Source organism: Bacillus sp. SJS (assembly GCF_000732485.2).
Classification (GTDB): Bacteria; Bacillota; Bacilli; order Bacillales; family Bacillaceae; genus Metabacillus_B; species Metabacillus_B sediminis.
In genome coordinates, this window is record NZ_JAQV02000001.1 from 1 (window position 1) to 57,671 (window position 57,671).

56 protein-coding genes, 2 tRNA genes, 2 rRNA genes and 1 pseudogene (1 of these 61 running past the window's edge) are annotated in these 57,671 nt (G+C 45.1%); 60 read left to right on the forward strand and 1 reads right to left on the reverse strand.

Features of this window, described 5'->3' with window-relative positions; all coding sequences use genetic code 11:
* The first annotated feature begins 10 nt into the window (after positions 1 to 10).
* From AS29_RS00005 to rsmI, 13 genes are all read left to right on the forward strand, one after another.
* Positions 11 to 2,937 (forward strand): 23S ribosomal RNA (locus tag AS29_RS00005).
* Positions 2,938 to 3,010: 73 nt separating this feature from the next.
* Positions 3,011 to 3,126 (forward strand): 5S ribosomal RNA (gene rrf / locus AS29_RS00010).
* A 907-nt stretch (positions 3,127 to 4,033) separates the two neighbouring features.
* Entirely contained in the window at positions 4,034 to 4,237 is a 204-nt protein-coding gene (locus tag AS29_RS00015) for a sigma factor G inhibitor Gin (RefSeq protein WP_035412617.1), read from the forward strand.
* 131 nt (positions 4,238 to 4,368) lie between these two features.
* Positions 4,369 to 5,790 carry an aminotransferase class I/II-fold pyridoxal phosphate-dependent enzyme gene (locus AS29_RS00020; RefSeq protein WP_035412634.1) on the forward strand — a complete coding sequence of 474 codons (1,422 nt, stop codon included), beginning with the start codon at positions 4,369 to 4,371 and terminating at the stop codon, positions 5,788 to 5,790.
* A 5-nt stretch (positions 5,791 to 5,795) separates the two neighbouring features.
* Positions 5,796 to 6,425 carry a dTMP kinase gene (gene tmk / locus AS29_RS00025; RefSeq protein ID WP_035412614.1) on the forward strand — a complete coding sequence of 210 codons (630 nt, stop codon included), beginning with the start codon at positions 5,796 to 5,798 and terminating at the stop codon, positions 6,423 to 6,425.
* A gap of 18 nt (positions 6,426 to 6,443) precedes the next feature.
* Positions 6,444 to 6,773 carry a cyclic-di-AMP receptor gene (locus AS29_RS00030; RefSeq protein WP_035412611.1) on the forward strand — a complete coding sequence of 110 codons (330 nt, stop codon included), beginning with the start codon at positions 6,444 to 6,446 and terminating at the stop codon, positions 6,771 to 6,773.
* Between the two features lie 12 nt (positions 6,774 to 6,785).
* The gene (locus tag AS29_RS00035; protein ID WP_035412607.1) at positions 6,786 to 7,226 is read left to right on the forward strand and encodes a YaaR family protein; all 441 of its coding nucleotides are present in this window, start codon (positions 6,786 to 6,788) and stop codon (positions 7,224 to 7,226) included.
* Positions 7,227 to 7,238: 12 nt separating this feature from the next.
* The gene (holB, locus tag AS29_RS00040; RefSeq protein WP_035412604.1) at positions 7,239 to 8,231 is read left to right on the forward strand and encodes a DNA polymerase III subunit delta'; all 993 of its coding nucleotides are present in this window, start codon (positions 7,239 to 7,241) and stop codon (positions 8,229 to 8,231) included.
* A 2-nt stretch (positions 8,232 to 8,233) separates the two neighbouring features.
* Positions 8,234 to 9,061, forward strand: coding sequence for a PSP1 domain-containing protein (locus AS29_RS00045; protein ID WP_035412601.1), 828 nt, complete (start codon positions 8,234 to 8,236; stop codon positions 9,059 to 9,061).
* A 10-nt stretch (positions 9,062 to 9,071) separates the two neighbouring features.
* Positions 9,072 to 9,437 (forward strand): DNA replication initiation control protein YabA, encoded by a 366-nt coding sequence (gene yabA, locus AS29_RS00050; protein WP_035412598.1) that lies wholly within the window; start codon positions 9,072 to 9,074, stop codon positions 9,435 to 9,437.
* A gap of 58 nt (positions 9,438 to 9,495) precedes the next feature.
* A complete protein-coding gene (locus AS29_RS00055) occupies positions 9,496 to 10,242 on the forward strand; it encodes a tRNA1(Val) (adenine(37)-N6)-methyltransferase (protein ID WP_035412595.1) in 747 nt (248 codons plus the stop codon).
* Entirely contained in the window at positions 10,229 to 10,588 is a 360-nt protein-coding gene (locus AS29_RS00060) for a GIY-YIG nuclease family protein (RefSeq protein WP_082883676.1), read from the forward strand. The genes AS29_RS00055 and AS29_RS00060 overlap by 14 nt, the downstream gene beginning before the upstream one ends.
* Complete coding sequence (gene rsmI / locus AS29_RS00065; protein WP_035412591.1) at positions 10,509 to 11,387, forward strand: 16S rRNA (cytidine(1402)-2'-O)-methyltransferase; 879 nt, start codon at positions 10,509 to 10,511, stop codon at positions 11,385 to 11,387. Before AS29_RS00060 ends, rsmI begins: the two co-directional genes overlap by 80 nt.
* 50 nt (positions 11,388 to 11,437) lie before the next feature.
* On the opposite strand, the gene AS29_RS00070 is transcribed toward rsmI, so the two are convergent.
* Entirely contained in the window at positions 11,438 to 11,719 is a 282-nt protein-coding gene (locus AS29_RS00070) for an AbrB/MazE/SpoVT family DNA-binding domain-containing protein (RefSeq protein ID WP_035412587.1), read from the reverse strand.
* Between the two features lie 500 nt (positions 11,720 to 12,219).
* Here AS29_RS00070 and metG point away from each other — a divergent pair, with 500 nt between their 5' ends.
* The 47 genes and pseudogenes from metG to dusB form a co-directional block, all read left to right on the forward strand.
* Complete coding sequence (gene metG / locus AS29_RS00075) at positions 12,220 to 14,196, forward strand: methionine--tRNA ligase (RefSeq protein ID WP_035412584.1); 1,977 nt, start codon at positions 12,220 to 12,222, stop codon at positions 14,194 to 14,196.
* A 163-nt stretch (positions 14,197 to 14,359) separates the two neighbouring features.
* Positions 14,360 to 15,127, forward strand: a complete 768-nt coding sequence (locus tag AS29_RS00080) for a TatD family hydrolase (RefSeq protein WP_035412581.1) — start codon at positions 14,360 to 14,362, stop codon at positions 15,125 to 15,127.
* Between the two features lie 248 nt (positions 15,128 to 15,375).
* On the forward strand, positions 15,376 to 16,596 hold the full coding sequence (locus tag AS29_RS00085) for a G5 and 3D domain-containing protein (protein WP_035412628.1): 1,221 nt from the start codon (positions 15,376 to 15,378) through the stop codon (positions 16,594 to 16,596).
* Positions 16,597 to 16,821: 225 nt separating this feature from the next.
* A complete protein-coding gene (gene rnmV / locus AS29_RS00090; protein ID WP_035412578.1) occupies positions 16,822 to 17,385 on the forward strand; it encodes a ribonuclease M5 in 564 nt (187 codons plus the stop codon).
* Positions 17,378 to 18,262, forward strand: a complete 885-nt coding sequence (rsmA, locus tag AS29_RS00095; protein ID WP_035412575.1) for a 16S rRNA (adenine(1518)-N(6)/adenine(1519)-N(6))-dimethyltransferase RsmA — start codon at positions 17,378 to 17,380, stop codon at positions 18,260 to 18,262. The genes rnmV and rsmA overlap by 8 nt, the downstream gene beginning before the upstream one ends.
* 990 nt (positions 18,263 to 19,252) lie before the next feature.
* Positions 19,253 to 20,140, forward strand: a complete 888-nt coding sequence (gene yabG / locus AS29_RS00100; protein WP_035412572.1) for a sporulation peptidase YabG — start codon at positions 19,253 to 19,255, stop codon at positions 20,138 to 20,140.
* A gap of 283 nt (positions 20,141 to 20,423) precedes the next feature.
* Positions 20,424 to 20,693: a biofilm formation stimulator Veg gene (gene veg, locus AS29_RS00105; protein ID WP_035412569.1), complete on the forward strand. Its 270-nt coding sequence runs from the start codon at positions 20,424 to 20,426 to the stop codon at positions 20,691 to 20,693.
* Between the two features lie 175 nt (positions 20,694 to 20,868).
* On the forward strand, positions 20,869 to 21,051 hold the full coding sequence (locus AS29_RS00110) for a small, acid-soluble spore protein, alpha/beta type (RefSeq protein WP_035412566.1): 183 nt from the start codon (positions 20,869 to 20,871) through the stop codon (positions 21,049 to 21,051).
* A 166-nt stretch (positions 21,052 to 21,217) separates the two neighbouring features.
* Complete coding sequence (locus AS29_RS00115) at positions 21,218 to 22,384, forward strand: iron-containing alcohol dehydrogenase (protein WP_035412564.1); 1,167 nt, start codon at positions 21,218 to 21,220, stop codon at positions 22,382 to 22,384.
* A gap of 114 nt (positions 22,385 to 22,498) precedes the next feature.
* Positions 22,499 to 23,371 (forward strand): 4-(cytidine 5'-diphospho)-2-C-methyl-D-erythritol kinase, encoded by an 873-nt coding sequence (gene ispE / locus AS29_RS00120; RefSeq protein ID WP_035412561.1) that lies wholly within the window; start codon positions 22,499 to 22,501, stop codon positions 23,369 to 23,371.
* Positions 23,372 to 23,427: 56 nt separating this feature from the next.
* Entirely contained in the window at positions 23,428 to 24,258 is an 831-nt protein-coding gene (gene purR, locus AS29_RS00125) for a pur operon repressor (RefSeq protein ID WP_035412558.1), read from the forward strand.
* 35 nt (positions 24,259 to 24,293) lie between these two features.
* Positions 24,294 to 24,668 (forward strand): RidA family protein, encoded by a 375-nt coding sequence (locus AS29_RS00130; protein ID WP_035412555.1) that lies wholly within the window; start codon positions 24,294 to 24,296, stop codon positions 24,666 to 24,668.
* 137 nt (positions 24,669 to 24,805) lie between these two features.
* Entirely contained in the window at positions 24,806 to 25,105 is a 300-nt protein-coding gene (spoVG, locus tag AS29_RS00135; RefSeq protein WP_035412552.1) for a septation regulator SpoVG, read from the forward strand.
* 255 nt (positions 25,106 to 25,360) lie between these two features.
* The gene (gene glmU / locus AS29_RS00140) at positions 25,361 to 26,746 is read left to right on the forward strand and encodes a bifunctional UDP-N-acetylglucosamine diphosphorylase/glucosamine-1-phosphate N-acetyltransferase GlmU (protein ID WP_035412550.1); all 1,386 of its coding nucleotides are present in this window, start codon (positions 25,361 to 25,363) and stop codon (positions 26,744 to 26,746) included.
* A gap of 18 nt (positions 26,747 to 26,764) precedes the next feature.
* On the forward strand, positions 26,765 to 27,718 hold the full coding sequence (locus AS29_RS00145) for a ribose-phosphate diphosphokinase (RefSeq protein ID WP_035412546.1): 954 nt from the start codon (positions 26,765 to 26,767) through the stop codon (positions 27,716 to 27,718).
* Between the two features lie 81 nt (positions 27,719 to 27,799).
* The gene (locus AS29_RS00150) at positions 27,800 to 28,435 is read left to right on the forward strand and encodes a 50S ribosomal protein L25/general stress protein Ctc (protein ID WP_035412542.1); all 636 of its coding nucleotides are present in this window, start codon (positions 27,800 to 27,802) and stop codon (positions 28,433 to 28,435) included.
* A gap of 152 nt (positions 28,436 to 28,587) precedes the next feature.
* Positions 28,588 to 29,154: an aminoacyl-tRNA hydrolase gene (pth, locus tag AS29_RS00155; protein WP_035412540.1), complete on the forward strand. Its 567-nt coding sequence runs from the start codon at positions 28,588 to 28,590 to the stop codon at positions 29,152 to 29,154.
* A 55-nt stretch (positions 29,155 to 29,209) separates the two neighbouring features.
* Positions 29,210 to 29,440 (forward strand): anti-sigma-F factor Fin family protein, encoded by a 231-nt coding sequence (locus AS29_RS00160; RefSeq protein WP_035412537.1) that lies wholly within the window; start codon positions 29,210 to 29,212, stop codon positions 29,438 to 29,440.
* A gap of 81 nt (positions 29,441 to 29,521) precedes the next feature.
* A complete protein-coding gene (gene mfd, locus AS29_RS00165; RefSeq protein WP_035412534.1) occupies positions 29,522 to 33,046 on the forward strand; it encodes a transcription-repair coupling factor in 3,525 nt (1,174 codons plus the stop codon).
* A 138-nt stretch (positions 33,047 to 33,184) separates the two neighbouring features.
* Positions 33,185 to 33,721, forward strand: coding sequence for a stage V sporulation protein T (spoVT, locus tag AS29_RS00170; protein WP_035412531.1), 537 nt, complete (start codon positions 33,185 to 33,187; stop codon positions 33,719 to 33,721).
* Positions 33,722 to 34,083: 362 nt separating this feature from the next.
* A complete protein-coding gene (locus AS29_RS00175; RefSeq protein WP_231889892.1) occupies positions 34,084 to 35,688 on the forward strand; it encodes a putative polysaccharide biosynthesis protein in 1,605 nt (534 codons plus the stop codon).
* Positions 35,685 to 37,148, forward strand: a complete 1,464-nt coding sequence (gene mazG / locus AS29_RS00180) for a nucleoside triphosphate pyrophosphohydrolase (protein ID WP_035412526.1) — start codon at positions 35,685 to 35,687, stop codon at positions 37,146 to 37,148. The genes AS29_RS00175 and mazG overlap by 4 nt, the downstream gene beginning before the upstream one ends.
* A 22-nt stretch (positions 37,149 to 37,170) precedes the next feature.
* On the forward strand, positions 37,171 to 37,434 hold the full coding sequence (locus AS29_RS00185) for an RNA-binding S4 domain-containing protein (protein ID WP_035412523.1): 264 nt from the start codon (positions 37,171 to 37,173) through the stop codon (positions 37,432 to 37,434).
* An 83-nt stretch (positions 37,435 to 37,517) separates the two neighbouring features.
* Positions 37,518 to 37,823 (forward strand): sporulation protein YabP, encoded by a 306-nt coding sequence (gene yabP, locus AS29_RS00190; protein ID WP_035412519.1) that lies wholly within the window; start codon positions 37,518 to 37,520, stop codon positions 37,821 to 37,823.
* On the forward strand, positions 37,820 to 38,455 hold the full coding sequence (gene yabQ / locus AS29_RS00195; protein WP_035412516.1) for a spore cortex biosynthesis protein YabQ: 636 nt from the start codon (positions 37,820 to 37,822) through the stop codon (positions 38,453 to 38,455). The genes yabP and yabQ overlap by 4 nt, the downstream gene beginning before the upstream one ends.
* Before the next feature lie 12 nt (positions 38,456 to 38,467).
* Entirely contained in the window at positions 38,468 to 38,842 is a 375-nt protein-coding gene (locus AS29_RS00200) for an FtsB family cell division protein (RefSeq protein ID WP_035412513.1), read from the forward strand.
* 84 nt (positions 38,843 to 38,926) lie between these two features.
* Positions 38,927 to 39,385, forward strand: coding sequence for a S1 domain-containing RNA-binding protein (locus AS29_RS00205; protein ID WP_035412509.1), 459 nt, complete (start codon positions 38,927 to 38,929; stop codon positions 39,383 to 39,385).
* Positions 39,386 to 39,615: 230 nt separating this feature from the next.
* Positions 39,616 to 39,692, forward strand: a tRNA-Met gene (locus tag AS29_RS00210).
* Positions 39,693 to 39,713: 21 nt separating this feature from the next.
* A tRNA-Glu gene (locus AS29_RS00215) sits at positions 39,714 to 39,785 on the forward strand.
* A gap of 530 nt (positions 39,786 to 40,315) precedes the next feature.
* Positions 40,316 to 42,802, forward strand: coding sequence for a stage II sporulation protein E (spoIIE, locus tag AS29_RS00220; protein ID WP_035412503.1), 2,487 nt, complete (start codon positions 40,316 to 40,318; stop codon positions 42,800 to 42,802).
* 122 nt (positions 42,803 to 42,924) lie between these two features.
* A pseudogene (locus tag AS29_RS00225) lies at positions 42,925 to 43,663 on the forward strand (VWA domain-containing protein).
* Complete coding sequence (locus AS29_RS00230) at positions 43,629 to 44,663, forward strand: protein kinase domain-containing protein (protein WP_051860842.1); 1,035 nt, start codon at positions 43,629 to 43,631, stop codon at positions 44,661 to 44,663. Before AS29_RS00225 ends, AS29_RS00230 begins: the two are co-directional and overlap by 35 nt.
* Before the next feature lie 101 nt (positions 44,664 to 44,764).
* Positions 44,765 to 46,189: a tRNA lysidine(34) synthetase TilS gene (gene tilS, locus AS29_RS00235; RefSeq protein ID WP_051860841.1), complete on the forward strand. Its 1,425-nt coding sequence runs from the start codon at positions 44,765 to 44,767 to the stop codon at positions 46,187 to 46,189.
* Positions 46,170 to 46,718 carry a hypoxanthine phosphoribosyltransferase gene (gene hpt / locus AS29_RS00240; RefSeq protein WP_156505819.1) on the forward strand — a complete coding sequence of 183 codons (549 nt, stop codon included), beginning with the start codon at positions 46,170 to 46,172 and terminating at the stop codon, positions 46,716 to 46,718. Before tilS ends, hpt begins: the two co-directional genes overlap by 20 nt.
* Positions 46,719 to 46,817: 99 nt before the next feature.
* On the forward strand, positions 46,818 to 48,755 hold the full coding sequence (gene ftsH, locus AS29_RS00245) for an ATP-dependent zinc metalloprotease FtsH (protein ID WP_035412498.1): 1,938 nt from the start codon (positions 46,818 to 46,820) through the stop codon (positions 48,753 to 48,755).
* Positions 48,756 to 48,916: 161 nt separating this feature from the next.
* Positions 48,917 to 49,681: a type III pantothenate kinase gene (locus tag AS29_RS00250; protein ID WP_035412495.1), complete on the forward strand. Its 765-nt coding sequence runs from the start codon at positions 48,917 to 48,919 to the stop codon at positions 49,679 to 49,681.
* A gap of 41 nt (positions 49,682 to 49,722) precedes the next feature.
* Positions 49,723 to 50,598: an Hsp33 family molecular chaperone HslO gene (gene hslO / locus AS29_RS00255; RefSeq protein ID WP_035412492.1), complete on the forward strand. Its 876-nt coding sequence runs from the start codon at positions 49,723 to 49,725 to the stop codon at positions 50,596 to 50,598.
* A gap of 23 nt (positions 50,599 to 50,621) precedes the next feature.
* The gene (locus AS29_RS00260) at positions 50,622 to 51,497 is read left to right on the forward strand and encodes a peptidyl-prolyl cis-trans isomerase (RefSeq protein ID WP_035412489.1); all 876 of its coding nucleotides are present in this window, start codon (positions 50,622 to 50,624) and stop codon (positions 51,495 to 51,497) included.
* Positions 51,498 to 51,564: 67 nt separating this feature from the next.
* A complete protein-coding gene (gene cysK / locus AS29_RS00265) occupies positions 51,565 to 52,482 on the forward strand; it encodes a cysteine synthase A (protein ID WP_035412487.1) in 918 nt (305 codons plus the stop codon).
* 173 nt (positions 52,483 to 52,655) lie between these two features.
* Positions 52,656 to 54,050, forward strand: coding sequence for an anthranilate synthase component I family protein (locus AS29_RS00270; RefSeq protein ID WP_051860840.1), 1,395 nt, complete (start codon positions 52,656 to 52,658; stop codon positions 54,048 to 54,050).
* 33 nt (positions 54,051 to 54,083) lie between these two features.
* Positions 54,084 to 54,674, forward strand: a complete 591-nt coding sequence (gene pabA, locus AS29_RS00275; RefSeq protein WP_035412482.1) for an aminodeoxychorismate/anthranilate synthase component II — start codon at positions 54,084 to 54,086, stop codon at positions 54,672 to 54,674.
* On the forward strand, positions 54,674 to 55,531 hold the full coding sequence (pabC, locus tag AS29_RS00280) for an aminodeoxychorismate lyase (RefSeq protein ID WP_035412480.1): 858 nt from the start codon (positions 54,674 to 54,676) through the stop codon (positions 55,529 to 55,531). Before pabA ends, pabC begins: the two co-directional genes overlap by 1 nt.
* Positions 55,532 to 55,544: 13 nt before the next feature.
* Positions 55,545 to 56,402 carry a dihydropteroate synthase gene (gene folP / locus AS29_RS00285; protein ID WP_035412476.1) on the forward strand — a complete coding sequence of 286 codons (858 nt, stop codon included), beginning with the start codon at positions 55,545 to 55,547 and terminating at the stop codon, positions 56,400 to 56,402.
* Positions 56,395 to 56,757 carry a dihydroneopterin aldolase gene (gene folB / locus AS29_RS00290; protein WP_035412474.1) on the forward strand — a complete coding sequence of 121 codons (363 nt, stop codon included), beginning with the start codon at positions 56,395 to 56,397 and terminating at the stop codon, positions 56,755 to 56,757. The genes folP and folB overlap by 8 nt, the downstream gene beginning before the upstream one ends.
* Entirely contained in the window at positions 56,754 to 57,281 is a 528-nt protein-coding gene (folK, locus tag AS29_RS00295) for a 2-amino-4-hydroxy-6-hydroxymethyldihydropteridine diphosphokinase (protein ID WP_035412472.1), read from the forward strand. The genes folB and folK overlap by 4 nt, the downstream gene beginning before the upstream one ends.
* Entirely contained in the window at positions 57,233 to 57,439 is a 207-nt protein-coding gene (locus AS29_RS00300) for a helix-turn-helix domain-containing protein (RefSeq protein ID WP_035412468.1), read from the forward strand. Before folK ends, AS29_RS00300 begins: the two co-directional genes overlap by 49 nt.
* 27 nt (positions 57,440 to 57,466) lie before the next feature.
* Positions 57,467 to 57,671 carry the start of a tRNA dihydrouridine synthase DusB gene (gene dusB / locus AS29_RS00305; RefSeq protein ID WP_035412465.1) on the forward strand. It continues 797 nt past the right edge of the window, so only the first 205 of its 1,002 coding nucleotides appear in the window; it begins with the start codon at positions 57,467 to 57,469; its stop codon lies beyond the right edge, outside the window.

Genomic DNA, 57,671 nt, shown 5'->3' on the forward strand with positions numbered 1-57,671 from the left:
TCCGTTATCAGGTTAAGTTAGAAAGGGCGCACGGTGGATGCCTTGGCACTAGGAGCCGATGAAGGACGGTACGAACACCGATATGCTTCGGGGAGCTGTAAGTAAGCGTTGATCCGGAGATTTCCGAATGGGGAAACCCGCTGCTCGTAATGGAGCAGCATCCTGATCTGAATACATAGGATCTGGAAGGCAGACCCGGGGAACTGAAACATCTAAGTACCCGGAGGAAGAGAAAGCAATAGCGATTCCCTGAGTAGCGGCGAGCGAAACGGGATTAGCCCAAACCAGAAGGCTTGCCTTCTGGGGTTGTAGGACACTCAACACGGAGTTACAAAGGAACGGGGTAGAAGAAGCGGTCTGGAAAGGCCCGCCAAAGAAGGTAACAGCCCTGTAGTCGAAACTTCGTTCCCTCCTGAGTGGATCCTGAGTACGGCGGGACACGAGAAATCCCGTCGGAAGCAGGGAGGACCATCTCCCAAGGCTAAATACTCCCTAGTGACCGATAGTGAACCAGTACCGTGAGGGAAAGGTGAAAAGCACCCCGGAAGGGGAGTGAAACAGATCCTGAAACCGTGTGCCTACAAGTAGTCAGAGCCCGTTAACGGGTGATGGCGTGCCTTTTGTAGAATGAACCGGCGAGTTACGATTACGTGCAAGGTTAAGTTGAAAAGACGGAGCCGCAGCGAAAGCGAGTCTGAATAGGGCGATTGAGTACGTGGTCGTAGACCCGAAACCAGGTGATCTACCCATGTCCAGGGTGAAGTTCAGGTAACACTGAATGGAGGCCCGAACCCACGCACGTTGAAAAGTGCGGGGATGAGGTGTGGGTAGCGGAGAAATTCCAATCGAACCTGGAGATAGCTGGTTCTCTCCGAAATAGCTTTAGGGCTAGCCTCATAGTAAGAGTCTTGGAGGTAGAGCACTGATTGGACTAGGGGCCCTCATCGGGTTACCGAATTCAGTCAAACTCCGAATGCCAAAGACTTATCTATGGGAGTCAGACTGCGAGTGATAAGATCCGTAGTCGAAAGGGAAACAGCCCAGACCACCAGCTAAGGTCCCCAAGTATCCGTTAAGTGGAAAAGGATGTGGGGTTGCTTAGACAACCAGGATGTTGGCTTAGAAGCAGCCACCATTTAAAGAGTGCGTAATAGCTCACTGGTCGAGTGACCCTGCGCCGAAAATGTACCGGGGCTAAACGGATCACCGAAGCTGTGGACTGTTCTTACGAACAGTGGTAGGAGAGCGTTCTAAGGGCTGAGAAGCCAGACCGGAAGGACTGGTGGAGCGCTTAGAAGTGAGAATGCCGGTATGAGTAGCGAAAGAGGGGTGAGAATCCCCTCCACCGAATGCCTAAGGTTTCCTGAGGAAGGCTCGTCCGCTCAGGGTTAGTCGGGACCTAAGCCGAGGCCGAAAGGCGTAGGCGATGGACAACAGGTTGAGATTCCTGTACCACCTCTTTTCCGTTTGAGCAATGGAGGGACGCAGGAGGATAGGGTAAGCGCGCTGTTGGATATGCGCGTCCAAGCAGGTAGGCTCAAGGGATAGGCAAATCCGTCCCTTGGTTAAGGCTGAGCTGTGATGGCGAGGGAAATGAAGTACCGAAGTTCCTGATTCCACACTGCCTAGAAAAGCTTCTAGCGAGGAAAATGGTGCCCGTACCGCAAACCGACACAGGTAGGCGAGGAGAGAATCCTAAGGTGATCGAGAGAACTCTCGTTAAGGAACTCGGCAAAATGACCCCGTAACTTCGGGAGAAGGGGTGCTCTTTAGGGTGAATAGCCTTGAAGAGCCGCAGTGAATAGGCCCAGGCGACTGTTTAGCAAAAACACAGGTCTCTGCGAAGCCGCAAGGCGAAGTATAGGGGCTGACGCCTGCCCGGTGCTGGAAGGTTAAGAGGAGAGGTTAGCGCAAGCGAAGCTTTGAATTGAAGCCCCAGTAAACGGCGGCCGTAACTATAACGGTCCTAAGGTAGCGAAATTCCTTGTCGGGTAAGTTCCGACCCGCACGAAAGGCGTAACGATCTGGGCACTGTCTCAACGAGAGACTCGGTGAAATTATAGTACCTGTGAAGATGCAGGTTACCCGCGACAGGACGGAAAGACCCCGTGGAGCTTTACTGCAGCCTGATATTGAATTTTGGCACAGCTTGTACAGGATAGGTAGGAGCCTTGGAAACCGGAGCGCCAGCTTCGGTGGAGGCATTGGTGGGATACTACCCTGGCTGTGTTGAACTTCTAACCCGCGGCCCTGATCGGGCCGGGAGACAGTGTCAGGCGGGCAGTTTGACTGGGGCGGTCGCCTCCTAAAATGTAACGGAGGCGCCCAAAGGTTCCCTCAGAATGGTTGGAAATCATTCGCAGAGTGTAAAGGCACAAGGGAGCTTGACTGCGAGACCTACAAGTCGAGCAGGGACGAAAGTCGGGCTTAGTGATCCGGTGGTTCCGCATGGAAGGGCCATCGCTCAACGGATAAAAGCTACCCCGGGGATAACAGGCTTATCTCCCCCAAGAGTCCACATCGACGGGGAGGTTTGGCACCTCGATGTCGGCTCATCGCATCCTGGGGCTGTAGTCGGTCCCAAGGGTTGGGCTGTTCGCCCATTAAAGCGGTACGCGAGCTGGGTTCAGAACGTCGTGAGACAGTTCGGTCCCTATCCGTCGCGGGCGCAGGAAATTTGAGAGGAGCTGTCCTTAGTACGAGAGGACCGGGATGGACGCACCGCTGGTGTACCAGTTGTCTTGCCAAAGGCATCGCTGGGTAGCTATGTGCGGACGGGATAAGTGCTGAAAGCATCTAAGCATGAAGCCCCCCTCAAGATGAGATTTCCCATCGCAAGAGTAAGACCCCTGAAAGATGATCAGGTTGATAGGTTCGAGGTGGAAGCGTGGTGACACGTGCAGCTGACGAATACTAATCGGTCGAGGACTTAACCTTTATTCAAGTAAGGCTGCTTTACTCGTGCAGCAATCGTTATCTAGTTTTGAAAGAGCAATCTTTCAACCACATATCTGGTAATTATGGCAGAGAGGTCACACCCGTTCCCATACCGAACACGGAAGTTAAGCTCTTTAGCGCCGATGGTAGTTGGGGGTTTCCCCCTGTGAGAGTAGGACGTTGCCAGGTACATGAAAAAAAGGCTTGCCCCTTAGGGGGTGGGTCTTTTTTTGTTTGGGATTTGGGGTTGAGGGATACGCTTGGGATAGAGGGAGAAAGACGGGGTGGCGGATACGTGATTCGGGATACGCCAAGAGTAGAGGGAAGGAAAAGGAGGCGGAATACTCGATTCAGTTGAACTTAGTATTTATTAGTAGCTTAATGTTTGGCTGGACTTAGTTTTAACAGAGTGAGACTGGCGGACCGTACTGGATGGTGCTGGACTGGCTGCGGAAAGAGATCCAACGAATTGAGGCGGCTGCGATCTCTGTCGAACCCTCCCGAAAAGTCGATATCCGCTCATTTTAGTCGATAAATCGAAATAATCGCCGATATATCAAATTAATCGCCGATATATCTAAATTTCGGTCGATATCCGCTCCAGAATAGCCGATATCTTGCCACCTCCCCCCTTCCCGCATCAGAAACGAGCGTATTCCTCTCCATTCTCGCCGCCAATTTCTTCTCTCCGCGTCGTAATGCTCCCCAATTCATCAGTTTTGAACAATAACAGGCGAGTTTTAATAAAAAAATCCACTACCTTAATCCTCTACTCTCCAAAAGATGCTTCTGCTAAAGCCAATCTCCCGAGAAATCGGTATCCACCTTCAAAATTCCTCATCTGCCATCAAATATATCCAGCCTCCCACCGCCTGCAGTTAATCTAGTTTAAATGCAATGATAAAGTTTTCGTGTGAATATCCTCCGATCTGCCACCTCCCCAACAAAAACAGCAAGTTTAACTTTTATAGACATACACAGTTGGGCGAAAGCCTTCATACATTAAGGGCAGAGGGCAAAGGTGAACCTGTAAAATTCTGAAAGTTGTATACAAATCGCCGCCGCTGGCCAAAATAGCAGTATGGAGGTGGAGGGAATGATTGGTAAACTGTCTGGAATTTCAAAGGAAGAAACGTGTATTATTTGCGACACGTGCAAACCTGATGGAATTCATCTCTATACGAGCTTTATATGTACGGACTGTGAAAGGGAAATGGTGTCGACTGATGCAGCGGAGCCGAAGTATAATTTTTTCGTAAAAAAACTAAAGAGCGTAAAGGCACCGCCTATGTATTCTTAATGACCTGAAAGGGTCTTTTTTCTTTTTGCTGATTTAGTGGGTTTTGATGGGCAGATGGAATCGTTGCTGAAGTGAGGAACAAATATTGGTATAATGGAAGTATCGCATTAAAAGGATGGGACCTAGTGCTTATGTATACTCCATTGTTTTCTTCGCTATTGAAGCATCAAGAGAAAAACCCGGTATCTTTTCACGTGCCTGGCCATAAAAATGGTTTGCTGCTGCCGGAAGAGGCATCACATTTTTTTAAAAATGTGATGAAGCTTGATGTAACGGAATTGTCAGGACTGGATGATTTACATGACCCGCATGGAGTGATTGATGAGGCCCAGTCACTCGCTGCATCCTTTTATGGAGCAGAGAAGACATTTTTTCTTGTAAATGGTTCGACATCCGGTAATCTTGCGATGATTTTGTCATGCTGCAGGGAAGGGGATACCGTTCTAGTTCAGCGGAACAGCCACAAATCCATTATGAATGCATTGGAGCTTGCTAAAGCAGATCCGGTCTTTTTCAGTCCTAAAATAGATGAAGCGCTGCATGTTCCTTCTTACGTTGAGGAAGACCGCATAGCTGAAGCCATTGAAGCTTATCCTCATGCAAAGGCGCTTATTATAACAAATCCTAATTATTACGGGGTAACGGCGGATCTCACGCGTATCATCCGCCTTGCCCATTCTTACAGCATTCCTGTTCTGGTTGACGAAGCACATGGTGCCCATTACGGAATAGGTGCTCCTTTTCCCGAATCTGCATTAAAAGCCGGCGCGGACGCGGTTGTTCAATCCGCTCACAAAACGCTGCCTGCTATGACGATGGGCTCCTTTTTACACGTGAACAGCAGGCTTGTTTCCTTTAGGAGAGTAGCAAAATTGTTGTCTATGCTGCAAACGAGCAGTCCATCCTATCCAATTATGGCCTCGCTGGATCTTGCCAGGGCTTTTGCCCAGGAAATAAAGGATTCCGGAAGAGCAGGAGAACTTGCGCTTGAAGCTTCAAAAATAAAAGAGTATTTCAATTCTATTGAGGGAATTAAAGCAATAGGTACAGAGGATCCAAATGCTATTCAGGATCCTATAAAGCTGGCCATTGTTTCTGAAACCGGGCTTTCTGGCTTTGATCTTCAGGAACGCTTTGAGCGTCATGGAATATACGGAGAACTTGCAGATGAGCGCAATTTCCTTTTGATTGCTGGACTGGGGAAAAGCAGCTTTCGTCACCCAGGTCTTGAAAAAGAATTTTCGTCCATGACGAATCCTGCGAAAACAAAACTCCCGATTACATTCCCGTCCCTGCCTGCGTCCAAGCTTTCTCTGACCTATGGCGAGATGGAGCAAACAGCCAAGGAAGAAGTGCATCTGCACGAAGCGGATGGCAGGGTGATGGCAGAGGCGGTCATTCCGTATCCGCCGGGGATTCCGCTCCTATTGGCAGGAGAAAGAATAAGCGAACAGCACATAGAATGGATTCTTCAGATGAAGGATCGGGGAGCCCGGTTTCAGGGCCGACAGAACAGGAATTTTAATACTGTAGCTGTTTATAAGAAAGGTTGAGAAGATTGACAGGCTGTTTTATTACATTTGAAGGTCCTGAAGGGGCCGGCAAGACCACTATTTTAAAAGAAATTTATAAGAAGCTGCAGGAAAAAGGAATTGATCCGGTTGCTACCCGCGAGCCCGGGGGAATTAAAATCGCTGAACAAATCCGCAGAGTTATTTTAGATATAGAGAATACCGAAATGGATCCGCGAACAGAAGCTCTTCTGTATGCGGCTGCCAGGAGACAGCATCTGGTTGAAAAGGTACTGCCTGCTTTAAAAGAGGAGAAGGTTGTATTATGCGACCGCTTTATAGACAGCTCTCTTGCTTATCAGGGATATGCAAGAGGACTTGGCATGGAAGAAGTTCTTTCGATTAATCTGTTTGCCATTGAGGATGTTATGCCGGACTTGACGATTTATTTCAGCATTGACGCTGAGAAAGGGCTGAAAAGAGTCTATTCGGGCGAAAATAGAGAAATCAACCGGCTTGATAACGAGGATCTGAAGTTTCATGATCGCGTTCAAAAAGGGTATCACATCTTACTTGAGAAATATCCCGAGAGAATAAAATCAGTTAATGCGGACCAGACGCCTGAAGAGGTGGCAGAGGAAGTATGGCTTTTGATTCAAAATAAATTGTCTCTATAATCCAAGGAGGAATTAGAAATGAAAATGGTAATTGCTATTGTGCAGGATCAAGATACAAATCGTTTAATCAAATCTCTTACCGATCATAATTTCAGAGTTACGAAGCTTGCAACCTCCGGAGGCTTTTTGAAATCAGGCAACACTACGATCATGATTGGAACGGAAGAATTGAGAGTGCAAAAGGCACTTCAAATTATTAAAGACAGCTGCCAGGCCCGCGAACAGCTTGTTGCCCCTGTTTCACCCATGGGAGGAAATGCAGATTCGTATGTTCCCTATCCAGTAGAGGTAGAGGTAGGAGGAGCAACTGTATTTGTTCTTCCTGTGGAAGAATTCCACCAATTTTAAGGAGAAGCGAAAATGAAAATTAATCAGGATATTCGCATTGCTGCCGATAAACAGAACATCCGTCATCAGGAGGCTCCCTCATCCGCCGGAAGCTTTCGAAATGCCGTTTTAAAAGAAAGTGGCCAGATGAAGGTAAGTCAGCTAAATCAAATGATTGCGGAGCTTGAGGCAGCAGGAAGCCGCTTATCCCGTTCAAGAAATTTTCAGGACTTGGCGAAGGTTAAAGGACTCGTGAAAAAAATTGTCCAGGAAGCTGTCGATTACGGTATGCAGCTAAAGGAATCAAAAAGCTGGGATTATCAAGGAAACAGCCGCTCTCATAAATTGATTGAACAAATTGATGACAAGCTTATCGTGTTAACGGAAGATCTTGTGAAGAAAGAAAAGACTGCCATCGACATCCTTGGAACCGTTGGAGAAATTAAGGGGATGCTGGTTAATTTATATATTTAGCGAGTGATATAGATGAACAGAACGTGGACAGAGCTCGAGGCTTATCAGCCGAGGGTATTGAAGCTATTGGAAAAAAGCATTGGCAAAAACAGGCTGGCGCATGCTTATTTATTTGAGGGAAAAAAAGGAACCGGAAAGAAAGAAACGGCCCTTCTTCTTGCCAAGAGCTTCTTTTGTACAGAACGTATGGATGCAGAGCCATGCGGTGAATGCAGCAGCTGCCGGAGAATTAATTCAGGAAACCATCCTGATCTTCATGTAATCGAACCGGACGGTCTTTCCATAAAGAAACATCAGATTCAAAGTCTTCAGGAAGAATTCTCGAAAAAAGGATTGGAATCTTCAAAGAAGTTTTATATGATTTCGCATGCGGATAAAATGACTACGAACGCAGCGAACAGCCTTCTGAAATTTTTAGAGGAACCAGGAAAAGATACCATTGCGGTTTTAACGACTGAGCAGGTTCATATGATTCTGAACACGATTCAATCACGGTGCCAAATTCTTCCCTTTAGCCCGCTTCCTTCATCAATTATTCGTCTTGAGCTTGAAAAACAGGACGTTATAGGATATATGGCTGCTGCTGCTTCCCAAATGACGAACAACCTGGACGACGCTATCGAATTAAGTCGAAATGATTGGTTTGCAGAAGCTAGAGCGATAGTGATAAAATTGTATGAAGCCTTAACGGTAAGAAGAGAACAAGCAATGGTGTTCGTGCAGACTCAGTGGATGCCGTTTTTTTCTGAGAAAGAGCTTCAGGATCAAGGATTGGATTTGTTATTATTTTTATATAAAGACCTTCTCTCCATTCAATTGGGGATGGAAGATGCCGTAATTTATATAGATATGAAGGAAACCTTGAAGAAGGAAGCCCTTCAGACAGGTCAGCAACGTATAACAGAGAAGGTATTGAGCATATTGGAGACCAAGCGGAAGCTTCATTCAAATGCAAATCCGCAGCTTTTGATGGAGCAGCTGGTTTTAACGTTGCAGGAGGGATAACTTTGTATGATGTAGTAGGTGTCCGGTTTAAGAAAGCCGGCAAAATATATTATTTCGACCCGAACGGGTTTGATATAGATGAGAACGATTGTGTCATCGTTGAGACAGTTCGAGGAGTAGAGTTCGGCAAGATCGTGGTTGCCAGTAAAAAAGTGGACGAGCATGATGTAGTGCTCCCTCTTAAAAAGGTGCTCCGTGTTGCAGATCAAAGAGACAGGATGCTTGTCGAAGAAAATCATGAAGCGGCCCTGAAGGCGTATGAAACCTGCCAGCAAAAGGTAGGGGAACACGGGCTTGATATGAAGCTTGTGGATGTAGAGTATACATTTGACCGCAATAAGGTCATTTTCTATTTCACTGCTGATGGACGGGTCGATTTCAGGGAGCTGGTTAAGGATTTAGCTTCTATTTTTAAAACAAGAATTGAGCTTCGCCAAATTGGGGTTCGCGATGAGGCTAAAATGCTCGGAGGCATAGGTCCATGCGGAAGAATGCTATGCTGTTCGACATTTCTCGGAGACTTTGAGCCCGTCAGCATTAAGATGGCAAAGGATCAAAACCTTTCTCTTAATCCGACCAAAATTTCAGGTTTGTGCGGCCGTCTTATGTGCTGCCTGAAATATGAGAATGATGAATATGAATCCGCAAAAGAACTTCTGCCCGATCTTGGGGAAACGATCAGAACCCCGTCTGGAACAGGCAAGGTTGTCGGATTGAATATTTTAGAGCGGATCCTGCAGGTTCAGCTGAAGGAAAGAGACGGAGTGGTCGAGTTCAGCTGGGAGGAATTGCAGCAGGAAGGCGCCGTTTCGATGCAATCCACAGAATGAGGTGGAAAGATTGGAGAAAAAAGAAATCTTCGAATCTGTGACCAGTTTGGAAGAACAAATTGGTTCCCTATACAATCAGCTAGGCGATTTAAAACAGCATATAGCAGAATTGATTGAAGAAAATCAGGCCTTATCTTTGGAAAATCAGAATTTAAGAAGACGGCTTGAGCTTTCTTCTTCAGAGGATGTCAGTCTTCGTTCTGATGAAAAAAAGGGACAGGTTCACCATGATGATGACAATGTGGACATAAGTGAAGGGTATGATAACCTTGCGAGGCTTTATCAGGAAGGCTTTCATATCTGCAATGTTCACTACGGAAGTCTGAGAAAAGACGGAGATTGCCTTTTCTGTTTGTCATTTCTTAATAAAAAGTAGCCTCCCTTTTATTTGGGGGCTTTTTTTATCGGTCAATTTCTGAAGAAAGGATAAAGTGATGAATTTGGAATTAATAGGCGATGAGAGGCTGGATTACTTATTGGCAGAAAACCTCCGGATTATCCAAAGTCCGAGTGTCTTTGCTTTTTCGCTGGATGCCGTACTGCTCGCCAAATTTGCATATATGCCGATCCAGAAGGGAAATGTACTGGATTTATGTACAGGAAACGCGGTCGTTCCGCTGCTTTTAAGCACCCGTTCAAAAGCACAAATTACAGGAGTGGAAATTCAGGAACGGCTTTATAATATGGGGAAAAGAAGCGTGGAGTACAATGCGCTTTCCCATCAGATTGACATGATCCATGGAGATTTAAAGGATATGCCTTCTGTACTGGGGCATCAAAAGTATGATGTGATAACATGCAATCCGCCATATTTCAAGACTCCTCAAAAAAGGGAGCAGAATGAAAATGAACATTTGGCGATTGCCAGACATGAAATTCACTGTACACTTGAGGATGTTGTGCGCGTAAGCAGCCAGCTCGTCAGACCGGGGGGGAAGGTTGCCTTCGTTCACCGGCCGGGCCGTCTGCTTGAGATTACCGAGTGGATGAAGCACTATAAGATTGAGCCAAAGCGCATACAATTTGTTTACCCGAAAAAGGGCAGGGAAGCGAACACTCTTTTAATAGAAGGAACTAAGAACGGACAGCCGGATTTAAAGATCCTGCCGCCTCTGTTTGTATACGATGAAAACAACGAATATACAAAGGAAGTCAGGACCATCCTTTATGGAGAAGAATAGCCATTGCTTTTATGTACTTGAATGCCGCGATGGAAGCTTTTATGGAGGATACACCAATCACCTTGAGCAGCGGCTCAAAAAGCATAATGATGGGAAGGGTGCGAAATATACGAGAGCGCGCAGGCCGGTTGTGCTTCTCTATGCTGCTTGCTTTGAAACGAAAAATGAAGCGATGAGTGCCGAATACCACTTTAAAAAATTGACAAGAAAACGCAAGGAAAAATACCTGGAAGAGCATCTTCCAATCTGGAAAAGGATGAATGAGCATGCAGACACAGCAGAGCTTCAAGGAGAATACGGAAACGGGGATCCTTTATCTGGTTCCGACGCCCATCGGAAATCTTGAAGATATGACATACAGGGCCATTCGCATATTAAAGGAAGCCGATTTGATTGCTGCTGAGGACACGAGGCAATCCAAGAAACTGTGCAACCATTTTGAAATTAATACACCGCTGACAAGCTATCATGAGCATAATAAAGAAAGCAGCGGATATAAAATTATCGACTATTTAAAAGAGGGAAAAACCATAGCCCTAGTAAGCGATGCGGGGATGCCAACCATTTCGGATCCGGGAAGCGAGCTTGTGGAAGCAGCGTTGGAAGAAAATCTTACAGTTGTTCCGCTTCCTGGGGCAAATGCTGCCCTAACTGCACTTATTGCATCCGGACTGACACCGCAGCCATTTTTCTTTTATGGGTTTTTAAATCGCCAGAAAAAAGAAAAGAAGAAAGAGCTTGAGTTATTGAAATTGCGTCAGGAAACGATGATCTTTTATGAATCACCACACAGGCTGAAAGATACGCTCACTTTAATGGAAGAAATTCTTGGAAATCGGAAGGTTGTCCTGTCAAGAGAGCTGACAAAGAAGTTTGAAGAGTTTGTAAGAGGTACCCTTGCTGAAGCGAATGAATGGGCAAAAGCCAACGAGATCCGTGGGGAATTCTGCCTTATTTTAGAAGGTGCATTCAATGACGATGTACAGCCGGAGGAAGATTTGTGGTGGAATGGATTAGGTATAATTACCCATATTGAACATTATATTGAAAAAGGAATTTCTTCAAAGGAAGCTATAAAAACAGTAGCTTTAGATAGAGGACTGCCTAAAAGGGAAGTATATAACGAGTATCATAAGGAGGAGTAAGCTCTTTTTATGAATAAGAAAAAAGTCCCTGTTATAGGGACTTTTTTATATTACTTAGATTGGAATTGGTTTTGGATTTCTTGGATCAGCTGCTCAGCGCCTTCTTTGCTTAGCACCAATTTGCCGTTAGCCAATGTCATGTTGTCATCAGAAACTTCACCAGTAACGTGGCAAGTCATGTTTGGCTTGTATTTTTTAAGAATGATTCTTTCATCATCCACGTAGATTTCAAGAGCGTCTTTTTCTGCAATTCCTAGTGTACGGCGCAATTCAATCGGAATCACCACGCGGCCTAGTTCATCAACTTTACGTACAATACCTGTAGATTTCATTGAATGTTCTCCTCCCGTTTTTGCTATATATGCTATTTTTCTATTAACTTCGTCATTATTCGACAAAATTTATTTGCTTCATAAGCATAACAGTGTTTCCAAATTACGTCAATAATTTTGTTTCCAATAATTATTAAGCATTTTAGAAAAAGACTGCAAAGCTTGTTCTGATAAGGTTTGTATTTAAATAAATACCCTAGAAAATAGGAAATTAAACCTAATTCAACCAGTGAAACATTATAGCGGTAATAGCTTTCTAGTTACCTAATTATAAACATCCTTCGACAAAATTCAACATAATTTTGCTAAATCCAGCATTTGGATGGTTTGCAATATTATATAATTCACTGGATGATGCATTTTTTTGTCCATACTGCGGTATATTTTCTTGATATTGAAGGCTAAGATGGTATCATAAAGAGTAGATGCGAGATAGCAAACATGCTCTCGTCCTTCGGGGCGAGGGCATTTGTTCTAATTTACGGCAAGGAGTGGAATTCATGGAAAGCAAAAAGACGTTTTACATTACAACTCCGATTTATTATCCAAGCGGAAATTTACATATTGGCCATGCCTATACAACAACGGCAGGCGATGCGATGGCAAGATATAAGCGCATGCGCGGATTTGATGTGATGTATCTGACAGGAACGGATGAGCACGGACAAAAAATTCAGCAAAAAGCAGCGGAAAAGGGCGTTACTCCGCAGGAATACGTGGATGGTATTGTAGACGGAATAAAAAGCCTATGGAAGCGCATGGATATTTCTTATGACGACTTTATCCGAACTACAGAAACCCGCCACAAAATGGTTGTCGAAAAAATATTCAAGCAGCTTCTTGATCAGGGAGATATTTACTTGGATGAATATGAGGGCTGGTATTCAATCCCTGATGAAACCTATTACACGGCACATCAGCTCGATGACCCGATTATGGAGGATGGCAAAATTGTCGGTGGAAAAAGCCCTGACAGCGGACATCCTGTTGAACTGGTTAAAGAGCAGTCGTACTTTTTCCGGGTAGGAAAATACGCAGACCGCCTTTTGAAGTATTACGAAGAAAATCCGGAATTCATTCAGCCTGAGTCCCGTAAAAATGAAATGATTAACAACTTCATTAAACCGGGTCTTGAGGACCTTGCTGTATCCAGAACATCCTTTGATTGGGGAGTTAAGGTTCCGGGGGATCCGAAGCACGTCGTTTATGTTTGGATTGATGCACTTTCCAATTACATTACCGCTCTTGGATATGGAACGGATCAGGATGAGAAATACCGCACGTATTGGCCGGCAGATGTTCATTTAATGAGTAAAGAAATTGTCCGCTTTCATACAATCTATTGGCCAATCATGCTTATGGCGCTTGATTTGCCGCTGCCGAAGAAGGTTTTCGCTCATGGATGGCTGCTGATGAAGGATGGAAAAATGTCCAAATCCAAAGGGAATGTCGTGGACCCGATTACACTGATTGACCGCTACGGACTGGATGCTTTGCGCTATTATCTTCTCAGAGAAGTTCCGTTCGGTTCCGATGGTGTATTCACACCGGAAGGATTCGTGGAGAGAGTAAATTACGACTTGGCGAATGACTTAGGAAACCTTCTCAACAGAACGGTTGCGATGATCGACAAATATTTCGAAGGAAATATTCCTAATTACCAAGGATCCGTTACGGAATTTGACCGTATACTCGAAGAAATGAACCGTACAGTCTCAGAACGCTATGAAGAGGCTATGGAAAAAATGGAATTCTCGGTAGCTCTGGCTTCCGTTTGGCAGCTTGTAAGCCGTACGAATAAATACATTGATGAAACACAGCCTTGGGCATTGGCGAAAGACGCTGCAAAAACAGACGATCTCGGCTCTGTTATGCATCATCTTGCAGAATCTTTGAGAAGAACAGCGATTCTTCTTCAGCCATTCCTGACAGAGACGCCGGCTAAAATCTTCTCCCAGCTTGGCATTAAAGACGATTCTTTAACAAAGTGGGAAAGCATATACACCTTTGGCCATCTTAAGAATAGTAAAGTGGAAAAAGGTGACCCAATCTTCCCTCGTCTCGATATGGCGGAAGAAGTGGAGTACATTAAGTCCCAAATGTCAGGCGGAACCCCGATAGAGGAACCTGCAGAAGAAAAAATTGAAGAAGCGGCTGAAATCACGGTAGATGATTTCTTCAAAGTGGAGCTTCGGGTGGCAGAGGTTCTACAAGCTGAGCCGGTCAAGAAAGCAGACAAGCTGCTTAAACTGCAGCTGGATCTTGGAACGGAAAAAAGGCAAGTAGTTTCAGGAATTGCCAAGTATTATACACCTGCGGACCTTGTTGGAAAAAAGGTCATTTGCGTGACAAACCTTAAACCTGTCAAGCTGAGAGGCGAACTATCCCAAGGGATGATCCTGGCCGGAGATCATGAAGGGGGATTATCTCTCGCAACAGTGGATCAAACCCTGCCAAACGGTACAAAAATAAAATAATTTTGACAAGCATACAATTTGTCGTAAGAGGTGTTCCACGTGTAACATTTTGGTGGAACGCCTCTTTTTTTGTTTAGAATTGTTGATGAAAGAAGAGCTTTTTTGTTAAAAAAGGCAGAGAAGAGTATGATAAAAAAAGCAAGACAGAAAGGGGTATATAAACATGTTATTCGATACGCACGCACACTTAAACGCGGTACAGTATAAAGAAGATCTTGAGGAAGTTATTGATCGGGCAAAAGCAGAAGGCGTTGAAAAAATTGTAGTGGTTGGATTTGACACAGATACCATCACGAGAGCAATGGAGCTGACAGATCAATATGATTTTATCTATGCAGCAGTCGGATGGCATCCTGTAGATGCGATTGATATGACGGATCAGGACCTTGAATGGATTAAGGAACTTGCCTCCCACCCTAAAGTGGTAGCTATTGGGGAAATGGGTTTGGACTATCATTGGGACAAATCTCCAAAAGAAGTTCAAAAAGAAGTTTTCAGGAAGCAAATTGCATTAGCGAAAGAAGTAAAGCTCCCAATCATTATTCATAATCGTGATGCTACGGCAGATGTGGTTGAAATATTGAGAGAAGAAGGAGCAGAAGAGGTTGGCGGAATCATGCACTGTTTCACAGGAAGCGCAGAAGTTGCAAAAGAGTGTATGGATATGAATTTTTATATTTCGTTTGGAGGTCCCGTTACGTTTAAAAATGCAAAAAAACCGAAGGAAGTGGCTGCAGAGATTCCGCTGGACCGATTGCTGATCGAAACAGACTGTCCATATCTTACTCCTCATCCTTTCAGAGGAAAACGAAATGAACCGGGCTATGTGAAATATGTGGCTGAACAGATTGCGGAACTCAGAGGAATGACTTACGAAGAGGTAGCTCAGATTACCACCAAAAATGCAAAAAAATGTTTCGGCATTTCCTGACAGAAATCCCTGTCAAATGGTGGGGAAGCTTGTCCGGCATGTCGTAAATGTAAAAAAGTTCTACCGTTTTGGGCCTGTGCATAGGATAACCTTGTCGACAAGTTTTCCTTCCCATTTCACTATTTTCTTAGCATAATAGGGACTGCGGCTAGAAAATATAGAAAAATGTGGTGAGGGTTGACAGTCTGAGTGATACTCTATATAATCACTCGGAGGATAAGGAGGCGTTTTTCATAGTGATAGAAAACTTGAAAAAGCTGTTTTCCGAAAAGATGAGTAAAAATAAACTCATCCTCTCCGCTACTAGTTTGCTAGTAATGGGAACAGGCACTGCTTTCGGTACATATGAGGGAACGAAAGACGAAATTACTGTTTCTGTGAACGGAAATGAGGAGACGATTAGAACGCACGCAGACACCGTAGGAGATTTATTTTCAGAATTAGATATAGATGTGCGCGATCAAGACCAGCTTTCCCATTCGGAGAACACAAAATTAAACAGCACCATGAAAGTTGTCTACGAAGCAGCCAAACCGGTCAGGCTTTCAGACAACGGAAAAGATCAAACTCTGTGGACTACAGCTGATACTGTGGACGAAATGCTGAAAGAAGAAGGCATTAAATTATCCAGCCACGACAAGGTCAGTCCGTCCCCGGATACAAAGCTTACGGATCAGCTATCCCTCTCAATTAACCGAGCTTTTCAGCTGTCCATGAATGTAGGCGGCAAAGAGAAAAAGGTTTGGACCACTTCGACTACGGTCGCTGACTTTTTAAAGAACCAGAAAATTAAACTCAATCCATCAGATAAAGTTGAGCCAAGATTAGAGGATACGTTGCAGGCAAACAGCGCTGTAACTGTAAAACGCGTAGAAAAAGTCACCGATGTAGTGGAAGAACCGCTTGATTTCGCTGTTGTGAAGAAAAACGACAGTAATTTAGAACGCGGAAAGCAAAACGTAGTTGAAGAAGGCGAACAAGGATCCAAGAAAGTCCACTTCGCAGTGGTGAAGGAAAACGGGAAGGTCATCTCCCGCAGGCTTGTGAAAGAGGAAACGGTTAAAGAGAGCAAGGACCGCATTGTGGCTATCGGCACAAAAGCCAAGAAAGCTGCAATAGTCTCAAAACCGGCTTCATCTGCACCCAGGGCAATTGCTTCCAGAAACAATGACTCGGTTTCGAAAGAAATGTATGTGACGTCTACTGCCTATACGGCAAGCTGCAGCGGATGTTCTGGACGTACGGCTACAGGCGTTAATTTGAAGGCAAATCCTAATGCTAAGGTAATTGCTGTTGACCCTGATGTCATCCCGCTTGGAACGAAAGTCTATGTTGAAGGCTATGGCTATGCTGTAGCAGCCGATACAGGTTCAGCGATTAACGGGAATAAGATTGATGTATTTTTCCCGGATCAATCTTCGGCAATCAAATGGGGCAGCAAACGGGTTAAAATTAAAATCCTCGACTAATACCTGCCTGCTTTTCTGGCCGACACAAAAAGATCGAACAGAGGGATGATTCCCTCTGTTTTTTTATGCCTTCTTCAGCGTGCACGAGAGGAATTCAAGTGTTATTAAACGGAAGGTTTTTGGAAGGCTTATGTTTACGAAGAAACTTGCGTTATAATAACGATATTCAGCTTTACTATTTAGACGAAATGAAATTTCTGAAAGTTTCATTAGTTGGAGGAAAAAATGAAAATTAAAGAAATAATTGTGGTGGAGGGGCGCGATGATACAGTCGCTATCAAAAGAGCCGTCACTGCGGATACAATAGAAACGAATGGATCGGCCATTGGTGAAGACGTGATTGAACGGGTTAAGCTTGCTGCTGCGGGAAGAGGCGTGATCATTTTTACAGATCCGGATTTCCCAGGTGAAAAAATCCGCAAGACTGTGGCAGAGGCTGTTCCCGGCTGTAAGCATGCATTTATTGAAAAATCCGATGCGAGGCCAAAAAAAGGCCGCGGAATTGGAGTGGAGCATGCTTCTCCGGACGCAATCCGCGCAGCTTTGAGTGAAGTGAAAGAAGAGATGCCGGATCTTCCATCGGAATGGACACAGGACGATCTTCTTGATTATGGACTGATTGGGCATCCAATGGCTAAAGAACGCCGCCAGAAGCTTGGAACAGAACTGAAAATCGGATATACGAACGGGAAACAGCTGTTAAAAAGGCTGCAGATGTTTCAAATACCAAAGTCAGATTATGAAAATGCCATGAACAGGATTTTGCAGGAGGAAGAAAAACATGATTAAAGATATCGCCACTCCGGCACGAACGAAAGAGATACTAAAAAAATATGGATTTGCCTTCAAGAAAAGTCTTGGACAAAACTTTCTCATTGATACGAACGTCCTGCACCGGATCGTGGATCATGCGGAAGTGGGCGAGGAAACCGGAGTCATAGAAATCGGTCCGGGAATAGGAGCCTTGACGGAGCAGCTTGCCAAACGTGCAAAAAAGGTAGTTGCTTTTGAAATTGACCAAAGACTGCTGCCTATTCTAAATGACACACTCAGTCCTTATCCAAACATTAAAATTATCCACGAAGATATACTGAAAGCAAATGTGAAGCAAGTGATGGAAGAGGAGTTCGGAGACTGCAAGGAAGTAATGGTTGTAGCCAACCTTCCGTATTACGTAACCACTCCAATTATTATGAAGCTTCTTGAGGACCAGCTTCCGCTCAAAGGCATTGTTGTTATGCTTCAAAAAGAAGTGGCAGACAGGATTTCGGCAAATGCTTCTACAAAGGAATACGGCTCCCTCTCTATTGCGATTCAATATTACACGGAAGCGAAAACCGTAATGACCGTTCCGAAAACCGTTTTCGTTCCTCAGCCGAATGTAGATTCAGCTGTCATCCGGCTGCTAAAGCGGGAAAAACCTGCAGTAGACATGAAGGATGAAGCCTTTTTCTTTGAACTGATGAGAGCTTCTTTTGCACAGAGAAGAAAAACCATCATGAATAATATCCTGCAGTTTTACCCTGCAGGCAAGCCGATGAAGGAAGAAATTGAGCTTGGGCTGAATCAAGCCGGAATTGATCCGAGAAGACGCGGCGAGTCGCTGACCATTGAGGAATTTGCCAAAGCGGCCGATGCACTTTATCCGCTGCTGAAAAAACAATAAGTCTGATCCATATTAGTTTAAAACCCCCGGATAGCGCGTAACGGGGGTTTTCTTTGTTTCATGCCCTTCCACCGTCTCTCAGGGAGGACTGCACGATGCAGGTCAGTTCTGCGTTGCGGCAGGACGGCGCGCTTATAGCAGAACCTCCATACTAGAAGCCGCCTGCGCTTTTCTTGGTGTCCAGCTCCGGGCGCTGTGCCGCAGGGCCATTTCACCCCCTCGGTCGAGGCAAAGAACGCCTCTCGGTCGGGGGCTCCAATGTCCCAGTCGGCACGTGCAAGCGCCCTCCGCTTTTCTATGGTGTCCAGCTCCGGGCGCTAGCCCTTCGGCCGCTTCACCGGTTCAGTCAAAGTCAAAGAGCGACTTTGCCAGTCCCGGCTCCATCGTCTCTCACAGAGGCCTGCACGATGAAGGCCCGTTCAGCGTTGCGACAGGACGTCGCGCATTTAGCTGAACAACATAACTTGGGCGCCCCTCGGTCGAGAGCTCCACCGTCTTTCACGGAGGCCTGCACGATGCAGGTCAGTTCTGCGTTGCGGCAGGACGCCGCGCTTTTAGCAGAACCTCCTTACTAGAAGCGCCCTGCGCTTTTCTTGGTGTCCAGCTCCGGGCGCTAGCCCTTCGGCCGCTTCACCGGTTCAGTCAAAGTCAAAAAGCGACTTTGACAGTCCCGGCTCCACCGTCTCTCACGAAGGCCTGCACGATGCAGGTCAGTTCTGCGTTGCGGCAGGACGCCGCGCTTTTAGCAGAACCTCCTTACTAGAAGCCGCCTCCGCTTTTCTTGGTGTCCAGCTCCGGCGGCTAGCCCTTCGGCCGCTTCACCGGTTCAGTCAAAGTCAAAGAGCGACTTTGCCAGTCCCGGCTCCACCGTCTCTCAGGGCTGAGCAAGCCGCCTCCGCTTTTCTTTTCACAATTTCCTTTTTCATACATAGGCTAAAAAAGGATCCATATGCAGGTATGTTCCAAAATCCCCCGTTTTGGAGTGAGAATATGTCATTTACTATAGGAGATGTCGTTGCGCGCAAATCGTATCATTTGGATATGCTCTTTCGGGTTATAGATTTGAAGCAGGGGCAGAGCGGCGAGGTGATTGCAGTTCTTTATGGTGAGGAATTCCGTCTTATTGCGGATTCGCCTTGTTCCGATCTGGTGGTGATCAGTGATCGTGAACTCAATCAGCGCCATGTCCAGCAAAAAGAGAAGCTCGATCAATCGCTGTATCTTTTGGAACAGGATTATCAGCTTTTGAAAGAAAAAAGGGAATATTATGCCACGGCTAGCTATAGTCATCAGGAGGATTTTTTTCACGTGCCCGGCAAGGTTCTTCATTTAGATGGAGATCCCGTTTATCTTCAGAAATGCCTTTCTTTGTACGAAAAAATAGGTGTACCTGTTCACGGTGTTCATTGCCTGGAAAAGGAGATGCCAGAGAAGGTTACAGGGCTTCTGGCTCAATACCGTCCAGATATCCTGGTCATTACAGGCCATGATGCATATTCAAAGCATAAAGGAAGCATGAGTGATTTGGAGGCTTACAGGCATTCAAAGCATTTTGTGGAGGCTGTTTTGAATGCGAGAAGCCGGATTCCGAATCTGGATCAGCTTGTTATATTTGCAGGAGCCTGCCAATCCCATTTTGAATCGCTGATTCGGGCCGGGGCGAACTTTGCAAGCTCGCCATCCAGGGTGAATATTCATGCTCTTGATCCGGTTTATATTGTAGCCAAGATTAGTTTCACACCGTTTATAGAGAGAATTAATGTGTGGGATGTCCTTCGCAATACGCTTACCCGTGAGAAGGGTCTGGGAGGCGTTGAGACAAAGGGAGTGCTTCGTACAGGAATGCCCTACAAACGTATTCAAACTGTTCAGGAGTAGGAGCCGCTTTTTTAGGCGGTTTTTTTGTTTTCCATATTTCCGGCTAAAAGATCGGTGTATCACTCAGCTCGATAGCATACCCAATCCCATATGTTTATATGAAAAGATAAAGTCAGAAAAAATTTACATAAAAGGGGATGCTTCGGTACATAATAGGTGCGAAGGTTAGAAAATATTGTAGAAATAATTTTGTTGACAATGTTGTTGAGCCTCTGTATAATTTAAATTTTGTTTGACTTTAGAGTGCTAAAGAGGTATAATTGTCTACAGTGAGGTGGATGCAATGGCGAAGACTTTAACCGATATCAAAAACGTGTTGGATTTGAATCTGGGCAAAAGATTGACATTGAAGGCAAATGGAGGACGCAGAAAGACCGTAGAGCGATCTGGGGTTCTGGCTGAGACCTATCCGTCCGTCTTTATCGTAGAATTGGATCAAGATGAGAATGCATTTGAAAGAGTTTCCTACAGCTATGCAGATGTTCTCACCGAAACTGTACAATTAACATTTTTTGAAGATGCATCAGGAGCATTAGCTATAAGCGGGCAGTAGACATTTGTTTGCTGCTTTTTTCATGTCGAAAAACGGCGGCTTTTTTTATTTTACCGGTTTTCACCTTTTTTTACATATATTCAAGCTGCCTGTCTTCATTAAGTGTGCACATACTAAAAGGGTCCCGGCAAACTCGTCCCGGACACGTTAAAGCACACATGAGGGGGTTCGTTTCATGGGCAGACGAAAAGGGATCATGACGGAAAGTTTTAAGTATGAGCTTGCAAAGGATTTAGGCTTTTACGATACCGTAATGAAAGAAGGCTGGGGCGGAATCCGCTCAAGGGATGCCGGCAATATGACAAAAAGAGCAGTTGAACTTGCTCAAGAGCATATGGCTTCTCACACTTCACGATAAAGAAAGGGCAGTCTCTTCACGAGGCTGCTCTTTTTCGTTGTTTGGAAATTCGGGAAAAGCAGGGTGCCTCGCACTTAGCAGAATTTCATTCGCTTGCACTATTGTTCTTATTCCCGGCACTTTTTGCTATGATACATTCATGATGATTTTTTAGGAGGAAGAGTACGTGATTTCTTTTTTACAGCATAATCCAACAAAGCTTTGGTTTGGAGAAGGACAAATCCGTCAATTGAAGAGCGAGCTCGGAGGCACTGGCAAAAACGTGCTGATCGTATACGGCGGGGGAAGCATTAAAAAGAATGGTGTATATGATGCAGTTCTTAACGAATTACATAAAGCGGATGCACATGTATTTGAACTGTCAGGAGTGGAACCGAATCCGCGTCTTACTACAGTAAAGGCAGGAATTGAGCTTTGCCGCAAAGAGGATATTGATTTGCTTTTGGCCGTTGGAGGCGGAAGTGTTATTGATTGTGTGAAGGCTATTTCCATTGGTGTTTATTATGAAGGGGACGTATGGGACGTCATATCGAGAAAAGGAGCACCGGATCGGGCCCTTCCTTTCGGTACGGTTTTGACATTGGCAGCGACAGGATCGGAAATGAATAATATTTCCGTCATTACGGATTGGGAGAAAAATGAGAAGCGGGGCTGGGGAAGTCCGCTTGTATTCCCGCAATTCTCGATTTTGGATCCAACTTTTACTTTTTCCGTTCCGTGTGATCAAACGGTTTACGGAATCGTGGATATCATGTCCCACGCACTAGAACAATATTTCCACCGAACAGAGAATACCCCAATGATTGACCGGTTTATTGAGTCGCTGCTGATTACGGTTATGGAAGCAGGAACGGAACTGGTTCAGGATCTTCATAATTTCAAACTGCGGGAGACGGTGATGTATGCCGGCACAACTGCATTCAATGAGACGCTGTCAAACGGGACAGATGGCGGGGATTGGGGTTCGCATCAAATTGAACATGCCGTTTCAGCTGTCTATGATATTCCCCACGGAGGCGGGCTTGCGATTCTTTTTCCAAACTGGATGAGCTATTGTTCTGAAATTGATCCTTCCAGGATGAAAAAACTGGCGGTGAATGTGTTTAAGATTTCCCCTGAAGGAAAAAGTGAATTAGAGACGGCTAAAGAAGGTATTGCAGCGCTGAGAAGCTTTTGGAATTCAATTGGCGCACCAAGCAGACTGGCTGATTATGGCATTGATGATTCAAAGCTTGATCAGCTTGTTGAAAAATCATTCATGAAGGATGAAGTCGGAACCTATAAGGTCCTGAATAAACAGGATGTCAGGGAAATTCTTTTACGCAGCATGTAAAAGCTCCCGAGGCTTGGCGTACATGAAAACCATGTCGAAAAACAGCAATATTTATCTTCTTTTTGTGGTACAATGTGGATACAATTTCAGTTCGTTTTAGAAGCAGGTGAGAGTATGCGAGTTCTAGAAAAAGCGCCGGCGAAGATTAATCTGTCGCTTGACGTTTTACATAAAAGAAAAGACGGGTTTCATGAAGTGGAAATGGTGATGACGACCATTGATCTGGCAGACCGGATCGAGCTGATTGATATGGGGCCTAGAGGCGGCATATCCATCACCTCCCACAACCGGTTCGTTCCTGATGATCACCGGAACCTCGCTTATCAGGCCGCAAGTATATTGAAAGAACGCTTTGGCATTAAGCGGGGAGTGTCGATCGGGATTACCAAGGTCATTCCTGTAGCAGCAGGACTGGCAGGAGGCAGCAGTGATGCAGCAGCAGCTTTAAGAGGTCTGAACAGACTATGGAATCTGGGGCTGACTCTGGATGAACTGGCTGAAATCGGAGCGGAAATCGGCTCTGATGTATCCTTTTGCGTATACGGCGGAACAGCGGTTGCTACCGGACGCGGAGAAAAAATCCGCCACATTGAAGCACCTCCGCATTGCTGGGTGATCCTGGCTAAGCCTACAGCAGGGGTATCAACTGCAGATGTTTACCGCGGTTTGAAGCTGGATGGCGTTAAGCATCCGCACACCGGCAGAATGGTAGGGGCTATTCAGGAAAAAAGCTATGAAGGCATTTGCGATAATCTTGGGAATGTTCTTGAATCCGTTACCCTGAAAATGCAGCCGGAAGTTGCGATGATTAAGGATCAGATGAAACGGTTTGGCGCAGATGCTGTTTTGATGAGCGGAAGCGGGCCTACTGTGTTTGGTTTGGTTCAATATGAATCGAAGGTCCACCGGATTTACAATGGGCTGAGAGGATTTTGCGATCAGGTATTTGCCGTAAGAATGCTTGGCGAGCGATGCGAACTTGATTAAAGACGTATATTAAGATATATTATCTTTAACAATATTCGGATTTTGGGGGTTATTCCATGAAGCTTCGTCGAAGCGGCAGACTCGTGGACATGACGAATTATATGCTTAATCATCCGCATTCGCTTGTCCCTCTTACCTACTTTTCGGAAAGATACCAGTCTGCAAAATCATCAATCAGTGAAGATTTAACCATTATTAAACAAACTTTTGAACAGCAGGGTGTCGGCTCTCTTCAAACGGTTCCGGGCGCAGCAGGCGGGGTGAAATTCGTACCGGGTATGCATATCGAAGAAGCAGGCGCAATCATTGACTCCATTAAAAAGAGAATGGCGGCTCCGGACCGTCTGCTTCCGGGCGGCTATCTTTATTTGACGGATATTCTTGGAGATCCATCCATCGTGAATAAGGTGGGAAGAATGTTTGCCTCTGTTTTTGCAGAGCGGAAAATTGATGTTGTGATGACCGTTGCGACAAAAGGAATTCCTCTTGCCTATGCAGTAGCGAACGACTTGAACGTTCCGGTGATCATCGTTAGAAAAGACAGCAAGGTGACAGAGGGATCTACTGTCAGCATTAATTATGTTTCCGGGTCCTCCAAAAGAATCCAGACAATGGTGCTTGCGAAAAGAAGTTTGAAAGAAGGATCAAACGTTCTCATAATTGATGATTTTATGAAGGCCGGGGGAACGATTAACGGAATGGTGAGCCTGCTGGAGGAATTCCAGGCGAAAGTCGCGGGAATCGGCGTATTGGTTGAGACCAAGGGTGTCGAAGAGCGTTTAGTGGACGAGTATATTTCTCTTGTGAAACTGACCGGTGTTGATGTGAAGGGCAAACAAATTGAGCTTCAGGAAGGTAATTTTTTTGATGCTGCCAAGCGGCCGTAAGGTTTTTTTGGCATTTTAAAAGGAGCTGAAGAACGATGAAAATCATTCAAACAAGTAAAGCGCCATCGGCAATCGGACCTTATTCTCAAGGGATGGCTGTGAACAATCTCGTTTTCACTTCCGGACAAATTCCGCTCAAAACTGATGGTGAAATGGCGGAAGGCGGCGTGAGGGAGCAGACCCATCAGGTGTTTGCAAATTTACAGGCGGTTCTGGAACAGGCTGGGAGCTCACTTGAGCAGGTTGTGAAAGCAACTGTTTTCATTAAGGATATGAATGACTTCCCGGAAATCAACGATGTGTACGGGGAATATTTTCATACGCACAAGCCCGCAAGATCCTGTGTGGAAGTAGCGAGACTGCCAAAAGACGCACTTATTGAAATTGAATGCGTTGCCCTAACTAAATAATTTACCCAAGTCAATAAGAAAACTTTCCTACCTTTCCCTGTTTTTTCAAAAAAATTTTTTCAGAATGCAGGAATTGAGAAATTTCCGTGGAATTCATACTGTAAAGTTTTTCATCCAGGGAAAAGGTGGTGAACATAATGGAAGTGACTGACGTAAGATTACGCCGCGTTAACACAGAAGGCAGAATGAGAGCGATTGCATCCATTACACTCGATCACGAATTTGTTGTACATGACATTCGTGTAATCGATGGGAATAATGGGCTATTCGTAGCAATGCCAAGCAAAAGAACTCCAGACGGAGAATTCCGTGATATTGCCCATCCAATCAATTCGGGTACACGCGGGAAAATTCAAGAAGCTGTTTTGACTGAATACCACAGGCTTGGAGAAATGGAAGAAGTTGAAGTTGAATTTGAAGAAGCAGGTGCTTCCTAAAATATGTTCGCCCTTGTTACTGAGTAACAGGGGTTTAATTATGTCTAAAATGTGTCCCGTGCTTTAACAACCGCGGTTACTCCTCATCTGAGCGAATCGATTGTGCCGTCCCTCCTTAAAGACCCCCTGATAAAGTCCTATCCTGATTTTTCTTCTATGAGAAATATTCGGCACTTTAGCATCCTGCCTTGAAATGAAGCCATATTTAAGATATATTTTTTAATGGATAAATAGGGATACTTGGGAGGCTTACACATGGAAAATCGTTTTGCAGTCATTCTAGCAGCTGGTCAAGGTACACGTATGAAATCCAAGCTTTATAAAGTTCTGCATCCTGTTTGCGGCAAACCAATGGTTCAGCACGTAGCGGATGAAATGTCCAAATTAAACCTTGAGAAAATGGTGACAATTATTGGGCATGGTGCAGAAATGGTAAAAGCACAGCTTGGAGAAAAAAGTGAATATGCTCTGCAAAGCGAGCAGCTTGGAACCGCTCATGCGGTCATGCAAGCTTCAAGCCAGCTCCAGGATCTTAATGGTACGACGATCGTAGTATGCGGAGATACACCGCTGATCACGTCTGAAACGATGGAGAATCTTCTTTCCCATCACAGCGAAACAAACTCAAAAGCAACAATTCTGACGGTTAAAGCAGAGGATCCAGCCGGTTATGGCCGTATCGTCCGCAGCAGCTCGGGACTTGTTGAGAAAATTGTTGAGCATAAAGACGCTTCAGCAGAGGAACGGAAAATTGATGAGATCAATACCGGTACATACTGCTTTGATAACAAAATGCTGTTCGAAACGCTAAGCAAAGTTTCGAATGACAACGTACAAGGTGAATACTACTTGCCGGACGTGATTGAAATTCTTAAGAACGAGGGCCAGGTGGTTTCTGCCTATCAGACAGACTCATTTGAAGAATCACTCGGGGTGAATGACCGCGTAGCGCTTTCACAAGCAGAAAAATATATGAAGAAACGCATCAATACCTTCCATATGCGCAATGGGGTTACCTTGATCGATCCTGACCAGACTTACATTTCTGCAGATGCTGAGATTGGCAGAGATACCATGATTTATCCAGGGACGATAATTAAAGGGAATGCTAAAATCGGAGAAGACTGCGAAATTGGCCCTAACACTGAGATTAAAGACAGTGTAATAGGAGATCAAACAGTGATCCGCCAATCAGTTGTTCATGATAGTGAAATTGGAAAGCTAGTCGCAGTGGGCCCGTTTGCGCATATTCGTCCGCAGTCCTCTGTTTCAGATGAAGTGAAGATCGGCAATTTTGTCGAAATCAAGAAAACATCTATGGGCAAAGGAAGCAAAGCCTCTCACCTGAGCTATATCGGCGATGCGGAAATCGGTTCAGACGTTAACCTCGGCTGCGGTTCGATTACAGTGAACTATGATGGGAAAAATAAGGCGTTAACAAAGGTGGAAGATGGGGCATTTATCGGATGCAATTCTAACTTGATTGCACCTGTAACAGTTGGAAAAGGAGCCTATGTAGCAGCAGGCTCAACGATTACAGAAGATGTGCCGGGCCAAGCGCTATCGGTTGCACGCGCCAGACAAGTCAACAAAGAAGACTATGTCGGCCGTCTGAGCATGAATCAAAATTCTAATTCCTAATTGGAGGTTCACCACATTATGTCAAATCAGTACGGTGATGCAAATTTAAAGATTTTCTCACTGAATTCAAATCCCGGTCTTGCGGAAGAAATAGCAAATGTTGTAGGCGTTCAGCTTGGAAAATGTTCTGTTACCCGTTTCAGCGACGGCGAAATTCAAATCAACATTGAAGAAAGTATCCGCGGCTGTGACGTATACATTATTCAATCTACAAGCGGCCCTGTTAATGAACATCTTATGGAACTTCTGATCATGATTGATGCATTAAAACGTGCCTCTGCTAAAACAATTAACATTGTTATGCCTTACTACGGATATGCCCGTCAGGACCGTAAAGCGCGCGCGCGAGAGCCGATTACAGCGAAGCTTGTGGCAAATCTTCTTGAAACGGCAGGAGCGGACCGTGTCATCACGTTAGACTTGCATGCACCGCAGATTCAAGGATTCTTTGATATTCTGATCGACCACTTAATGGGTGTTCCGATCCTTGGGGATTACTTCAGCAAGAAGGATCTTAAGGATATCGTAATCGTTTCCCCGGACCATGGCGGAGTTACACGTGCCCGTAAGCTGGCAGACCGTCTGAAAGCGCCCATTGCCATTATTGATAAACGCAGACCGCGCCCTAATGTGGTTGAGGTCATGAATATCGTCGGTAACATTGAAGGAAAGACAGCCATTCTGATTGATGACATTATTGATACAGCAGGGACAATTACACTTGCAGCGAATGCACTCGTTGAAAACGGAGCATCAGAAGTGTATGCATGCTGTACGCACCCTGTTTTGTCAGGCCCTGCAATCGAGAGAATCCAGAATTCCAAGATTAAAGAGCTTGTTGTAACAAACTCCATTGCGCTTACGGAAGATAAAAAAATTGATAAGGTGATTGAGCTTTCCGTAGCTCCGCTTATCGGTGAAGCCATCATCCGTATCCATGAAGAGCAATCTGTAAGTACACTGTTCGATTAATCGTTTCTTATGTTTAGACCGGACGAATTGTGGGAATTGACTATAATAAGCAATTATCACGATGTTAGGAAGGTGTAAGACATGAGCACAACAATTAAAGCGAAAGAAAGAAAAGAATTTAAAAAATCCGCTACACGGGCAATACGATTGCAGGGCCATGTGCCTGGCATCATATATGGATTTAAAACGGATAACAAAGCAGTCTCTATTGACAGCATCGATCTTCTAAAAGTTTTGCGTGATGAAGGACGCAACGCGATCATTCAGCTTGATGTAGATGGCAAAAAGCATTCCGTAATGGTTAATGATATGCAGCGCGACACCATGAAGAACGAAATTCTGCATGCTGACTTTTTAGCTGTAAATATGAATTCCGAAGTGGATGTAGAAGTTCCGCTAACCTTAACTGGCGAAGCGCAGGGCGTGAAAGACGGCGGAGTGCTGCAGCAGCCTCTTTACCAGATTTCCGTTACAGCAAAACCAAATGATATCCCGCAAACGATTGAGGTGGATATCTCAAACCTTGCTGTTAATGATACGCTGACTATATCCGACTTGAAGGATTCTAAAAAATACACAATCAATCATGAAGATGATGAGGTTATTGCTTCAATTCTTCCTCCTCAAGCAGAAGAAGAAATTGATTCTGGCGAAGAGCAGGAGCCTGGTGAGCCTGAAAACGCTGAAGGGCGTGAAGGGGAAGACGAGGCTGAATAAAAGAATAATCATGCCGGGCTGGCCAAAACAGACTGTTTTGTGCCAGCCTCTTTTCTATGTGCCGAATCTTTTTTATAATATAATGGAGAAATCAAGAAGAAAAATTGGCTGGAAGACATCCGCCGATTTTTATTTATAAAGGTGGGAATCACTTGAAAGTTTTTGTTGGGCTCGGAAATCCGGGGAAACAATATGCAGAAACACGTCATAACGCTGGTTTTATGGTCATCGATGAATTGGCTCACCGTCTGTCCATTCAGCTTGACCGCTCTAAATTCAATGGGGTGTATGGCATGGGTATGGCCGGCGGAACAAAGGTTTTACTGGTTAAGCCGCTTACATATATGAATTTATCAGGAGAATGCGTCCGCCCTCTTATGGATTTTTACGAGGTGCCAGATGAAGACATGGCGGTCATTTATGATGACCTTGATTTGCCGGCAGGAAAAATCAGGCTTCGCACAAAGGGCAGCGCAGGCGGTCATAATGGCATCAAGTCCATGATTCAGCACTTTGGTACACAGGAGTTCAACCGTGTACGGATCGGAATCGACCGTCCGCCAAGCGGGATGAAGGTGCCGGACTATGTGCTCGGTCAATTTTCAAAGGATGAACAGCCCCTGATTAAAGAAGCTGTAATCCGATCAGCTGATGCCTGCGCAGAATGGCTGAACAAACCTTTTCTTCAGGTGATGAACGAGTTTAATCAGTCCAAGTAAGTATAATGGGTTCCTCAAGCGTTTATACTATCTGTAAAAAGCTTTTGGAGGAACTATGGGTTACCACTATTATTGCCGCCATTGCGGTACAAAAGTCGGCACATTGGAGAATGAGGCCATTCATAGCGGAGAATTAGGTTTTCACTACTTAACCAGTGAAGAGAGACAGGAAATGATCCGCTACATGGCGAATGGAGATATAGAGATAAAAACGATTTGTGAGGATTGCCAGGAAGCGCTTGATCGAAATCCTGCTTTCCACCAGGTAGAAAAGTTCATACAATAAAAAGCTTTGGCTTTTAGTCCCAAAGCGTTTTTCTATTTGTCCGCCTGTATGGAGACAAATTTTTCGGAAGGAGGGAAAGGCATGAAAAGTCTGCACTCGTTTTTTTATTCAAACGAAGATTTTAAAACCGTTGTTACCGGTCTGAAGGAAGGATTGAGAGAGCAGCTGCTGGCTGGGCTTTCCGGTTCGGCAAGGTCTCTATTCACATCCTCTTTATATATGGAAACAGGAGAATCCGTCCTCGTTGTCACACACAATCTCTACCAGGCTCAAAAGGTTTTTGAGGACTTGGCAAATTTAGCGGGCGGTAATGTTTTTCTCTATCCTGTTAATGAACTGATCGCTTCTGATATGGCGGTAGCCAGTCCGGAGCTGATGGCTCAGAGGATGGAAGTGCTGAATCATTTGGCATCTGGTAAAAAAGGCATTGTGGTTGCACCGGCCGCTGCATTGCGGAGACTGCTTCCAGCCAAAAGCATGTGGAATGCAAGCCAGAAAACTCTTTCGGTCGGAGATGAACTGGATACGGATTCATTTTTCAGCTGGCTTTCCCAAATTGGCTATGAACGGACCAACATGGTTTCGGCACCGGGAGAATTCAGTGTTCGCGGGGGTATTATTGACCTTTATCCGCTGACGGAGGAAAATCCCGTCCGGATTGAACTGTTTGATATTGAAGTGGACTCCATCCGTTCATTTGACCTTGCAGATCAGCGTTCATTGAAAAAGATGAAGAGCATCGTGCTTGGTCCTGCGAAAGAAATCCTGCTGCAGCGTGAGCATCTTGAGCGCTGCGAACAGCAATTAGAAGCTGCTCTTTCCAAATCATTGAAAAAGCTGAAAAATGACCAGCAGAAGGAATTGCTGCTCCAAAATGTCCAGTATGAGCTTGAAATGCTCCGGAATGGTCAGGTTACAGAGGAAATGCATAAATACCTTTCCTTCTTCTATGAAAAGCCTGCTAGTTTACTAGATTATTTTGATGGGACTGCAACCGTTGTAATGGATGAAATCAGCCGTATCCATGAGATGATGGAGCAGCTTGAATCGGAAGAAGCGGAATGGATTACGAGCATGCTTGAAAACGGGAAGATTGTCCATGATGTGAAAATTTCCCGCGAGCAGCCTCTGGCTCTTCCAGCCAATCCAATCGTATATCTTTCCTTGTTTTTAAGACACGTCCCTCATACAAGTCCTCAAAATATCTTAAACGTATCATGCAAGCAAATGCAGAATTTTCATGGCCAGATGAACGTCTTAAAGGGCGAGCTCGACCGATGGAACAAAGGAAAGTTCATCACTGTTTTTCTGGGAGCCAGTGCAGAGCGGGTGCAAAAGCTCGAGCAGGTGCTCCAGGACTATGATATGTCAGCAACAATTATGAAAGATGGAGATCCTCTTAAACCTGGAAAGGCTTATATTTTAGAGGGGGATCTGCAAACGGGCTTTGAGCTTCCTTTGCAAAAAATTGCCGTCATTACAGAAGAAGAGCTGTTCAAAAAGCGCGCTAAGAAGCAGCCGAGACGCCAGAAGCTGTCCAATGCCGAGCGGATTAAGAGCTACTCCGAGCTTCAAACAGGTGATTATGTCGTGCACATTAATCATGGAATCGGAAAGTATTTAGGGATTGAGACGCTTGAAATCAACGGCAATCACAAGGATTATCTTCATATCCGGTATCAGGGCTCTGACAAGCTTTACGTTCCGGTAGAGCAAATCGATCAGGTTCAAAAGTACGTTGGATCTGAAGGGAAAGAACCGAAAATTTATAAGCTTGGCGGAAATGACTGGCGCCGGGTGAAGAAAAAAGTGGAATCATCCGTTCAGGATATTGCGGATGATTTGATTAAGCTTTATGCGGAAAGGGAAGCAAGCAGAGGCTATGCCTTTTCTCCGGATGGAGAAATGCAGCGCGATTTCGAGGCAGCGTTCCCTTATCAGGAAACAGAGGATCAGATTCGTTCCATCCATGAAATTAAAATGGATATGGAGCGGGAACGCCCGATGGACCGGCTTCTTTGCGGAGATGTTGGCTACGGGAAAACGGAGGTAGCAATCCGGGCAGCATTCAAGGCTATTGCTGATGGAAAGCAGGTAGCACTCCTTGTTCCAACGACAATTCTAGCCCAGCAGCACTACGAAACCGTTCGCGAACGGTTTCAGGACTATCCTATGACTGTCGGTCTCCTAAGCAGATTCCGAACCCGCAAGGAAATGAATGAAACGACAAAAGGCCTGGAGAATGGAACGGTAGATCTTGTAATAGGAACCCACCGTCTTCTTTCTAAGGATGTTAAATATAAGAATCTGGGACTGCTCATAATTGATGAGGAGCAGCGCTTTGGTGTTACCCATAAGGAAAAAATCAAACAAATGAAAGCAAACGTAGATGTTTTGACGCTTACCGCGACTCCAATTCCAAGAACACTGCATATGTCGATGCTCGGAGTAAGGGATTTGTCGGTCATAGAGACGCCGCCGGAAAACCGCTATCCTGTGCAGACATATGTTGTGGAAAACAACGGAGGACTTGTCAGAGAATCCATTGAACGTGAGCTCTCGAGGGGCGGGCAGGTCTATGTTCTTTACAACCGCGTAGAGGACATCAGCCGCAAAGCCGATGAAATTTCAATGCTTGTTCCAGATGCAAGAGTCACGTATGCACATGGGAAAATGACGGAAAACGAATTGGAATCCGTCATGCTTAACTTCCTTGAAGGCCAGTCAGACGTTTTGGTCAGTACCACGATTATTGAAACGGGCGTCGACATCCCGAACGTCAACACCCTTATTGTGTATGATGCAGATAAAATGGGACTATCCCAGCTCTATCAGCTAAGAGGGCGTGTCGGCCGATCAAGCAGGGTCGCATATGCTTACTTCACGTACCGGAAGGACAAAGTTCTTACAGAAGTTGCAGAAAAAAGGCTGCAGGCGATAAAAGAATTTACCGAGCTTGGATCCGGATTTAAAATCGCCATGCGCGATTTATCCATTCGGGGTGCAGGAAACCTTCTTGGAGCACAGCAGCATGGCTTCATTGATTCTGTCGGATTTGATTTATATTCCCAGATGCTGAAAGAGGCCATCGAAGAACGCAAAGGCGATGCACCGAAGGAAAAAGCATTTGAACCGGAAATTGATCTGGATCTGGATGCATACATTCCAGAGGCGTACATTTCAGATGGAAAACAGAAAATCGATATGTATAAACGCTTCAGAGGAATTGCCACAGAAGAAGATCTAGCAGAGCTGCAGGAAGAAATGACGGATCGCTTCGGCACGTATCCTTCCGAAGTAAGCTATCTCTTTAAAGTGGCTGAAGCGAAACTTCTTGCGATTCGTGAAAAAGTCGAAATCATTAAAGAAGCGAAGGACGTTATTTACATGTCCATCAACGAGGAGGCCAGCCAGCGCGCAGATGGCCAAAAGCTGTTTGAATTAAGCAGCCAGTACGGCCGTAAAGTCGGTCTCGGAATGGACGCGAACAAATTGAAAATTTCTGTCCAGACAAAGGGCTTAAGTGCGGAAGAACGTTTATCTATTTTAATCGGCCTTCTTAAAGGACTAAAGCATGTGAAAAAGGAAGAAATTTCAGCCAGCTGATTATCTGCTTATATTTTCATTTATTGTGTGTATATTACCTTTATTGTGAAGGATACTATTCTCAACAAGAGGTCACGGCTGCTAACATGGAGCCATTACCTGGTATCAATTCACAAGATGAAAGTGAGGCAGCAATAGATGAAGGCAACTGGCATTGTTCGTCGAATTGATGATTTAGGACGTGTGGTTATTCCGAAAGAAATCCGCAGAACACTCCGCATCCGCGAAGGGGATCCGCTGGAAATTTTCGTAGACCGCGACGGCGAAGTCATTCTAAAGAAATATTCACCAATAAGTGAACTTGGAGATTTTGCAAGGGAATATGCAGACGCTCTTTACGACAGCATGGGCCACCCGGTGCTGATTTGTGACAGAGACGCTTTCATCGCTGTTTCCGGAAGTTCAAAAAAGGAATACATGAACCGCAACATCAGCGAAGACATTGAACGCTCCATGGAAGAAAGAAGCTCCATTCTAAAAACAGATGCAGGAGAGCTTCAGCTTCTTGAAGGGATTAAAGAAGAAGTCAAAGCCTATACCATTGGTCCAATCATCGCAAATGGAGATCCAATCGGCGCAGTCGTTATCTTCTCAAAAGAAGGAACGCTTGGCGAAGTGGAGAAAAAAGCGGTAGAAACAGCAGCCGGCTTCCTTGCACGCCAAATGGAGAACTAGGTTTCGATCTTATTATATGTATTACAAAAAGGCAGCCTTTGGGCTGTCTTTTCCTGTATCGAGAGGACGTCGCGCCTCTCGGTCGGGGGCTCCACCGTCTTTCACGGAGGCCTGCACGATGCAGGTCAGTTCTGCGTTGCGGCAGGACGCCGCGCTCTTAGCAGAACCTCCTTACTAGAAGCGCCCTGCGCATTTCATGGTGTCCAGCTCCGGGCGCTAGCCGTTCGGCCGCTTCGCCCCCTCGGTCGAGGCAAAAAACGCCTCTCCGTCGGGGGCTCCACCGTCTTTCACGGCTAAGCAAGCGCCCTCCGCATTTCATGTGATATAATATCTTCGTCAGTGAATTTGGAAGGAGAATGGGGATGGCTGTGCCGTCTAGAAAGAGCGTTATTTGGCAGGGGGCTTTCGTTTTGACGATTGCCGGTTTGCTTACAAAAATTATGAGTGCTGCCTATCGGGTGCCTTATCAAAATATTGTTGGAGATATTGGATTTTACATATATCAGCAGGTTTATCCGTTTTACGGGATTTCTATTATGCTTGCTACATCAGGGTTTCCGATTATCGTTTCAAAGCTGTTCGCTGAATATGGCGAGGGGCACAATCCTGCTGATTTAAGGAAAATTTGGAAAGTCAGCAGTTTATTTCTTGTGTTTACCGGTCTTTTATCATTTTCTCTTTTGTATGCCGGTTCCGGATGGATTGCGGGCATTATGGGAGATATGCATCTTAAACCGTTAATTGAAATTATTTCATTTTCATTTTTGCTCGTTCCTTTCGTATCCGTGCTAAGGGGCTATTTTCAAGGGATGCATCATATGTTTCCGACGGCTCTTTCCCAAGTAGTTGAACAGGCATTTCGTGTGGTGACAATTATAGGGGTTGCCTATATTTTGCTGAAAAATGGACGCAACTTTTATGAAGCAGGGCAAGGCGCGCTCTTTGGGTCTCTTACCGGAGGGGCTGCTGCTTTGATTGTTCTTGCTGTTTACTGGTTCCGCAGGGATCACAGAGAGTTAAATGGTCCTTTGATTCCTTCCGTAATTAAGACTTGGGATTTATTAAAAGACCTTATCCTGTTTACTTTTACCATATGTGTCAGCAGTCTTTTGCTGATTTTAATTCAGCTTGTTGACGCATTTCAGCTGTTTTCAATGCTGGTCAATAAAGGAATGGATCCGACTGCTGCTAAAACAGCTAAAGGAATCTATGACCGGGGCCAGCCTCTTATTCAGCTGGGAACTGTTGTCGCGACCTCCCTGTCATTGTCGCTTGTGCCCTTGATTTCCAGTGCGAAGCGCAGGAATGATGAGAAATTTATAAAAGATAAAATTAATTTATCGATTAAGGTTTGTTTGGCTGTTGGAGCGGGTGCTACAGCAGGGCTGATTGGGATCGTCGAGGAAACGAATATTATGCTTTTCCGTAACAACTATGGATCAGATATTTTAGGTATTTTGAGCTTGTCCATCCTGTTTACATCTTTATCCATGACTATTGCAGCTATCCTTCAAGGTTTGAATCAGACCATTTATCCTGCTATATCCGTAATTGCAGGTGTCATCATAAAAATCACCTTAAACATTGTCCTGATCCCCCGTTACGAAGCGGATGGGGCCGCTGTTGCAACCGTCGCGGCGTTCTTCGTTGTTGCGGTGATGAATATATATTTTCTCAGAAAAAAACAGTACAAGCTTCATGAGTACAGAAGTATTATCAAGATTGTTTTCTCCGCTGTCCTCATGCTTGCCGTTTTGAGAGGCTACATGGCAGGGTTTGAGTGGGTGCTTGGGAGAAACAGGGCTCTTGCTTCTATTGAGGCCATAACGGCAGTCGCAGTTGGCGGCGCTGTCTATATGTTTGCTGTCATCAAATTAAATGTTTTTAACAGCGACGAACTGGATATTGTTCCATTCGGCACAAAAATCCGGCTGTGGTCGCAGAAGAAAAGGGACGTGAAAAAATGAACACCATTCATATAGCCGGACTTGGCGCTGGCGACATCAACCAGCTTCCGCTTGGGATCTACCGTCTTCTTCAATCCTCAAACCGGATTTATACAAGAACGATGGACCATCCTGTTCTGGAAGAACTGAAGAATGAAATCGCGATAGCCGGCTCGTTTGATGAAATGTACATGCAGCATTCGAGGTTCGAGGATGTATATGAAGAAATTGCTGAATTCCTGATCAAGGAGGCAGCTAGCGGAGATGTCGTTTATACGGTTCCCGGGCATCCGATGGTTGCTGAAAAAACGGTTCAAATTTTGCTTGAGGAATCGAAGCGAAATTCATTCCAGGTACGTGTCGCAGGAGGACAGAGCTTTTTGGACGCGACGTTCGCATCGCTGAACATTGATCCAATTGACGGCTTTCAAATGGTGGATGCTTTGACTTTGAAAAGGGGAGAATTGCAATTCACCCAGCATATCGTTTTATGTCAGGTATATGATCAGATGGTGGCGTCTGAGGTCAAGCTCACTCTTATGGAAGAGCTGCCTTTTGATTATGAGGTATACATCGTTACAGCTGCAGGAAGCAGGCAGGAAGAAATTCTTAAAGTACCGCTATATGAACTGGACCGGGTTTCCGCTGTCTCCAACCTTACGAGCCTGTATATTCCGCCTGTTCAGGATGAGAAGCTTCTTTATCACAGGTTCGATGCGTTCAGAGACATCATTGCTTCGCTCCGCGGACCTGGAGGATGTCCCTGGGATCAGAAGCAGACCTTCCAATCGCTGAAAAAGTACTTGATTGAGGAGTGCTATGAGCTCCTCGATGCGATTGAGTCTGAGGACATTGACCATATGATTGAGGAAATGGGAGACGTTCTTCTTCAAGTTGTCCTGCAGGCACAAATTGGTGAAGACGAAGGGCTGTTTTCCATCGATGAAGTTATCCGGTCAATCTCTGAAAAAATGGTGCGGAGGCACCCTCATGTCTTTGGCGACATCGAAGCAGATACGGCAGAAGAAGTGCTTGTAAACTGGGAAGAGATTAAGAAAGCGGAAGGGAAGACAGCTCCAGAATCATTGCTTGATTCCGTTCCTGGGGCTTTGCCAGCTCTTTCAAAGGCGTATCAAATTCAGAAAAAGGCTGCGAAAGCAGGGTTTGACTGGGATAAGGCAGAAGATGCGTGGCTTAAGGTAAAGGAAGAGATCCTGGAGTTTGAAGAAGAGCTTAAACAAAATCCCGGTGAAGATGATAAAGCACTTCTCAAGGAGTTTGGGGATGTCTTATTTGCCCTGGTGAACATTGGACGATTCCTTCAAATTGAACCGGAAGAGGCGCTGTCCTCAACAAATCAAAAATTCACTTCTCGTTTTAAATATATAGAGAAGAAAGCGAAAGAAAATGGCGAAGTTCTAGAAGAGTTGACGCTTGAAAAAATGGACACCTACTGGGATGAAGCAAAAGGATTGGAATAGACAGAAAGAAGGGGTTATGAACATGAGACTAGATAAATTTCTGAAGGTATCCAGACTGATTAAACGCCGCACGCTGGCAAAGGAAGTTGCCGATCAGGGCCGTATTGAAATCAATGGAACACCCGCAAAAGCAAGCTCTAATGTAAAAGAAGGGGATGAAATGGTCATCCGCTTCGGCCAAAAGCGTGTAACGGTCCGCATCGACCATTTAAAAGAAACCACTAAAAAAGAAGATGCAGCAGAAATGTATACGATTATTAAAGAAGAAAAACTGGGCGAGAACTGAATCTGCTTGAAGGGGCTTGTTCTTTTTCTCCCGTTTTACTCATAGATATAAGCAAAACGATATGAGAAGCGGGGGTACAGAGGATGAATTACTATCAGCAAAATCAGCCTCAGACAAATACAGTACCGGAAAACCATGATCTTGTCATGAAAGGCAGAAAACTCCTGGAGATTACAGGCGTTAAAGAAGTAGAAAGCTTTGATAACGAAGAGTTTCTGCTGGATACGGTTATGGGGGCGCTTGCGGTCCGCGGTGAAAATCTGCAGATGCAAAATCTTGATGTGGACAAAGGAATTGTGTCCATTAAGGGCCGGATTCTGGACATTGTTTACCTGGACGAACAGCATGCGGAGAAAGCTAAAGGATTCTTTAGCAAATTATTTAAATGACGCTAACGGTTCAGTTTTATACCATGTTTGCCATGGCAGGAATGGGAGCATGGCTTGGAGCAGCCCTGGATACATATAGAAGATTTCTAGTCCGTTCCAAAAGGGCAGGCTGGATTGTATTCTTCAATGATCTGGTATTTTGGCTGCTCCAAAGTGTTCTCTTTTTTTACGTGCTGCTTCTTGTAAATGAGGGGGAACTGAGAATTTATATGTTCCTCGCCATTTTATGCGGTTTTGCTGCTTATCAAAGCCTGCTAAAGGGTATATACCTGGCAGTCCTGAATTTTCTGATCCGATCCTTCCTCTTTATCTTTAAGCTTTTAATGGGTGTCGCACATTTTGTTCTGATAAAACCCATTAAGGGAATCATCACACTATTTGCCGTTGTCATCACCGGTTTGCTGAATCTTTTTTGGAAAATATTAAAATGGGCGTTTCTTTTTATCTGGGGAGCCGTTAAAATCGTATTAGCACCTTTAAGATGGGCCATGCTGCTCATCTGGAACATGATGCCCGGTTTTTTGAAAACATTTTTTTCGCGAATCTTTTCAAAATTGGAAGGAATTGCGAATCAAGCCAAGAACTTATTGATTAGTGCGTGGAAATCGATTAAACGAATCACTGGAAAGTGAGGGAATGTATAAATGTCAGCAGAAAAAAGCCATAAAGTAACGCAGCTTCAGTCCCAATATATGCAGCAGCAGGAGCGCAATGATCAAATTCTAAAGCGCAGAAAAAGAGGTCTTTTTCGCCGTTTAACCGTCTTTGGAGCCATCGTCGCTTTATTCGCGATTTTCATTATTACTGGAATGATCAATCAGTCAGCAGCCCTTTCAGAGCAAGCCGAGCAGAAGGACAAGCTAACGAGTGAGCTGAAGGATTTGAAAAAAGAACAAAGTATGCTTCAGGAGGAAATTGGCAAACTGAACGACGATGACTATATTGCAGAACTGGCGAGAAGGGATTATTTCCTCTCCGGAGAGAATGAAATTATTTTTAGTTCACCGGACAAAAAATAGCCTTTATTGACACTATGATTTTGGTTTAGGTATAATTAAAGAAATGATGATTTTTTTATCAGTTTAAGGAGGAGCATTTTTTTTATGTCCATTGAAGTTGGCAGCAAGTTACAAGGTAAAGTAACTGGTATTACGAATTTCGGAGCTTTTGTTGAGCTACCGGGAGGTTCCACGGGTCTAGTTCACATAAGCGAAGTAGCCGATAATTACGTGAAAGACATTAATGACCATCTTAAAGTTGGCGACATGGTTGAAGTAAAAGTCATCAACGTTGAAAAAGATGGAAAGATCGGTCTATCGATTAAGAAAGCAATCGACCGTCCAGATCGTCCTGAACGTCCTGAGCGTCCTCGTCAGGATCGCCCGCGTACAGACCGGCCGCACCGAGGTGGCGGAGGCGGAGCAGGAAGAAACGAATTCCGTCCTAAAGAGAATTTTGAACAAAAAATGAGCCGCTTCCTTAAAGACAGTGAAGACCGGTTATCTTCTCTTAAAAGGAATACAGAATCAAAACGCGGCGGACGCGGAGCAAAAAGAGGCTAACTTGCTGCTGTCAATATAGATAAAAACACTCCTTTGGGGTGTTTTTTTGTTTTTTATTAGATGACTGAGCAGAAGATAACCCAGTCATTTAATGGTTTCTTGAAAAAAATTAAATTTAGTATTGACTCATAACCCAAAGCTTTGTATTATAGAACTTGTGCTTCATAGGACAGCAAGCCTGTTTGAAAGAAGTACAGCCCGCACGGCCATGGCAGGTCGCGCATTTATATGGCGGTGTAGCTCAGCTGGCTAGAGCGTACGGTTCATACCCGTGAGGTCGGGGGTTCGATCCCCTCCGCCGCTACCAATTTTTAAAACAGAATTATGAGGCCCGTTGGTCAAGCGGTTAAGACACCGCCCTTTCACGGCGGTAACACGGGTTCGAATCCCGTACGGGTCATCAATCATTGAAAAACTTCCATTAGGGAAGTTTTTTTGTCTATATAAGAAAGTAATTTTTAAATTGCGTGGCGGCAGATTTTCGCTGCAGGATGCTCCAATCAGCATAACTCAAAATTGTTCAAAGCACCTATATAATAAAAGCCTTCCAGAATCCCACACGTTGTCCCCGGGGCTTCAATCAGTCATTTCTTCTCAGCTGTACGCTTCTCTGCTTAATTTCTTCGTTTACCTCCTAATGCGATCTATTGATTTTGGGACCGGACCGCCGGACCAGAAGCTAAAATCAATAGGCAAATTAAACAAATTCAAAATTTATACCAAATAATTTTCAGTCTTTTCTACACGTTCATCGAAATGACGTCAGCAATCTTCTTTTTCTTTTGTAAATGCTGGGGGATTCGCTCTAAATCATGAAGGAGCAAGCTTAAACCGTCGAACGCTTTCTTGGTCAAGCACCCTTGTTTTGACAAAATCTATTTTTTCCGTCCGCTATAATTACCTCAACAAACCGATTTGGGGGTATGTATAGTGCAAAAAGCTGAAAGAAGATTAATGGAACCGATTAGCGGAGCAGCGATTGAAAAAACGCAGCATGCAATTCAAAGATCTACGAAAAAAGCGGGTGCTTACTTTCAATCCATTCTGTTTCATAAAGGACTTCTATATATGTTCATCGGATTTTTACTTGGACGAGCTGTTATCCTAACTGAAATTCTCCCGTTTGCCCTTCCGTTCTTTGGAGTACTCTTCTTAATGAAAAAAGATAAAGCGCTGATCGGAGCTTTATCGCTGGCGGCCGGAGGGCTGACAATCTCACTGGAAACATCCCTCATCATTACGTGCCACCTGCTGTTCTTCTTATTTTTGCAAAAGGCCGGTGCCTTTATATTTAAGGACCGGGTCCGGACACTGCCTTTCATCATCCTGCTCGCGGTAGCGGGAACAAGGATTGCCTCCACCTTCGTATTATACGGAACGATTTCTTCCTATGATGCGATGATGGCCGGAGTAGAAGCCGGATTGGCCTTTATCCTTACTCTCATTTTTCTTCAAAGCATTCCGCTCATATCGAGTCCGCGGTATAAGCAGTCACTGAAATCAGAGGAAATCATTTGTCTGATGATTCTCATTGCTTCGGTAATGACCGGTTTAACCGGGGTCTCTTATATGGACTTCAAAGCAGAGCACGTTTTTTCCAGATACATGGTCCTGTTATTTGCCTTTATTGGAGGATCAAGCATCGGCTGTACCGTTGGGGTAGTCACCGGCCTGATCTTGAGTCTCGCCAATGTAGGAAACCTGTATCAAATGAGTCTGCTGGCATTTTCAGGTTTACTCGGCGGGCTGTTAAAGGAAGGCCAGAAAATCGGGGCAGCAGCTGGCCTGCTCATCGGATCCATGCTGCTGTCCCTGTATGGGGGCGGCACGTCCGACTTCATGGCCACTATGGTGGAATCCACGGCAGCAATCGTTTTGTTTTTCCTTACACCGAAAGGAATAACAGCCAGTCTTGCAAAGCATATTCCTGGAACAAATGAGCATGCGATGGAACAGCAGCTGTACGCTACGAGAATAAGAGATGTCACCGCGCATCGGGTGGATCAGTTCTCTGGTGTATTTGAGGCTCTGTCCCAAAGTTTTAATGCCTTCTATGAAAAGGGAGAGGCAGACTCGGCAAGAGAAACGGATTTATTTTTAAGTACGATTACAGAGAAAACCTGTCATCATTGCTATAAAAAAGAAAGGTGCTGGGTCAATAATTTTCAAGACACCTATGATCTTATGACACAGGTGACGAATGAGACGAGTGCGAACACGTACTCGGTTAATCGGAAACTGAAGAAGGAATTTCATGCACATTGCTCCAAGGCGACTCAGGTAGAAGTGGCCATAGAACAGGAGCTTAATGAGTTCAAAGCGAACCAGAAATTGAATAAGCAAGTCCAGGAGAGCCGCAGACTCGTAGCTGAACAGCTGCTTGGCGTTTCCAAAGTGATGGAGGACTTTTCCCGGGAAATCAGACGTGAAAGGGAAAATCACTTTTTACTGGAAGAGCAGATCTTAGAAGCTCTCCAGAATTTCGGAGTGGAAATCGGTCATGTTGAAATATACAGCTTGGAGCAGGGGAATGTAGACATGGAAATGTCGATCCCGTTTTGCCAGGGCCATGGCGAATGCGAAAAAATCATTGCTCCAATGCTTTCAGATATATTGGAAGAGCAGGTCATAGTGAAGCACGAGGAGTGCGGCCTGTATCCAAACGGATTTTGTCATGTATCATTCGGTTCAGCCAAGAGCTTTAAAGTAGATATCGGAGCAGCACATGCTGCAAAAGGAGGCGGGCTTGTTTCAGGAGACAGCTATTCCATGATTGATTTGGGGGTTGGAAAATATGCCATTGCCATAAGCGACGGAATGGGAAATGGAGCGAGAGCACAGTTTGAAAGCAACGAAACGATTAAGCTCCTTGAAAAAATCCTGCAATCGGGGATCGATGAAAAGGTGGCGATTAAAACCGTCAACTCGATTCTATCTCTTCGAACGACAGATGAAGTGTACTCAACACTTGATTTGGCTATTGTAGATTTGCAGGATGCCACGTGTAAATTCCTTAAGATCGGTTCAACGCCAAGCTTTATCAAACGGGGGGATAAAGTCATAAAAATACAGGCGAGCAATTTGCCGATTGGAATTATCGAAGACTTTGAAGTGGATGTGGTAGGTGAGCAGCTTAAAGCAGGGGATTTGCTTATTATGATGAGCGACGGGATTTTTGAAGGACCTAAACATGTAGAGAATCATGAAATTTGGATGAAGAGAAAAGTATCGGAGCTGGAAACAAATGACCCTCAGGAGGTGGCGGATTTAATTATGGAAGAGGTCATTAGGACCCGTTCCGGAAAAATCGATGATGATATGACCATCATCGCTGCGAAGATTGAACACAACACTCCTAAATGGGCGGCGATTTCTACAAACCGCTATTTTCAAAAGAAAAAACAGAGTGTTTCATAAAGGAAAAGCAGTAGAACCGTGAATTCCACTTCATGATCATACAGAATAAAAATTTAATAGTATGAAAATTGTACTCCTGTGGCAAGGCTGATAGATATCAGACCTTACAGGAGGGGAAAGCAATGAATCGAGGACGAATTAAACAGATCCTTCTCATCACTGACGGATGTTCCAATCATGGAGAGGACCCGGTCGCAATGGCAGCGTATGCCAACGAGCAAGGGATCACAGTGAACGTAATTGGGGTGGTAGATGAAAAGGTTATTGATGAAGCCGCTATGAGAGAGATTGAGAGCATTGCAGCTTCCGGAGGCGGTGTCAGCCAGACCGTCTACACTCAAGTGCTGTCTCAAACGGTACAAATGGTCACAAGGAAAGCGATGACGCAAACCATCCAGGGGGTCGTCAACAAAGAGCTTCAGCAAATTCTGGGGAAAAAGGTTTCAATGGAAGAGCTGCCGCCTGATAAAAGGGGGGAAGTGATGGAGGTAGTGGACGAGCTGGGAGAAACCATGCATTTAGAAATGGTCATCATGGTCGATGTAAGTGCAAGCATGACACCGAAGCTCCCTACTGTGAAAGAGGCGCTGCTGGATCTGTCCATCAGCCTGAATTCCCGGATTGGCGAAAATGAGTTCTCTGTGTGTGTATTTCCTGGGAAACGTGCGGATGTGGAGACCGTCATAGACTGGACACCTCGGCTGGAGTCCATATCCTCTATATTTTCCAAGCTTTCTGCTGGGGGGCTTACCCCAACGGGACCTGCAATTCGCGAGGGTGCCGCTCTTATCAGCAAAAAAAAGAGGAAGCCGGAAAGACCTGCTGGATGATGAGGGGTATCGCTATGAAGGTGGCCGATAAAATACTTCCCGGTACGAAAATTAAGGGAAAGTGGCATCAGAACGAATACACCGTGATCAAGTCTCTCGGAAAAGGAGCGAACGGGGCGGTCTATTTAGTTCAGAGAAGCAGCGGACTTGCGGCGTTAAAACTGAGTGACAACAGCATGTCTATCACGTCTGAAGTGAATGTGCTGAAACACTTTTCAAAGGTCCAGGGGAAAAACCTTGGGCCTCATTTATTTGATACGGACGACTGGGATCAGGGAGGGGGAAGCCCCGTTCCTTCTTTTTACGTGATGGAATACATAAAAGGTGTTCCCTTTTTGGATTTTGTGAAGGCAAGGGGTGCTGAATGGGTGCCTGTCCTCATGCTCCAGCTTCTTGGCAGCTTGTCGAATCTGCATGAAGCCGGCTGGGTTTTCGGAGATCTTAAACCGGAAAATCTTATTGTAACGGATTCGCCTGTTACGGTTAAGATTATTGATGTAGGCGGAACAACAGGAATAGGCAGATCCATTAAAGAGTACACAGAATTTTTCGACAGAGGGTACTGGGGAATGGGATCACGAAAAGCGGATCCCGGCTATGATCTTTTTGCCGCAGCCATGATTGCGGTCAATGCCGGCTGCGGGGGAAGGTTTCTTAAAAACAGTGAGGGAGAAAAACTTTTATTTGAGAAAATTGACAGCGTACCGCTTCTTTATAAACAGCGGAGTGTTTTAAGGAAGGCATTAAAAGGACAATATGCCAAAGCGGAAGAGATGAAGAAAGAACTGCTTCAATGTCTGGCGGAACCGGAAAAAAGGCAAACGTCTTCAAAGGGGAGAAACAGCAGATCCGGGCAAAAAACGGCATCTCCTCCGCCAAAAAGGCATTCAGCCCAAAAGAAGCCCGTTGCGAAAAGGAAAAGGAGCAGCGGCGGCAGTCATTCGAGCAGCGGCTGGATGGATACCTTTATTGTCGTAAGCGGAGTCTTTATATTGTATGCTCTCTACATCTATCATTTCCTGCTGCCGTAAAAATGGTGATTTTGTGAACAAACGGTCTGAATTTTGCGGAAATCAGGATAATAATGGTACGATATCCTTAGTCCGAAATTGTCAGTAAATGAGGGAGAGACGTGGTACCCTTTATTCAATTTATACAAAAGCATAAGCTGATCGAACCCTCTTCAACCATCTTGGCAGGCGTATCAGGCGGTCCTGACTCGCTTAGTCTGCTGCACATGCTCCTCCGCATCCGTAAAGAATGGGAATTGAATCTTGTTGTTCTGCATGTAGACCACATGTTCAGGGGAAAAGAATCTGAAGAAGAGATGGAATTTGTCCGATCCTTTTGCATGGAGCATGATGTACCGTTCGAATGCTGCCAGGCAGATGCAGGAGCATATGCCATAACCCATCAAATGAGTGCGCAGGAAGCAGCAAGGGCATGCCGCTATCAGTTTTTTGAAAAAATGATGAATCAATACCAGGCATCAGCCTTAGCGCTGGGCCATCACGGAGACGATCAGGTTGAAACCATATTAATGAGGCTGGTCCGCGGCGGCAAAGGTACGGCACTTGCCGGAATACAGCCCAAACGGGAGTTTGCCGGCGGATTCATTATACGGCCCCTTCTCGGCATGACTCGGCAGGAAATCCTGGATTATTGCGCTAAGGAAAGATTGGCCCCCCGATTTGATCCGAGCAATGAAAAAGACACTTATACACGAAACAGGTTCCGAAAGAGGATCCTTCCTTTTCTGAAAGAAGAAAACCCTCAAGTGCATGAAAAGTTCCAGGCATTCAGCGAAAACTTAACAGAAGACGAGCGGTATTTGCAGGAATTAACGGAGCATGAGATGAATACAGTATGGAGAAGAGGAGACGGTTTTGCAGAGCTTGAAATCGATCTGCTGAAAAGGTTGCCTTTACCTTTACAAAGAAGAGGGATTCAACTAATATTAAACTATCTTTACAAAAGTGTTCCGTCTTCATTATCATCCATACATACAGAAAGCGTTCTATCTTTGCTTTCCCAATCTCACCCTTCCGGATCTCTCCATCTTCCAAATGGTTTAAAGGCCGTTAAATCCTATAACCTCTGCATGTTTACTTTTGAACAAGCAGAACCGGAACCGTACCACCTGGAATTGCCAATTCCGGGCGAGGCTATGCTTCCCTCAGGAGGCCGTATAGAAGCGAAGCTGATTACTGAGAGTCCAGGTGCTGACAGGGGAAAGAACAGCCTTCTTATAAAGCGGGAAAAAGTCCTGCTGCCGCTTTCAGTCCGTTCCAGGAAAAATGGGGACAAACTGAAACTCAAAGGCATGAATGGCACAAAAAAAGTCAAAGATATATTTATTGACAAGAAGATCGCAATTGAAGCCAGGAATCAGTGGCCGGTTCTTGAAGACGCAAATGGAACGATTTTGTGGCTGCCGGGTCTGACGAAATCAGCCTGGGAGGAAAATGATTGGTCTGAGGGCGAATTCATTTTTTTACAATATCATCAACAAGGATCTTCTAGGGGGCAAAACACACATGATGAAACAGGATATTGAAAAAATCTTGGTTACAGAAGAAGAAATACAGGCAAAAGTTAAAGAATTGGGAACACTGTTAACTGAAGAGTACAAAGAAACCTTTCCTTTAGCTATTGGAGTATTAAAAGGTGCACTGCCTTTTATGACAGATCTTCTTAAGCACATCGATACATATTTGGAAATGGATTTTATGGATGTTTCAAGCTACGGTTCATCAACTGTATCCTCAGGGGAAGTAAAGATCTTAAAGGATCTGAACACTTCTGTCGAAGGCCGTGACATCCTTATCATAGAAGATATTATCGACAGTGGTTTAACATTAAGCTATCTTGTGGAATTATTCAGGTATCGGAAAGCCAAGTCCATCAAAATTGTCACTCTTTTGGATAAGCCGAGCGGAAGAAAAGCGGACATCCAGGCTGACTATGTTGGATTTGAAGTGCCGGATGCCTTTGTTGTAGGATACGGGCTCGATTATATTGAGCGCTACCGTAATCTTCCTTACGTCGGCGTTTTGAAACCCCGCGTTTATCAAAACACCAACTGAGGATTAAGGCCTGAATAAATGGCGCCATATTGTTTGTATTGGCATGATTTTCTATGATACTATTTAAACTAATTGTGTCTACTGTGGAGGAGGTAAGGAATGAAACGGATCTTCCGAAATACGATCTTTTATTTACTCATATTTTTGGTTGTGATCGGAATCGTTAGTACCTTTAACGGTCAAAATCCGAAAACAGAACCATTGACTTACACCAATTTCGTTTCGAAATTAGAAGCGGGAGACGTTAAGCAAATAACGGCAAAACCCGTGCGCGGTGTTTTTGAAGTAAAAGGACAGCTTAAAGGCGCTAAGAAAGACGAGTACTTTTTGACTCATGTTCCAAGCGAGTCAATTGATAAGATTACAGCAGCTGCAAAATCAAGCCAGACGGAATTTCAGCCTGCTGAAGAAACAAGCGGATGGGTGACTTTTTTCACCTCCATTATTCCATTTGTTATCATCTTCATTCTTTTCTTCTTCCTGCTTAACCAGGCTCAGGGCGGCGGAAGCCGTGTCATGAACTTCGGCAAAAGCAAAGCGAAGCTGTACAGCGAAGAAAAGAAAAAGGTTAAATTTAAAGATGTGGCAGGAGCAGATGAAGAAAAGCAGGAGCTTGTGGAGGTCGTTGATTTCCTTAAAGATCCACGTAAATTCTCTGAACTCGGTGCAAGAATTCCTAAAGGTGTTCTCCTTGTGGGACCTCCGGGTACAGGTAAAACGCTTCTTGCACGTGCAGTAGCGGGAGAAGCCGGAGTGCCGTTTTTCTCCATAAGCGGTTCAGACTTCGTTGAAATGTTCGTTGGGGTCGGTGCATCACGTGTACGTGACCTGTTTGAAAATGCAAAAAAGAACGCACCATGTATTATCTTTATTGATGAAATTGATGCAGTTGGACGCCAGCGCGGAGCCGGTCTTGGCGGAGGCCATGATGAGCGCGAGCAAACGCTGAACCAATTGCTTGTAGAAATGGATGGTTTCAGTGCCAATGAAGGAATTATCATTGTCGCCGCTACCAACCGTGCTGATATTCTTGACCCGGCACTTCTTCGTCCGGGACGTTTTGACCGCCAGATTACAGTAGACCGTCCGGATGTAAAAGGACGCGAAGCGGTGCTGAAGGTTCATTCCCGCAATAAGCCTCTTGACAACTCTGTTGATTTGAAAGCTATTGCTATGAGAACACCAGGCTTCTCCGGAGCAGATCTTGAGAACCTGCTTAACGAGGCGGCACTTGTTGCTGCACGTACAAACAAGAAGAAAATCGACATGCTCGACATTGATGAAGCGACTGACCGGGTAATCGCAGGACCTGCGAAGAAAAGCCGTGTTATTTCTGAAAAAGAACGCAACATTGTCGCATACCATGAAGGCGGACATACCATTATCGGACATGTGCTTGATGAGGCTGAAATGGTACATAAAGTAACCATCGTCCCCCGCGGCCAGGCAGGCGGTTATGCCGTTATGCTTCCTAAGGAAGACCGTTACTTTATGACAAAACCAGAGCTTCTTGATAAAATTACCGGCCTTCTTGGAGGACGCGTGGCAGAGGAAATCGTATTCGGCGAAGTCAGCACAGGTGCTTCAAATGACTTCCAAAGAGCGACTGGCATCGCCCGCCGTATGGTTACAGAATTCGGTATGTCTGATAAGCTTGGACCGCTTCAGTTTGGCCAGTCCCAAGGACAAGTGTTCTTAGGCCGCGATATTAACAATGAGCCAAACTATAGTGATGCCATCGCTCATGAAATCGATATAGAGATTCAAAACTTTATTAAAGTGAGTTATGAGCGTGCAAAAACCATTCTTACAGAAAACCGAGATAAGCTTGAGCTTGTAGCGAAAACACTTCTTGAAGTAGAAACGCTTGATGCCAAGCAAATTGATCATCTGATGAAACACGGCAAGCTTCCAGATCGGATCGAGGATCTTGAAGATACAAGTGATGCTTCAGATGTAAAAATTAACATTCAGAGAAAGACAGAAGAACCATCTCCATTAGATGAACCTGGACGTCCGGACCTGAAAAAAGACTGAATCCATTAATAAGACCGCATTCTTCCGGGAATGCGGTCTTTTGTATGAAACGAGCGAAGAGAATGGAGCACGTTGCCGTCTTGTTTTACATGTTTTATGATATGATGGTGGCGGAATGTTTTACAAAGACTTAGAGAAACTATATAGAGTGGTGAAAATCGTTGATTTTAGTATTGGATGTCGGGAATACAAATACAGTTATTGGTGTATATGAAAAAGAAGAGCTGAACTATCATTGGCGGATTGAAACAAGCCGTAATAAAACAGAAGATGAGTTTGGCATGCTGTTCACATCGCTTTTTGAGCATGTTGGAATTTCCTTTAAGGATTTTGAGGGAATCATCATTTCTTCTGTAGTTCCTCCTATCATGTTCTCACTTGAACGTATGTGCAAAAAGTACTTTGATATCAAACCCCAGGTTGTCGGACCGGGCATCAAAACCGGTTTGAATATTAAATATGAAAACCCGAGAGAAGTAGGGGCAGACCGGATTGTAAATGCGGTAGCGGGAATCCACCTCTACGGAAGTCCGCTGATCATCGTTGATTTCGGTACAGCTACTACTTATTGCTATATAAACGAGGATAAACAATATATGGGCGGAGCAATTGCGCCGGGAGTAAATATCTCAACGGAAGCGCTATATTCGAGAGCAGCCAAGCTTCCGAGGATTGAAATTGCAAGGCCTGAAACGATCATTGGCAAAAATACAGTGAGTGCGATGCAATCCGGTATTTTATTTGGCTATGTCGGCCAAGTCGAAGGAATTGTCAGAAGAATGAAGGAGGAAACCGGCCAGAATCCAAAGGTCATCGGTACTGGCGGTTTAGCAGGTCTAATTGCGAATGAATCCAATACGATTGATATCGTGGATCCTTTCTTAACCTTAAAAGGGCTGCAGCTTATTTACGACAGAAATCAATAATTCACATACAGGAGCAGGATCCTGAAGGGAGCATATAGTTCATGGATTACTTAGTAAAGGCATTGGCATATGATGGACAAGTCCGCGCATATGCCGTTAAATCAACCGATACCGTCGCAGAGGGCCAGAGAAGACATCAAACGTGGCCAACCGCTTCAGCTGCGCTGGGCAGAACACTTACAGCTGGCATCATGCTTGGAACGATGCTGAAAGGCAATGATAAACTAACAATCAAAGTGGAAGGGAACGGTCCGCTTGGTCCGATTCTTGTTGATGCGAATGCTAAAGGGGAAGTAAGAGGGTATGTTACCCACCCGCAGACTCACTTTGATTTGAATAAATTCGGTAAGCTTGATGTAGCCCGTGCTGTTGGTACAGAGGGAATGCTGACCGTTGTGAAGGATCTTGGCATGAGAGAGCACTTTACAGGACAGGTGCCGATTGTATCCGGAGAACTTGGCGAGGATTTCACGTATTATCTTGTTTCATCCGAACAGGTACCATCTTCTGTAGGAGTCGGTGTGCTTGTGAATCCGGATAATACAATTCTTGCATCTGGGGGATTTGTTGTTCAGCTCTTGCCGGGAGCAGAAGAAGAAACGATTACGGACATTGAAGAGCGGCTGACTGCGATGGAGCCGATTTCTAAGCTTATCGAAAAAGGCTTGTCTCCAGAGCAAATCCTGGATGTGGTCTTAGGAGAAGGAAATGTAAAAATCCTTGAAACGCTGCCGGTATCCTTTAAATGCCAGTGTTCAAAAGAGCGATTTGGTTCAGCAATTATCAGTCTAGGCACGAAAGAGATCGATGAAATGATTGAGGAAGACGGCCAGGCGGAAGCTCAGTGCCATTTCTGCAACGAAATCTATATTTTTTCTAAAGAAGAGCTGGAAGAACTGAAAGCAGAATCTAAATAATACCGCAGCCAGGGAGTGGGGAAATGAATAAAAGAGCCCTGTGGTTCGTAATTATTGGACTTGCTCTATTGAATCTTGCAACTTTCTTATTTTTTATGTCAAAAGAATCAGCTCCGGATGAATCTTCAGAAACCGTTGCAAAAATTGGAAAAACAGAAGTAACGAGGGAAGAATGGCTTGCACAGCTTGAAAACCGGTTCGGAAAAGAAACCCTCGAACAAATGGTGAACAGCCGTGTTGTAGAAGAGCTTTCGAAGAAATATAACATCACCGTTAAGGATGAAACCATCGACCGTGAGCTTGATATGTTTAAGGCTTCCTCTAATGTGACGGAGAGTGAAGGCTTGGAAAATGAAAAGGAATGGGGGAAACAGATTCGCTACAGTATTTTGCTTGAGGAGCTGTTAACGAGAGATGTGAATGTTTCCGAAGCAGCAATGAAGACCTATTATAGCGAAAATAAAGCTCAGTATGTGTTCGATGATGCCTATCACCTTTCGCACATTGCGGTGAAAAGTGAGAAGCAGGCGGAAGAAGTGATTAAAGAGCTGAAAGCAGGATCCAGTTTTCAAGCTCTTGCCGAGGAGCATGCGTCTGCTCCGGAACATCAGGGAGACCTTGGTTTCATTACTGAAGACCAGACATCCGTTCCCAAGGCTTACAGAAAAGCGGCTGCTTCCATGGGAGCCGGGGAATATAGCAAACAGCCGGTAAAGACAGATAAGGGATACGCTGTTTTATTTTTGAATGAGAAAATAAACGGCCGGACCTATTCATACAATGAGGTAAAAGAGCAGATCCGCCGCCAGCTTGCGCTTGAGCAGATGGAAGGGGAGGTCTCGGTCAAACCTCTGTGGGAAGAAGCAAAAGCAGAATGGTTTTATGGGCAAAAAGATTGACAATTCCGAATTGTATTGGTAACTTTTAATAAAACCAATAAAAATACTCGGATTAGAGGTGCTTTCAATGCGTGTGGCAAATTCTATTCATGAACTGATTGGGGAAACCCCCATTGTAAAGTTGAATAAACTAGTTGAAGACGACTATGCAGATGTCTATTTAAAGCTTGAATTTATGAATCCCGGCAGCAGTGTAAAAGACCGTATTGCCCTTGCTATGATTGAAGCGGCAGAAAAGAACGGCAGTCTTAAGCCCGGCGACACGCTAATCGAGCCGACCAGCGGGAATACCGGAATCGGTCTGGCAATGGTTGCAGCGGCAAAAGGAATCAATGCGATTCTTGTTATGCCGGATACGATGAGCATGGAGCGCAGAAACCTGCTTCGGGCTTATGGAGCGGAGCTTGTCCTGACTCCGGGAGCAGAAGGAATGGGCGGTGCGATCCGCAAGGCAGAAGAGCTATCCAAGGAACACGGATACTTCATGCCGCAGCAATTCAAAAACGAAGCGAACCCTGAGGTTCACCGTCTGACAACAGGACCGGAAATTGTCCGTCAAATGGATCAGCTTGATGCATTTATCTCAGGCATCGGGACAGGCGGAACGATCACGGGTGCCGGTGAAGTGTTAAAAGAGAATTTCCCTGGAATTAAGATTTACGCAGTGGAGCCGGCCGATTCTCCTGTTCTATCCGGAGGAAAACCAGGTCCCCACAAAATTCAGGGAATCGGAGCAGGATTTGTCCCGGACATCCTGAACACAGAGCTGTACGAAGAGATTATTCCGGTAAAGAATGAAGATGCTTTTGAATATGCGCGCCTTGCTGCGAAAACAGAGGGTGTCCTTGGAGGAATCTCCTCCGGTGCCGCGATCTATGCCGCGCTTAAGGTTGCGAAAGAGCTGGGCAAAGGCAAAAAGGTTCTAGCGATCATTCCTAGTAATGGAGAACGTTACTTGAGCACACCGCTTTACCAATTTGAATAGAAAAATAAAAACAGTCCTCGGACTGTTTTTATTTTTGTCCCGGAAGACTTGTATAAGATCATTGGTTCCTCAGCGGAACCTCATTCCCGCTTTTTAGCAGCAAAATTTCCATGTAGCAGAATTTAGCCGTCATCAAGTAAAATATCGTTATATGCCAAATAGGAGTGTGCCCCATGCCAAAAACGGTTTACTATCCTTTTTACAAAAAAATAAAACGAGTAAATGACTTTTTTCATACATATAAAAGCCTTTCAGCTGGTGAGAAGCATCACGCACTGCTTGAAAGCGGCAGAGGAGGCCGATACAGCATAGCCGGATTGTCTCCGCGCTCTGTCATTTCCGCGAAAGACCATGAAATCGTGCTCACAGAAGACGGTAAGCAGCAAACTTTCAAAGAGGAGGATGCGCTTGTCTGGCTTCAGGAGTGGATGGCTGGCGTTCATGTCGAAAGGAATCCGGAGCTTCCGGACTTTCAAAGCGGAGCGATTGGCTTCATCAGCTATGATGCGGTTCGGCATTTTGAGAAGCTCCAGGAAAAAGGAGAAGATGATCTCCAAACACCTGATTTTTTCTGGATGATCTTCCATGAGCTTGCGATATTGGATCATGAAGCTGACGAAGTGTACCTGATTGTGCTGGAGGACAGTTCGGTACCAGAGCAGGCGCGGCTGAAACTTGCTGAGCTTGAGGACAGGTGGCTTAACCCGCCTTCATACGAAGAACGGACACAGCCTACTCAGGCGGGGAGCGAGCCTAAGCTCCATTTCAGCCCGGATCAATTCAAGGAAGCCGTGATAAAGATAAAGGATTACATTGCGGCAGGGGATGTGTTCCAGGTCAATTTATCGACAAGACAAGCTGCAGCTCTTCATGACCATCCCATCCGGATATATGAAAAATTAAGAGAGATCAATCCGTCTCCGTATATGAGCTATCTGGAAACACCGGACTTTCAAATCGTGTCTGCCTCGCCTGAGCTGTTAGTTAAAAAAAGCGGGACGATTCTTAGTACAAGACCGATTGCCGGAACGAGATCGCGTGGAAAGGATGATGAAGAGGATGTAAAGCTTGCTGCCGAGCTCATTGATAACGAAAAGGAACGGGCAGAACATGTCATGCTGGTCGACCTGGAACGGAACGACCTGGGCCGCGTGTGCAAATATGGAACAGTGGAAGTTAATGAATTCATGGCAATTGAAAGATACTCCCATGTGATGCACATTGTTTCAAACGTTCAAGGAGAATTAGCAGATGGAAAAAATTTTTCCGATATTATCAGGGCCGTATTCCCGGGTGGGACAATAACAGGCGCCCCAAAGGTTCGGACGATGGAAATCATTGAGGAGCTTGAACCGAAACGGCGCGGAATTTATACAGGATCTATCGGATGGATTGATTTTAATGGCGATTTGGAGTTGAATATAGTTATCAGAACTCTTTTTGCCCAAAATGGAACGGGTTATATTCAGGCAGGTGCCGGTATTGTGATTGACTCGAATCCAGACTATGAGTATAAGGAGTCTTTGAAAAAGGCGGCCGCTGTCTTAAAAGCGGCAGAGCAGAGTTAAGCCCTGAGCTAAAGAAAGGATGAGGTGAGCAGAGTGATTTTAATGATTGATAATTACGATTCATTTACGTACAACCTGGTACAGTATTTGGGAGAGCTTGGAGAGGAATTGATGGTGAGGCGCAATGATGAAATCACCATTCAGGAAATTCGTGAGCTGAATCCGGAATTTTTAATGATATCCCCCGGACCATGCAGCCCGAATGAAGCAGGGATCAGCCTGGAAGCCATTCGTGAATTTGCAGGCGAAATTCCTATTTTTGGAGTATGCCTTGGCCATCAGTCGATCGCCCAGGTATTCGGCGGGGACGTTGTAAGAGCTGAACGGCTCATGCACGGAAAAGTATCCGAGATTCAGCATGATGGGCAAACGATTTTCAGCGGAATTGAAACGCCATTTCTTGCTACCAGGTATCATTCACTTATTGTGAAGAACGAAACCCTTCCGGACTGCTTTATCGTTTCCGCAAAAACAGAGCAGAATGAAATTATGGCCATCCGCCATAAAGAGCTTCCGATTGAAGGGGTGCAGTTCCATCCGGAGTCCATCATGACATCCGCAGGAAAAAAGCTGCTCAAAAATTTCATACAAACCTACAAGAAAGCGGAAGAGAGCATCTTGTAATGTTTATTTATCTTAATTCCAAAATGATAAGGGCCGAAGAGGCGAGCATCTCCCTCTTCGACCATGGATATATGTACGGCCTTGGGATCTTTGAGACATTCCGTGCCTACCAAGGCCATTCTTTTTTATTAAAAGACCATCTGGACCGGCTGCATGCCTCCCTGTCCGTGCTCGGAATCAAAGCATCTTTGACGGCCGGGCAGGTTCACGGAATGGTTGAGGAACTGCTCACTGCCAACCATATAAAAGATGGGAATGCAGCAGTGAGGCTGACGGTTTCAGCAGGTAATGGAGGCCCGGGATTTTTAGATCAGGTTTTTGATGAACCGGTCATCTCCTGTTTTTTAAGGCCGATTGCTGCCCCGGCTGACCAAAAACAGGGGCAAGTGCTCACATTAAGAAGGAATACGCCTGAAGGAACATTCAGGATGAAGTCGAGCCACTACATGAACAATTTTCTGGCCAAAAAAGAGCTGAACGGCAAGCCGGATACAGAGGGCATTTTTCTGACGAAAGAAGATAACGTATGCGAAGGCATTGTTTCCAATTTGTTCTGGGTGAAGAAAGGAACCGTCTTCACTCCGTCACCTGAAACGGGCGCATTGGATGGGGTTACCCGGAAATTCGTTCTTGCCTTATGTAAAAAAATGAATGTTCCATACAAAGAAGGCTTTTTTCCGCTGGATGATCTGCTTTCCTCGGAAGAAGCGTTCATGACCAACTCTGTGCAGGAATTGATTCCGTTCTCTAAAATTGATATCCAATCATTTGCAGGGAAGGATGGGGCGGTTATACAGAAACTACAAGAAGAGTATTCAAAATATCGCCATGCTCTTTGGTCACGAGATGAGCTGTAAAGGATGAGGTTTGATGGGGTTAACGACACTAGTGAAGCAGTCCGGGATGGATTGCCGCGGCTACACATTAAATTACAATGAAAAGACCCTGATCATGGGGATTTTAAATATTACACCCGATTCATTTTCCGACGGCGGGAAATATAATTCGCTTGATCAGGCAATTGTGCGTGCGAGAGCGCTTGTTGAGGACGGGGCAGACATCATTGATATAGGCGGGGAATCGACAAGACCCGGAGCAGAGTTTGTTCCTGAAGAGGTAGAGATGGAACGTGTGATTCCGGTTATTGAACGATTAGCTAAAGAAGTGGATGCACCTATTTCGGTAGACACCTACAAAGCGGCTGTGGCAAGAGAGGCACTCAAAGCGGGAGCTCACATTGTGAATGATATATGGGGGGCTAAGGCAGAGCCGGCCATTGCAGCGGCAGCGGCGGAATTTGACGCCCCCATCATTCTTATGCACAACAGAAAGGAACGCAATTACGAAAAGCTTATACCGGATATGATTACGGACTTAATGGAAAGTGTAGCCATTGCAGAGCTAGCCGGTGTTGAAAATAATAAAATCATTCTAGACCCGGGAATAGGCTTTGCCAAAACTTTCGGTGACAACATGGAAGTGATGGGATCTTTAGAGGCCTTTACGAGCCTTGGGTATCCTGTACTGCTTGGAACATCAAGAAAAACGTTCATCGGAAAGATCTTGGACCTGCCTCCGGAGGAAAGAATGGAAGGAACCGGAGCCACTGTATGCCTTGGCATCCAAAAGGGCTGCGGCATTGTCCGGGTCCATGATGTAAAGGAAATAGCAAGGATGGCAAAAATGATGGATGCGATGATGGGGAAGGGGTGCCATGCCCATGGATAAGATCTATGTATCCGGAATGGAATTTTACGGATATCATGGTGTGTATAAGGAAGAAAACAAGCTTGGCCAAAGATTCCGGGCAGATCTTACGATAGAAAAGGATCTGAAAAAAGCAGGGGAAACGGATAAGCTTGAACATACGGTGAATTACGCTGATCTTTATAAGATTTGCCAGCGAGTAATTGAAGGGGATCCGAAGAAGCTGGTGGAATCACTGGCCGAAAAAATCGCCTCAGAGATTCTGGCTGCATTTTCGGATATTCATTCTGTAACGATCAAACTGATTAAGCCTGACCCTCCTATACCCGGGCATTATGATCATGTGGCAGTGGAAATCACAAGAGGCAGATCATGAATGCAATGGTCTACCTTGCCCTCGGTTCGAATATGGGGGACAGGGAATCGTATTTACTGGATGCCATAAAGCTCCTTAACGAAGAGCCGGAGATTGAGGTCACAAAGCTGTCGTCCATCTATGAAACAGATCCCGTCGGCTATACGGACCAGAGCGCTTTTTTAAATATGGCGGTGGAAATTTCCACCACATACACCCCGTGTGAATTACTTGATAAAACTCAGCATATTGAACAATCCCTGGGAAGAACAAGGGAAATCAGGTGGGGCCCGCGGACTTTAGACCTTGACATTTTATTGTATAATCATGAAAATATTGAAACAGAGCGGTTAATTGTTCCGCACCCAAGATTGCCGGAACGTGCTTTTGTGTTAATACCTTTAAATGAAATCAATTCAAATGCTTTTATACCGGCGGTTAACAAGCCGGTTTCGGTCATCATAGAACAATTATCAGACAAAGAAGGGGTCAGACTATGGAAGCTGAGAAATGGGGAAGGCGGATTCGGGCCTACCGAAAGCTGAAGGGCTACACCCAGGAAAGTTTCGCGAAGGATCTTGGCATCTCGGTTTCAGTCCTTGGCGAAGTAGAGCGGGGCAACCGGATCCCAAGCCGTGATTTTGTGAAAGAAATGGCTGATACACTGAAGGTTCCAGTTGAGGAACTATCACCTGAAGAATAAAAGAATGAATGAAAGGAGGGAGAATGGATGTTCAAAATTGGCGACATTCAGATGAAGAACCGTGTCGTCCTTGCCCCCATGGCCGGAGTATGCAATGCGGCCTTCCGTCTCACCGTCAAGGAGTTCGGTGCCGGCCTTGTTTGTGCGGAAATGGTCAGCGATAAGGCTATTCTATATAACAATGCGAGAACAATGGGCATGCTTTTCATCGATGAGCGGGAAAAACCATTGA

Excerpts from the sequence above, each read along its gene's own strand:
- rsmI (WP_035412591.1), top strand. The coding sequence starts at position 10,509 with ATGCAGACACAGCAGAGCTTCAAGGAGAATACGGAAACGGGGATCCTT.
- AS29_RS00205 (WP_035412509.1), top strand. The coding sequence starts at position 38,927 with ATGTCCATTGAAGTTGGCAGCAAGTTACAAGGTAAAGTAACTGGTATT.
- AS29_RS00035 (WP_035412607.1), top strand. The coding sequence starts at position 6,786 with ATGAAAATTAATCAGGATATTCGCATTGCTGCCGATAAACAGAACATC.
- yabG (WP_035412572.1), top strand. The coding sequence starts at position 19,253 with ATGTCATTTACTATAGGAGATGTCGTTGCGCGCAAATCGTATCATTTG.
- folB (WP_035412474.1), top strand. The coding sequence starts at position 56,395 with ATGGATAAGATCTATGTATCCGGAATGGAATTTTACGGATATCATGGT.
- mazG (WP_035412526.1), top strand. The coding sequence starts at position 35,685 with ATGAACACCATTCATATAGCCGGACTTGGCGCTGGCGACATCAACCAG.
- purR (WP_035412558.1), top strand. The coding sequence starts at position 23,428 with ATGAAGCTTCGTCGAAGCGGCAGACTCGTGGACATGACGAATTATATG.
- AS29_RS00160 (WP_035412537.1), top strand. The coding sequence starts at position 29,210 with ATGGGTTACCACTATTATTGCCGCCATTGCGGTACAAAAGTCGGCACA.
- hslO (WP_035412492.1), top strand. The coding sequence starts at position 49,723 with ATGGATTACTTAGTAAAGGCATTGGCATATGATGGACAAGTCCGCGCA.
- spoVT (WP_035412531.1), top strand. The coding sequence starts at position 33,185 with ATGAAGGCAACTGGCATTGTTCGTCGAATTGATGATTTAGGACGTGTG.
- hpt (WP_156505819.1), top strand. The coding sequence starts at position 46,170 with ATGATGAAACAGGATATTGAAAAAATCTTGGTTACAGAAGAAGAAATA.
- mfd (WP_035412534.1), top strand. The coding sequence starts at position 29,522 with ATGAAAAGTCTGCACTCGTTTTTTTATTCAAACGAAGATTTTAAAACC.
- AS29_RS00030 (WP_035412611.1), top strand. The coding sequence starts at position 6,444 with ATGAAAATGGTAATTGCTATTGTGCAGGATCAAGATACAAATCGTTTA.
- AS29_RS00150 (WP_035412542.1), top strand. The coding sequence starts at position 27,800 with ATGAGCACAACAATTAAAGCGAAAGAAAGAAAAGAATTTAAAAAATCC.
- AS29_RS00185 (WP_035412523.1), top strand. The coding sequence starts at position 37,171 with ATGAGACTAGATAAATTTCTGAAGGTATCCAGACTGATTAAACGCCGC.
- yabQ (WP_035412516.1), top strand. The coding sequence starts at position 37,820 with ATGACGCTAACGGTTCAGTTTTATACCATGTTTGCCATGGCAGGAATG.
- AS29_RS00060 (WP_082883676.1), top strand. The coding sequence starts at position 10,229 with ATGGAGAAGAATAGCCATTGCTTTTATGTACTTGAATGCCGCGATGGA.
- AS29_RS00070 (WP_035412587.1), bottom strand. The coding sequence starts at position 11,719 with ATGAAATCTACAGGTATTGTACGTAAAGTTGATGAACTAGGCCGCGTG.
- veg (WP_035412569.1), top strand. The coding sequence starts at position 20,424 with ATGGCGAAGACTTTAACCGATATCAAAAACGTGTTGGATTTGAATCTG.
- AS29_RS00175 (WP_231889892.1), top strand. The coding sequence starts at position 34,084 with ATGGCTGTGCCGTCTAGAAAGAGCGTTATTTGGCAGGGGGCTTTCGTT.
- AS29_RS00130 (WP_035412555.1), top strand. The coding sequence starts at position 24,294 with ATGAAAATCATTCAAACAAGTAAAGCGCCATCGGCAATCGGACCTTAT.
- cysK (WP_035412487.1), top strand. The coding sequence starts at position 51,565 with ATGCGTGTGGCAAATTCTATTCATGAACTGATTGGGGAAACCCCCATT.
- yabP (WP_035412519.1), top strand. The coding sequence starts at position 37,518 with ATGAATTACTATCAGCAAAATCAGCCTCAGACAAATACAGTACCGGAA.
- AS29_RS00015 (WP_035412617.1), top strand. The coding sequence starts at position 4,034 with ATGATTGGTAAACTGTCTGGAATTTCAAAGGAAGAAACGTGTATTATT.
- AS29_RS00145 (WP_035412546.1), top strand. The coding sequence starts at position 26,765 with ATGTCAAATCAGTACGGTGATGCAAATTTAAAGATTTTCTCACTGAAT.
- ispE (WP_035412561.1), top strand. The coding sequence starts at position 22,499 with ATGCGAGTTCTAGAAAAAGCGCCGGCGAAGATTAATCTGTCGCTTGAC.
- rsmA (WP_035412575.1), top strand. The coding sequence starts at position 17,378 with ATGATTAAAGATATCGCCACTCCGGCACGAACGAAAGAGATACTAAAA.
- AS29_RS00200 (WP_035412513.1), top strand. The coding sequence starts at position 38,468 with ATGTCAGCAGAAAAAAGCCATAAAGTAACGCAGCTTCAGTCCCAATAT.
- glmU (WP_035412550.1), top strand. The coding sequence starts at position 25,361 with ATGGAAAATCGTTTTGCAGTCATTCTAGCAGCTGGTCAAGGTACACGT.
- folP (WP_035412476.1), top strand. The coding sequence starts at position 55,545 with ATGGGGTTAACGACACTAGTGAAGCAGTCCGGGATGGATTGCCGCGGC.
- AS29_RS00260 (WP_035412489.1), top strand. The coding sequence starts at position 50,622 with ATGAATAAAAGAGCCCTGTGGTTCGTAATTATTGGACTTGCTCTATTG.
- AS29_RS00270 (WP_051860840.1), top strand. The coding sequence starts at position 52,656 with ATGCCAAAAACGGTTTACTATCCTTTTTACAAAAAAATAAAACGAGTA.
- AS29_RS00080 (WP_035412581.1), top strand. The coding sequence starts at position 14,360 with ATGTTATTCGATACGCACGCACACTTAAACGCGGTACAGTATAAAGAA.
- folK (WP_035412472.1), top strand. The coding sequence starts at position 56,754 with ATGAATGCAATGGTCTACCTTGCCCTCGGTTCGAATATGGGGGACAGG.
- AS29_RS00055 (WP_035412595.1), top strand. The coding sequence starts at position 9,496 with ATGAATTTGGAATTAATAGGCGATGAGAGGCTGGATTACTTATTGGCA.
- AS29_RS00300 (WP_035412468.1), top strand. The coding sequence starts at position 57,233 with ATGGAAGCTGAGAAATGGGGAAGGCGGATTCGGGCCTACCGAAAGCTG.
- pabC (WP_035412480.1), top strand. The coding sequence starts at position 54,674 with ATGTTTATTTATCTTAATTCCAAAATGATAAGGGCCGAAGAGGCGAGC.
- rnmV (WP_035412578.1), top strand. The coding sequence starts at position 16,822 with ATGAAAATTAAAGAAATAATTGTGGTGGAGGGGCGCGATGATACAGTC.
- metG (WP_035412584.1), top strand. The coding sequence starts at position 12,220 with ATGGAAAGCAAAAAGACGTTTTACATTACAACTCCGATTTATTATCCA.
- ftsH (WP_035412498.1), top strand. The coding sequence starts at position 46,818 with ATGAAACGGATCTTCCGAAATACGATCTTTTATTTACTCATATTTTTG.
- AS29_RS00020 (WP_035412634.1), top strand. The coding sequence starts at position 4,369 with ATGTATACTCCATTGTTTTCTTCGCTATTGAAGCATCAAGAGAAAAAC.
- AS29_RS00230 (WP_051860842.1), top strand. The coding sequence starts at position 43,629 with ATGATGAGGGGTATCGCTATGAAGGTGGCCGATAAAATACTTCCCGGT.
- holB (WP_035412604.1), top strand. The coding sequence starts at position 7,239 with ATGAACAGAACGTGGACAGAGCTCGAGGCTTATCAGCCGAGGGTATTG.
- spoVG (WP_035412552.1), top strand. The coding sequence starts at position 24,806 with ATGGAAGTGACTGACGTAAGATTACGCCGCGTTAACACAGAAGGCAGA.
- AS29_RS00110 (WP_035412566.1), top strand. The coding sequence starts at position 20,869 with ATGGGCAGACGAAAAGGGATCATGACGGAAAGTTTTAAGTATGAGCTT.